Raw genomic sequence first — 45,714 nt, 5'->3', positions numbered from 1 at the left:
GGGGACCGTGTGGGAGAGTAGGACACCGCCGGAACATCATTCACGGAAGGCCACCCCGAAACGGGGTGGCCTTCCGTCGTTAACCACACACCACGCCAACCACACAACCACCACGACCAGGACTGGCAGGAATGCTTCAGCATGATGAAGACCCTGTCTATAACGGACAGGAGACACACCATGAGTGAATACAACAATCGCGGCGACGACAGCCGCCGCGACAGCAGTCAGGGTCGCAACAGCCGAAATGATCACCGGGGCGGGTCGGGGAACAACCACCGCAGCAGTGGCGGCCCGAAGCGTCAGTACCGTGACGGCGGCCGCAGTGGCGGCCAAGAACGTCACGAGTACCGCGGCGGCGGCCGCTGGTCAGATCGGCCTCGCCGAGACGGCGACGGTGCGGGCTCGTCTCGCGGAGGCTATCGCGGGCACGACGACCGGCGGAGCGACCGTGACAACCGTGACGATCAGCGTAATGGGTACCGGAACGGAGGCGATCGCCGGGACGATCGCCGGGACGACCGGCGCGGCTATCGCGGAGGTGACGATCGGCGTGACGATCGTCGGTCGAACTTTCAGGGACGTGATGATCGACGCGGTGGCTACCGTGATGATCGCAAGGGCGGGTACCGCGGGCGTGATGATCGACGCACCGACCGCACCGACCGTGGTGGGTACCGCGGCGGGAACGACCGTCGTGACGACCGTCATGATGATCATCGTCAGGACGGCTATCGCGGGCGTGATGATCGGCGTGGTGGTTACCGTGGCGACAGCGATCGGCGTGACGATCGTCGTTCGAACTTCCAGGGTCGCGACGATCGGCGCGGTGGCTACCGCGATGATCGCAAGGGCGGGTACCGCGGGCGTGATGACCGTCGTGACGACCGTCGATCCGACTTCCGAGGCCGTGATGATCGACGTGGCGGCTACCGCGCCCATGACGAGCGCCGGTTCGACGAGCGCGCACCGAGGCGCAATGAGCCGGAGCTTCCATCGAATGTGCGCCCCGACGACCTGCCTTTCGGCATGCGCGTCGAGCTCAAGACCCTCGCACGGGAGAATGCCGATGTGGTCGCGCAGCAGCTCGCGGTCGCTCTCGCGCTGATCGACGACAACCCGGCCGAGGCATACACGTACGCGGCCGCAGCTGTGAAGCGAGCTGGGCGCATCGCGATCGTTCGCGAAGTCGCCGGCATTGCGGCATACCGTTCGGGTGACTGGCAGACCGCGCTGCGCGAACTGCGCACGCATCGTCGCATCACCGGCAGTCAGCTGAACATCGCGCTGCTGGCCGACGCCGAGCGCGGCCTGGAACGCCCGGCAGACGCCATCGCCCTGGCCGAAGAGACCGATCTCACCGAGGTGCCGACCGAGGTGCGCGTCGAGCTGGCGATCGTGGTCAGCGGTGCCTGGCGTGATCAGGGCAAGCTCGGCGAGGCGCGCAAGGCGCTTGAGATCCCCGAGCTGGATCCCGACACCGCCTTCTCATACAGCGCCCGTCTCTTCGACGCGTACGCAGACGTGCTGCGCGCACTCGAGGATCCCGAGGCGGATGCCTGGGAGCGGCGTGCGAAGATCGCGGCCCGCGTCTGGAACGAGCACAAGCACGGCACGAGCGGCGAGCCGAAGCCGCTCGCAGACGACGAGGTCGAGGTCCACGACCTGGGTGAGATTCTCGAGTAGTCTTCACACCATGAACGACCCGGCCGGAGTGCTGACGAGACTCGCGCGGTCCGCTTTTCGCGCGAAGTTCTGTCTGACGAAGGCCGACGCCGACTACGCGAGGCAACGGGGCAGGGCGACCATCGCATCCCACGCCCGTGACCTGTTGGCCAAACGGATCGGCGCGGCGCACCCGTTGCACGACGGGCGGCAGACGCCGTATCACGGGCATCCGGTCTTTCCCGCGCAGCATGCCACGGCCACCTGCTGTCGGGGCTGTGTCGAGAAGTGGTACGGGATTCCGAAGGGGCGCGAGCTCACTGCTGAGGAGCTTGACCGGCTCGCCGCGGTGGTCTTGGCATGGATCGACCGCGATCTGCAGCGTGATGCGGCGAACCGCACGGGCCGAGTCTCGGGACGTGTTTCGGCGGGCACGCAGTCGGCGCCGCATGCCGGTGCACACGAGAGGTGACGACGTCTATGAAGCGATTCACCAGAGCCGAGCTGCTCGCGCATGAGAACGGCACCGTTGACGACATCATCGGCGCGAACACCAAGCTGCTCTTCGTCGGGGTGAACCCGGGGCTGTGGACGGCCGCGGTGAACGCTCCGTATGCATACCCGGGCAACCGGTTCTGGCCGGCGCTCGAACGGTCAGGCCTGGTGCAGCGGCACTTCGATGCCAGCCACGGGCTGAGCGCTGCCGATCGGGCTGACTTCGTCGCGGCAGGGCTCGGCTCGACGAACTTCGTCAACCGCGCGACGATTCGCGCTGACGAGCTCTCTGCCCATGAGCTGCGAGCCGGTGCCGCGCGTCTCGACGAGGTGGTGGCGCGTGTGCGGCCGAGGGTGGTCGCCGTGCTCGGCGTGATGTCGTATCGCACGGCCTATCGTCGCCCGAAAGCGCGCATGGGGCTGCAGACTGATCGGCTGGCCGGCGCCGAGCTGTGGGTGCTGCCGAACCCGAGCGGCCTCAACGCCCATGAGACGATCGACAGCATCGCTGCGAAGATGCGTGAGGCGGGCGTGGCCGCCGGGCTGCTGTCTGCAGCACAGGAATGACACGTCGGCGCTCGATCGCCAGTCTGCGTCACTCCTGTGCCGATACCTGCGGCGGTGTCATGCAGATGCCGTTCTCGCTCGGCACCGCGGTGAGCGGGGACTACGCCTCGACTTCGCTGCGGTCGCCAGACCACAGCGTGTGGAACGCCCCCGCCCGATCGACGCGACGATATGTGTGCGCGCCGAAGAAGTCCCGCTGGCCCTGCACGAGAGCGGCGGGCAGGCGAGGCGAGCGCAACCCGTCGAAGTAGGCGAGCGAGCTGGCGAACCCGGGCACTGGGATGCCGCCGAGCGCCGCGTGAGCGACGATCTGTCGCCACGCGCCCTGCGTCGCATCGAGCACCTCGGCGAAGTGAGGCGCGGTGATCAGCGATGCCGGAGCATCCGTCGGATCGCCCTCGTACGCGGCCGCGATCAGGTTCAGGAACCCGGCGCGTATGATGCAGCCGCCACGCCAGATGCGGGCGATCGCCGCGAGGTCGATGTTCCAGCCGTGCTTCGCCGCTCCGGCTTGGATCTCGTCGAAGCCCTGGGCATAGGCCACGATCTTCGAGGCGAGCAGTGCGAGGCGCACCGCCTCGACGAAGGCGTCGCGGTCGGTCACGCCGAGCTGGCCGTCGGGGTATCCGGCGGATGCGGTGAAGCGCTGCTGCGCCGCCTGGCGTTGAACGGGGCGGCCGCTCAGCCCGCGGGCGAAGACCGCCTCGGCGATGCCCGTGACCGGCACGGCAAGGTCGAGGGCGGTCTGCACCGTCCACGTGCCGGTACCCTTCATGCCGGCCTCATCGACGATCACGTCGACGAGCGGGCTGCCGGTCTCAGCGTCTACCTGGCGCAGCACCTCTGCGGTGATCTCGACGAGGTACGAGTTGAGGTCGGTCTTGTTCCACTCTGCGAAGACGTCGGCGATCTCAGCCGGCTCGAGGCCGGCGCCGCGGCGCAGCAGGTCGTAGCTCTCGCCGATCAGCTGCATGTCTGCGTACTCGATGCCGTTGTGCACCATCTTCACGAAGTGGCCCGCGCCGTCGGTGCCCACGTGCGTGACGCAGGGCTCGCCGTCGACCTGTGCGGCGATCGACGCCAGGATCGGCCCGAGGGTCTTGTACGACTCGTCGCTGCCGCCGGGCATGATCGAGGGGCCGTTGAGCGCGCCCTCCTCGCCCCCCGAGATGCCTGCGCCGACGAAGTGCAGCCCACGTGCACGCGCCTCGCGCTCACGGCGAATGGTGTCGGCGAACTGTGCATTGCCGCCGTCGACGATGATGTCGCCCGGCTCGAACACCTCGCTGAGCTGGCGGATCACTTCGTCGGTCGGCTGGCCCGCCTTGACCATGATGATCGCGGTGCGCGGATGCTGCAGCGCCTGAGCGAACTCGGTCACCGTCTCGGTGGGCACGAAGTCGCCCTCGTCGGCATGGTCGCGCATCAGATCGCGGGTGCGCTGCGGAGTGCGGTTGTAGAGAGCGACGGTATTGCCGTGGCGGGCCAGGTTGCGGGCCAGGTTGCTGCCCATGACGGCGAGGCCGACGACCCCGATATTGGCTGATGCGCTGGAAGTCATGAGCGCAATTCTACCGTGGCCGCACGCTAGACTGGGTCGATCTCGTGGCCGGTGGCCCGAGTGGTGCGTCGGGAAGCCTGGTCGACAGACACGAGGAGACCCATGCCCGCACCCATCCCGCCCGCCGCACCCGATGACCGCGACGTGACCGCAGCATCCGCTCAACGAGCCCATCGCACTCGCAGGGTGCGCCTGACCGAGATGCTGCCAGGCATCCTGCTGATCGCCGCGACGGCGGTTGCGCTCGTCCTGGCCAACTCCGCTGCGAGCGGCGCGTGGCACGACGTGATCGAAGCGCGGCTCGGCCCGCTCACCGTGCACGAGTGGGTCGCCGAATGGCTGCTCACCGCGTTCTTCTTCGTGACCGGTGTCGAGCTGCGTGACGAGTTCTCGCGGGGCAGCCTGTCGACTCCGCGGCGGGCGCTGACGCCGATCGCGGCGGCACTCGGCGGCATGATCGTGCCCGCCCTGATCTTCGTCGCCTTCACCGCCGGCGGGCCCGCAGCGCACGGCTGGGCCATTCCCACGGCGACCGACATCGCCTTCGCGGTCTCGCTGCTCGCGCTCGTGGCACCCGGTGTGCCCGCTCCGGCCCGTGCGTTTCTGCTCGCACTCGCGGTGGCCGACGACCTGTTCGCGATGATCGTGCTCGCAGTGTTCTATACGCCGGGGCTGCATCCGACGATCGTGGCGGTGGCGCTCGGCCTGCTGGTCGGGCCGTGGGTGCGGCCCCGCCTGCGTCGGATGCTGGAGCGGCTCGCAATGTGGGTCGTCGTGCCCGCCTTCGCCCTGGTGAGCGCCGGGGTGCCGCTGCAGGGCGGGCGCGCGGGCGTGGGCGGTGCGCTGTCGCCCGGCGCCGACCCGGTCTTCTGCGGAGTGCTCCTGGGGCTGGTCGTGGGCAAGCCGGTCGGCATCATCCTGGCGACGTGGCTCGTGCAGCGCACCGGTCGCGCGTGGGGCCTCGCCCGAGCTCGACGTGCCGGCACCGTCGCGGTACAGCGCACCCCGGCGTCGGTCAGCTGGCCGGACCTCTGGGTGGTCGCCCTGCTCGCCGGCGTCGGGTTCACGATGTCGCTGCTGGTGGCGCAGCTCGCGTTCTCAGGCGGTGATGCGGATGCTCGGCTGCATACCGAGCATGCAACGCTGGGCGTGCTGGCGGCTTCGTTCGTGGCTCCTGCTCTGGCCGCGACCGTGTATCGGCTGCTGCGCAGAACAGATGTGGCGTGACACGTCGCAGCAGCGTGCGAACGACGGCCGCAGCCGATATGGTGTGCAGACATCCGAGCGAGCCTGCCCCGGAACAGCGCATGACCGAAAGGAAACCAGACCATGACCACGTCAGCGACCAGAGTGATCGGCAAGAGCGGCATCGAGATCTTCCCTCTCGCATTCGGGGGCAACGTCTTCGGGTGGACAGCCGACGAACAGCGCTCGCACGAACTGCTCGACCGGTTCACCGAGGGCGGCGGCAACCTGATCGACACGGCAGACTCCTACTCGGAGTGGGCTGACGATGAGCACGTCGGCGGCGAATCCGAGACGATCATCGGGTCATGGCTGCGCGGGAGGGATCGCTCCTCTGTGGTGATCGCCACGAAGGTGGCGAAGTACTCCAAGCGTCCAGGGCTCTCACCGGCCAATGTCGCAGCCGCAGCAGACGAGTCGCTGCAGCGACTCGGCACCGACTACATCGACCTCTACTACGCGCACGAAGAAGACCCGAACGTGCCCATCGAGCAGACGGCGCAGGCCTTCGACGACCTGGTGAGAGCCGGCAAGATCCGCGCGATCGGCGTCTCGAACTTCTCGGCCGAGTCGACTGAGGCCTGGCTGAAGGTCTCGCGTGACAACGGCTGGGCAGAGCCGGTGGCCATCCAGCCGCACTACAACCTCGTTCATCGCAACGACTACGAAGAGCATCTTGCGCCGCTCGCCGCGCGCGAGAACCTCGCGGTGCTGCCCTACTGGTCGCTCGCCTCGGGATTCCTCACCGGCAAGTACCGCGAGCCCGTCGAGCAGGGCGATTCGCCGCGGGCAGGTGCTGCATCGAAGTACGCTGTGCCGGCCGGCCTGGCGGTCATCGACCAGCTCGACGAGATCGCCCACGCGCACCAGACGTCGATCGCCACCATCGCCCTCGCCTGGCTGCTCACGAAGCCGCAGGTGGTGGCCCCGAACGCCTCGGCCTCACGCGTCGATCAGGTCGCGGGGCTGCTCGCGGTCGGCGAGGTCGAACTGACCGCCGACGAGGTGGCCGCGCTCGACCAGATCTCGACCTGGGGTCACTGACCCTCAGCTGACCGGTCGCGCCTGCCACGACTCAGCCGCGGGCGCGCTCCAGCTCGGCGATGAGCACGTGCACGAGGTCGGCCGCCGGCATCTCGCGAGCCCGGCCGACCTCGGATCCGGCCCAGAGCGCGGCGAACGAGGCGGCATCCCCATGCGCGGCTGCCGCCGCCGCCAGCGCCTTGCCCGCGTCGTAGGTCAGCGGATAGTCGGGAACCCGCACTCCCAGCGTTCTCGCCCGCGCGCCGATCTCGTGCATGCGATTGCGCAGCCCGCGGGCAGGGCGGCCCGAGATCGCGCTGGTGAACGCGGTGGGATCGATCGCAGCGCGCTGCTGTCTGCCGAGTTCGGTGCGCGTGCTGCTCGACCGCATGCTGCTGAGCCGGACGCGACTGACCTCCTCGCGGATGCGCTCGCGGTGTGCTGACGCGGTCGCCGCCTCGGGACAGAGCAGAAACGCCGTGCCCAGCTGCGCGGCGACGGCACCCGCCGAGAGGGCGTGCGCGACGTCGACGCCATTCATGAGCCCGCCGGCGGCGACCACCGGCAGGTCGACGTCCTGCACCACCGCGGCGACGAGGTCGAGCGTCTGGGCCCCGCGCGAGGCCCGCGCATCCGCATCGCCGTCGGGCGTCGCATCGAACACGCCGCGGTGCCCGCCGGCCTCGCATCCCTGAGCGATCACGGCATCAGCACCGGCCTGCTCGACGATGCGCGCCTCGTCGGGCGTGGTCGCCGTCACGAGCACCAGGATGCCTGCATCGTGCAGCTGCTCGATCACTCCCGCGGCCGGCAGCCCGAAATGAAAGCTCACCACGGTCGGTCGGGCGGCGACCAGCACATCGACCAGCCGCTGCGTGTTCTCACCTGGGGTCGCCGCACTGGCGTAGATCGGGCGCAGCGTGCTCGGCGCGGCCGCTTCGAGGGCGGCGAACTCTGACTCGAGCAGTCGCAGCCACGACTGCGTCACCACGGCGCTCGACCGCGGCTCGACGTGCGCGAAGAAGTTGACCATGAACGGCCGCCCGGTCAGCTCGGCCGTGCGGGTGATCTGTTCGCCCGCCCGCGTCGGATCGGCGCCCCCGACGCCGAGCGATCCCAGGCCGCCGGCGTTCGACACCGCAGCCGCGAGTTCGGGCGTGGTCGCGCCGGCCATGGGCGCCTGAATGATGCGGATGCCGTGCAGCAGCATCCGTGCCTGCTCGCGCCGCGAGGCGGATGCAGACTCAGGTGCAGACGAAGTGGGGAACATCGGGCCTCCTCTGACTCGTTCATCGTACGAGAATCGGTGCCGGTGGCCGAACTTGCGGCTTGGCAGCGGGCCTCGACACGACATAGACTGTGCACTGATACTTCGGCGAGGGCCGAGGCCGCTGCGCGAGCAGATGCCTCAGCCGTTATCGACGCAGTGAGTGGGCAGCCCGCCCTCTCCTCGCGCGTGAGTGCTTGAGTTGAGAAAACCGTCGACCACCCGATGCCCCGCGGCATGACGCCGTGCGCTTCGAGCGCGTCGACACCATACGGCGGGTGCGCACGAGCGCATCCCACTGATCAAGGAGACAACATGGCAGACAACGCCGAGAACACCTTCGACGCCATCGTGCGCACCAGCTTCGGCAAGGGCGCTTCGCGTCAGCTGCGCCGCGAGGGCCAGACCCCCGCAGTGATCTACGGCCACGGCGCAGATCCCGTGCACGTCGCACTCGAGGCCCACCAGCTCGGCCTCGCCCTGCGCACCTCGAACGCGCTGCTCACCGTCAAGACCGGTGACGACGAGCACCTGGTGCTCGTGAAAGACGTGCAGCGCGATCCGGTCAAGCGCATCATCGAGCACGTCGACCTGTTGGCCGTCAAGCGCGGTGAAAAGGTCGAGGTCGAGGTGCCGCTGCACCTCGTCGGCGAGCCGGTCGGCGGAACCATCGCCGAGACCGACCTCAACACCGTTCTGCTGAGCGTCGAGGCCATCGCCATTCCCGAGAACGTCAAGATCGAGATCGAGGGCGCCGACGAGGGCACCAAGATCTATGCGAAAGATCTCGTGCTGCCCGAGGGCGCTGAGCTGGTCACCGATCCCGAGGCCCTCGTGCTCTCGGTCATCATTCCGAGCGCGGCCGACATGGGCGACTCGGCCGACGAACTCGCCGTCGAGGCCGCTGAGGCCGAGGCTGCCGCAGAGGCCGCGGGTGCCGGCGACGCCGAGACGACCGAGGCCTGATCGACTCGAGCAGCTGCTCCGCTGGGCCGCGTCGCGTTCGTTCGCGCGCGGCCCAGCTCCACATGCAGGCCCGCACCTGGCCGGTCGGCAGCCAGCCAGACAGACAAGAAGAGAGCAATCACCGCACCGTGAGTGACACCCCGTATCTCATCGTCGGTCTTGGCAATCCCGGGGCCGATTACGAGGCAACGCGACACAACGTCGGTCACATGGCCGTCGAGCGTCTTGCCGCCGACCTCAGTGCCGGTTCGTTCCAGCGCAACAAACGTGCGAACGCCTTCGTGGCGACGGGCGTGACCCGAGCATCCGCCGCTCACGCGACGCACACGCCGGGCCAGACGATCAAACTGCTGCTCGCGCACCTCGGCAGCTTCATGAACACCTCGGGCGGTCCCGTCGCCGCCCTGCTCGACTACTACCACGTCACCCCCGGTCACCTGATCGTGGTGCACGACGATCTCGACCTGCCGTTCGGCACGCTGCGCCTCAAGAGCGGCGGCGGCCACGGCGGGCACAACGGACTGCGCGACATCATCGCCGCGACCAAGACCCGCGACTTCGCACGAGTGCGGGTGGGCATCGACCACCCGCCGGGCCGGCAGCCCGTCGCCGACTACGTGCTGCGCCCCTTCTCGAGCACCGAGCGTCGCGAGCTGCCCATGCTGGTCAGCGATGCGGCGGATGCGGCGCTCGCCCTCGCCACCGATGGCCTCGAACCGGCCCAGCAGCGTTTTCACGCTCCGCACGACAACCGAAAGTGAGCATGGCAGCCAAGCGCAGCAACGTCGACTCCGAAGCAGCTGAGGCAGCCTTCGTGCTGCCGGATCACGCCGAGGCGATCACTCGAGCCTTCGCGGGCACCGACGCCTTTCAGCGGGTGCGCGAGGCGATCGACGAACGCGACCTGAACATCGTCGGCATCGAGCGGCTGCGCACGGCGCTGCTGGCCGCGATGATCGAGGAGTATTCCGGTGACGATCTCTCGGGCGACCCCGCTGCTGACGCCGGCGGCCAGTACCTGATCGTCACGCCGACCGGTCGTGAGGCCGACGTTCTGCTGCGCGCCCTGCGCGAACTGCTGCCCGAGGCGTCGGTGCAGGAGCTGCCGGCCTGGGAGACCCTGCCGCACGAGCGGCTGAGCCCGTCGCCGCAGGTCACCGGGCAGCGCCTCGAGGTGCTGCGCTCACTCGCCGACTGGCGCGACGCGCGCGATGACGCCTCGAGCGCTGAGAGCGGCGCGGCCGCAGTCCAGCCGAAGGTGCAGATCGTGATCGCGAGCGTGCGTGCAGCGCTGCAGCCCGTCGCCGACAACCTCGCCGGCATCCGCCCGCTGCATGTCGCCGTGGGCGAGGAGCATCCGCTCGAAGAGTTCGCCACCCGCCTCGTCGAGATGGCCTACGCGCGCGTCGACCTGGTCACTCGCCGCGGGGAGTTCACCGTGCGCGGCGGCATCATCGACGTGTTCCCGCCGACCGCCGACTACCCGGTGCGCATCGAGCTGTTCGGTGACGAGGTCGACACCATCAAGCCGTTCCACGTGGCCGACCAGCGCACCGACGATCAACAGCTCGACATGGTCGACATCGGCGCCAGCCGTGAGCTGCTGCTCACGGAGCACGTGCGACAGCGCGCTGCCGAGATGCAACACGAGTTTCCGAATCTCGCGGGCATGCTCGAGAAGCTCTCGCAGGGCATTCCGGTCGAGGGCATGGAGTCACTGGCGCCTGCACTCGACGACCACCTCGTGCCGATCACCGACTACCTCTCGCAGGATGCCGTCGTCGCCGTGGTCAGCCCGGAGCGGGCCCGCACCCGTGCCAAGAACCTGGTCGCGACCAACCGTGAGTTTCTCGAGGCCGCGTGGAGCGCCGCCGTCGCCGGAGCCGAAGCACCGATCGACCTCAGCGCCGGCGAATACCTCGACCTCGATGCGCTGCGCACGGCGGCAGCCCCTCGTCACTGGTGGCAGATCTCGCCGTTCGACAGCGAGATCGCCGGTGCAGAGACCGGTGGGGCGGATGCCGCAGATGCCCCCGCGGGATCGGTGCCTGTCGTCGCGCGGGCAGTGCCGAGCTTCGCAGGCGACGCCAACGGAGCGATCGAGCATGTGCGGGCGCTGCTGGCCGACGGCTGGCGCGTGGTGATCACAGCGGTGGCGAAGGGCACGGCCGCCCGCACCATGCAGCTGCTGGCCGATCAGGAGGTCGCCGCGCGCCCCGCATCCGCCGCAGCGATCGAGGCGGGCGTGGCCGGCATCCTCGTGGCCGATGTCGACGAGGGCTGGGAGCTCGCCGACGAACGGCTGGCGCTGATCACCGAGGCCGAGTTCTTCGGGCGCACCGCCGGCTACAACCGGGGCCAGCCGAAGAAGCTGGCGAGCCGGCGGCGCAAGACGGTCGACCCGCTGCAGCTGAAGCCGGGCGACCTGGTCGTGCACGACAAGCACGGCATCGGCCGGTTCATCGAGCTGACCAGCCGCGAGGTCGGCGGGCGCGACGGGCGGCACCTGCGCGAGTACCTCGTGATCGAGTACGCGCCGAGCAAGAAGGGGCACCCGGGCGACCGCCTGTACGTGCCCACCGACCAGCTCGACCAGCTGACGCGGTATGTGGGCGGGGAAGACCCGACGTTGTCGAAGCTCGGCGGTTCTGACTGGTCGCGCACCAAGAGCAAGGCGCGCAAGGCGGTGCGCGAGATCGCGGTCGGGCTGGTGAAGCTCTATGCCGAGCGCACTCGTGCGAGGGGGCACGCGTTCGGGGCTGACACGCCCTGGCAGCACGAGCTCGAAGAGGCGTTCCCATATGCCGAGACGCCTGATCAGCTGCAGACCATCGACGAGGTCAAGCACGACATGGAGCGCGAGATGCCCATGGACCGCCTGCTCGCCGGTGACGTCGGCTTCGGCAAGACCGAGGTCGCGGTGCGTGCGGCGTTCAAGGCGATTCAGGACGGCTACCAGGTCGCGATGCTGGTGCCGACCACGCTGCTCGCCCAGCAGCATGCCGAGACGTTCGCCGAGCGGTATGCCGGGTTCCCGGTGAAGCTGCGCACGCTCTCGCGCTTTCAGACGGCGAAAGAGACCGCCGACACGATCGCCGGGCTCGCCGACGGGTCGGTCGACATGGTGATCGGCACGCACCGCATTCTGAGCAAGAGCGTGCACTTCAAGAAGATCGGGCTGGTGATCATCGATGAGGAGCAGCGCTTCGGCGTCGAGCACAAGGAGCGGCTCAAAGAGCTGAAGACGAATGTGGACGTGCTCTCGATGAGCGCCACGCCGATTCCGCGCACCCTGGAGATGGCCGTCACCGGCATCCGCGAGATGTCGACGCTGGCGACGCCGCCCGAGTCCCGCCACCCGGTGCTCACCTATGTGGGCGCGTTCAGCGACAAGCAGGTCGCCGCTGCGGTGCGGCGCGAGCTGCTGCGCGAGGGGCAGGTGTTCTACGTGCACAACCGGGTCGGCGACATCGCCAAGGCCGCCGCGCACATCGCCGAGCTGGTGCCCGAGGCGCGCGTCGGCGTCGCGCACGGGCAGATGGGCGAGAGCGAGCTGGAACGCGTGATCGTCGACTTCTGGGAGCAGAAGTTCGACGTGCTCGTCTCGACCACGATCATCGAGACAGGCATGGACATCCAGAATGCGAACACGCTGATCGTCGACGACGCGCAGCGGTACGGGCTGTCGCAGCTGCACCAGCTGCGCGGGCGCGTGGGCCGCGGCCGCGAGCGGGCCTATGCCTACTTCTTGTACGACCCGGAGAAGACGCTGACCGACACCGCCCACGACCGGCTCGAGACGATCGCGGCGAACAACGAGCTCGGCGCCGGCATGCAGGTCGCGATGAAAGACCTGGAGCTGCGCGGCGCGGGCAACCTGCTGGGCGGCGAGCAGAGCGGACACATCGCGGGTGTCGGGTTCGACCTGTACCTGCGGATGGTCGGCGAGGCCGTCGACGCGTTCAAAGGAGGGGACGCCGCGGAGCAGATCGAGCTTCGGCTCGAGCTGCCGGTCGATGCGCACATTCCGACCGACTACGTCGATTCGGAGCGGCTGCGCCTCGAGGCGTATCAGAAGCTGGCGACCGCTTCGAGTCCGACCGGGCGCGAGGGCGCCATCGACGCCGTGGTCGAGGAGTTCGAAGACCGCTACGGCAGGCTGCCGCTGCCGGTGCGCAACCTCATCTCGGTGTCTCGTCTGCGGCGTGCGCTCGCGGGCGCGGGGCTGGCCGAGGTCATCGCGGTGAGCGGCCGGCTGCGCATCGCGCCGCTCGAGCTGAGCGATTCGCTGCAGATGCGGTTGCGTCGGCTCTACGGCTCGTACACGATGCTGCCCGCGGGCGGCGGCGTGCTGATCACGGTGCCCGAGCAGCTGCTGGGCGCAGACGACGTGCAGCCCCTGGTCGACTGGGTGACCGGTGTGCTGGTGAATCTGGAGGTGATCGAGGCGCCGGTGGCTGCTGCCAGTGCGGCCGCTGAGACGCACGCTCAGGCCAGCGCACAGACCGGCGCCCGGGCGAAGGCGGGGCAGAGCGGGGCATCCGCGTCATCGGTTTCAGGCCGTGATTCGGGCGCTTCCAAGCCGCAGACCTTCGAGGAGCGAGCCGCAGCGCGTCGGGCTGCTGCCGATGCGCGAGCGCGCGAGCGCAGGGCCCGCCGGCGCAAGGCCGACGACTTCTGATCAGAGAAGCCGCCGTCTGGTGCTACTCGCCCGTGCTGCCGTCAGCAGCGCCGCCCGTCATCCCGATGACTCCGGCGTCAGAACCGGCCTGCTCGGCGGCATGAATCTCACCCTGAAAATCACGCAGCGTCGATCGCAGCGCTCGTTCTGAATCGAACCCGGACGCCTTCGCCGACGCCACGATCGCGAGCAGCAGCTTGCCCAGGTCGTCTTCGTCTTCGAGCTGAAACGCCCCGGGCTGCGTCGCGTCAAGCAGGCCCAGCTTGTGCGCGCGCCCGATGACCTTGTCGGCAAGTGAGAGTGCGGGCAGATCCTGCGGAATCCCGTCGAGCACGCTGGTGCGCTCGCTTTTCTCGCGGGCCTTGGCCGCGTCCCACACCGCGACCACGTCGTCGGCCGTCTCGGCGTGCGCGTCACCGAACACGTGCGGATGCCGATCGCGCATCTTCTTGTCGACTGCGGCCGCGAGGTCGTCGATGTCGAATCGCCCTTCGGCCTGAGCAAGGCGCGCGTGAAAGAGCACCTGGTAGAGCACGTCGCCGAGCTCCTCTTTCAACGCGTCGGTCGCTCGCTCCGACGCGTCGTCGGTCTCGATCGCCTCGAGAGCCTCATAGGTCTCTTCGAGCAGATACTTCGCGAGCGAGCGGTGGGTCTGTTCGCGATCCCATGGGCAGCCGCCCTCTGCCAGCAGTGTGTCGACCGTGTCGACCAGCTTGTCGAGCTCCGGATGACCGGCCACGGCGGCCTCGTTCGAGAACAGCGAATCAGCCAATGCGCTGCCCCTTCGCCGAGTTGCGGGACGGAGCGCGCGTGCGAGACGTGGCCCACCCGAGCAGAATCAGCGAGAGCACGATCTGCCCGGCGATGCCCCAGAACCACACCGGCTGTGTGCCGGCCATCTGCTGCTCGGGGGTCTTCGAGTCAGCCGACCACTCGCATTCCTCGATCGTCTCGATCGGAATCGCCGAGTGCTGCGCCTTGCGCAGCTCGACCTTGAGTGCGGTCAGCAGATTCGTCGGATACCCGACCGCCGTGCCGGCGTCACCGTGGCCGAACCGGGCCGGGGTGGCGTCCGCCAGAATCACGAAGGGGTTCGCGGCCAGCACCGGCCAGACCAGATCGGGGCGCTGGTAGCTGCGCTGCTCCGAGACCACCTGGCAGCGCCGGCTCTGCGCGGTGCCGTCAGCGGCTGCCCCCTCGCCGTCAGCACCCGATTGGCCGTTCGACTGGTCGGCAGCGGAATCGCCCTGCGAGCCTGACGCCGCGACGTGCGTGTTCACCTGCACGGTGCGCTCACTGGTCAGCAGGGCAGAGCCGATGTTGAACGCGAAGACCGAGCCGACGCTCAGCAGCGCGATCACGAGGTACGACAGAGCAGTCGCGGCGCCCGAGCGGCTGAAGATTCCCGAGAACGAGACCGAGATGGCCGAGAAGAAGGCGAGTTCCAAGAAGAGCACGACCAGGGCGGGCACCACGACGATCCAGCCGACGTCGCCGATGATCGCCGCGAAGAGCAGGAACGGCAGCGCCACCAAGACCAGCACGAGCGAGGCGATCCAGGCGGCGAACGCCTTGGCCCAGACGATCGTGGCCGCCGAGACCGGTGCGGTCTGCACGAGCGTGAGCACTCCGCTTTCACGGTCGCCGTTGATCGACCCGCCGCCGAGGGCAGGCACGACGACTGCGGCGAGGAACAGGGTGAAGTACAGGATCAGCGAGAACAGCCACGCGCCCAGAGGCTGGCCTTTGCTCTGACTGATGAAGTAGGCGCCGGCGGTGAGGCCGCCGATGGCGAGCAGCCAGATGATCAGCAGCGGCAGCCATCCAGAGCCGCGCACGCGCTGGCGCAGCTCGAGACCGATGAGTGTGAGCATCAGCGGTCACCTCCTTTGTGGTGGCGGAGCCGGTCGGGCGAGGTGCGGCCAGCGCCCTCGTGCGAATCGGCAGCCGGACGGTCGGCGGCATCGTCGACGTCACTCGAGTCGTCGGTCTTGGCGCCGAGCGCGTCGAGCACCGACTCAGTCGTGTCGGCCGGGGCCTGCTGCTGCAGCGCCCGGAACGTCTGCTCGGTCGCGCTGAACGCCGGACTGTAGTCGTGCACCGGAACGCCGGCGATCACGAGTCGCGCGAGCAGCAGGTTCGCCGCCTCGTCACTGCCCATCAGCACCTCGACGGCCTGCGTGACCGGGTCGAGGTCGAAGGGGGTCTCGAACCGCTGCAGCGCCTCGAGCAGCGCCTGCGGGTCGAGACTGCGGATGCGCCACGAGCGCGGCGCGGTTGCAGCCTGGTTGACCTCGGCTGACGAAGCGCTGACGCCCTCGGTGAGATAGACGACGTGGTCGGCGTAGTCGTCGAGGCCCTCGAACCAGTTGGTCGAGACGACCACCGTCTTGCCCTCGTCGGCGAGCTGTCGCAGGGCGGCCTGCACACGGTCGCGGCTGATGTTGTCGAGACCCGACGTGGGCTCGTCGAGCAGCAGCACCTGCGGATCGTGCACGAGTGCCCGCGCCAGTGAGAGCAGCTGCCGCTGACCCCGCGAGAGCTGACGCGCCTGACGCTTGGCCACGTCGTTGAGGCCGGTCTTGGTCAGCAGATCGATCGTGCGTTTGCGCGCCTCGGCCCTCGGCAGCCCGTAGAGCCGTGCGAAGGTCTGCAGCGTGTGCCGCACCGTCATGCGCGGCCACAGCGGAATGTGGTCGGGCACCCACCCGATCGACGAGCGGGCATCCTGCGGGCGGGCCACGGCGTCGATGCCGTTGATGCGCACCTCGCCGTTCTGCGGCTTGAGCAACGTGGCGAGAATCTGCAGCACCGTGCTCTTGCCGGCGCCGTTCACGCCGACCAGTGCGGTGACATGCCCAGACCGGGCCGTGAAGCTGACATCGACCAGCGCACGATTCTTGCGGCCGAACGACCGCTGCAGATGACGTACCTCGACGTTGCGTTCGGTGATGAGCGGCGCCGATGAAGGCTCGAGATCGTCTTCGTCGGCCGGTGTCTGCGCTGCGGCCGCGGTCGCGCCCGGTGTGGGCTGGCGTGCGGATGCGGCATCGGCGCTGTCGCCCGGGCTGTCTGGCTGCGGGTCGTCTGGCTGCGGGGCGGCTGAGGCCGCCTCTTCGGGAATCTCGGCGGTGGGCTGCTCTGCGAACCCGGCTGCGGACGCTTCAGCACCTGTCGGCTCGTCGTCGAGTGAGATCGGCGTCGCGATCAGCGGCAGTGCTGAAGGATGCGTATCGACGTCGACGTCTGGGTCGTACGTCGAGGTGGTGCGGGGAGCTCCTCCGAACGGGGGCTTCCCGGCCTCGTCGCTCTGCTGCGCGAGGCGTGCGCCGGCCGCAGCCTCTTGCGGCGCAACCGGGTTCGGCTCGGTCTCCGGAGCCGATGCCCCCGCGTCAGCGGCAGGTGCAGCGCTGCTCGCGGCAGCGCTGTGCTCGGCTGCGTTCGGCGCAGCCTCACCGGTCGTCACTGCAGGGTTCGTCTCAGCACCGTCCAGCTCAGCACCAGGCGCAGATTCGCTCGGGTTCGTCTCTCCCCGGGTCGTCTCAGTCGACGTCGTCTCAGTCGTGTTCGTGACAGCCGCGGTCGTCGCGGTCGTCGCCTCGGCCTGTGTATCGGCACCTGCAGCAGTGCTTCCGTCAGCAGTGGCATCGGCAACGGCGTCACCAGTGCCACGGGCATCCGCGGCATCGACCGCGCCGCCATGGTGCTCATGCAGCGGGTCGGGAGCTCCGGCAGGGCGACGGGCGCGAGCCGCACGCAGGATGCGGGCAGCATCCGCTGCGGCCTGGCCGCTGTCGTAGACGGGCCGCTCGGGCATCGCCGGCGGAGCGAACCGATCACCAGGCTGCGTCGCCGCGCCCGAGATCTGCGGGCCGTGCGCGTCGCGGTCGGCGTCTGCAGACGTCGAAGCGCCAGGCTGCTGGCCGTCGAGGGCTGCACCGCCGTCAGCGTCGGTCTCAGGCACGTCGATCGACTGCGGCCCGACCGGGTCGGCAGATGCGATGAAACCCTCGGGCTCGCCGATGGGCGCCGTCTGCGGGTGCGGTTCGCTCGCAGCCCGATCGACATCGACTGTGGACGGGCCGGGCTCGGGCACCTCGACGGTTGTCTCGGCCTTGGTGCGTCTGCGCCAGCCGAAAAGACCGCGCCTGTGCTCGTGCGCGTCGTTCTCGTTGTTCGCCATGCTCCGCCTCACTGATCGGGTTCAGACACCTGCCTGAACATTCAGCCTAAGCATGAACCCCCGACATGCTCTGTTCGTCTTCGGCGCGCCCCGCACAATCTGCCCGTGGAATCCGCAGTCTCCTGTCACTCTGCGCCGCTCACCGGCGCAGCCGACCGGGCAGCGCGTGGCATGATAGACAATCATGGCTCAGCAGATCAATCCGCCTCGCGGCATGCGCGACTTCCTGCCCGCTGACAAAGCACGCCGGGAGCGTGTGCTGTCCACAATTCTCGACACCTACCGTCGACACGGCTTCACTCAGATCGAGACGCCGGTGCTCGAAGAGCTGAGCCGGCTGACCTCGGGCATGGGCGGAGACAACGAGAAGCTCGCCTTCCGCGTGCTGCGCCGCGGCCTCACCCGTGAGAAGCTGCAGCACGCACTCGAGACGGGCGACGAGGCCGACCTCTCCGACCTCGGCCTGCGCTTCGACCTCACCGTGCCGCTGGCGCGCTACTACGCCTCGCACCACGCCGAGCTGCCCAAGGTGTTCCGCTCGATCCAGGCCGGGCCGGTCTGGCGCGCCGAGCGCCCGCAGAAGGGCCGCTACCGTCAGTTCGTGCAGTGCGACATCGACATTCTGGGTGAGCCGACGGTGCTCGCCGAGCTCGAACTCATCACCGCGACCTCGGCAGCTCTCGCCGAGCTGGGGCTCATCGGCGCGACGATCCGAATCAACGACCGTGGCATCCTCAATGCGATTCTGGCCGACTCGGGCTTCGCCGAAGCCGACACCGCGCGCGTGCTGATCAGCATCGACAAGCTCGACAAGATCGGTGCGGACGGCGTGCTCGCCGAACTGCGCGACGCCGGGTTGGGTGCGCAGGCAGAGCGCCTGGGCGCCTTTCTCGAACGGGTGGAACAGCTCGGGCTGCAGCCGCTCAGCCGCGAGGCGGTCACGAAGGCTCTCGGAGACATCGAGGCGCCCGAGGCCGTCGACAACCTGGTCACCATCGCCGAGGCGCTCGCCGCGACGACTGCGGACGACGCCCCCGCCGCCGCAGGCGCACGCCGCCGGGGTGCACCCGCAGCGGCGAGGCTGGTCTTCGACCCGACGCTGGTGCGCGGCATGGGCTACTACACCGGCACCATCTTCGAGATCTCGCACCCCTCGTCGAAGTCCTCGGTCGGCGGCGGCGGCCGCTACGATGGCATGATCGGCCGCTTCTTGGGGCAGCAGGTTCCGGCGGCGGGGTTCTCGATCGGCTTCGAGCGCATCATCGACCTCGTCGACGACTCGGCGTCTGGCCCCGAGGGCGGTCTCGTGCTGCTCGCCGACCGCAAGGCCCCGGCGCCGAACCTGATCGTGATCAAGGCGCAGGCGCTCGCGCAGACCGATCACACCCGCGTCGACATCGTCACCGAACCGAAGAAGGCGGGCAGGCTGCTCGACGAGCTGGCGGCCGATGGCTATACGCACTTCGCGCGCGTTGCTGCTGACACCGTGGCCTACGCCGACCTCGAGGTGCGCCCGCTGGGCTGAGCCCGGGTGAGGCGAGAGATGTCACACTCCGTCATATTCTTGGTCGCGATTGGGGCGTTGCGGTTCAATGCGGCTACGCTTTGCGAGTGATCACCGCTTCTCATCTCTGCAAAGCCTATGGCTCGGGCGCGGCCGCCGTGCATGCGCTCGACGACGTGAGTCTCACCGTCTCCGACGGTGAGATCTTCGGGGTGATCGGGCAGAGCGGAGCCGGCAAGAGCACACTGCTGCGCACGATCAATGCGCTGGAGCGCCCCGACCGCGGCAGCATCGTCGTCGGCGAACATGAGATCACCGCACTGACCGGCAGCGCCCTGCGTGCAGCCCGCCATGAGATCGGCATGGTCTTTCAGCACTTCAACCTGGTGGGCAACCGCACGGTGCAGCAGAACGTCGAGTTCGCCCTCGAAGCGGTCGGCGTTCGCGGCCGTGCGCGCTCGTCTCGAGCCCGAGACATGCTCGATCTGGTCGGCCTCGCCGACCGCGGCCGGCACTACCCGGCGCAGCTCTCGGGCGGGCAGAAGCAGCGCGTGGGCATCGCACGGGCGCTCGCCGGCGAGCCCAAAGTGCTGCTCTCCGACGAGGCCACCAGCGCGCTCGACCCCGCGACCACCCGTTCAATTCTCGAACTCTTTCGCCGCATCAACCGCGAACTCGGGCTCACCGTGCTGCTGATCACCCACGAGATGGACGTGGTCAAAGGCGTCTGCGACTCGGCTGCGCTGATGGAACACGGACGCATCCTCGAACAGGGCCGACTGCTCGACCTGATCGCCACTCCCGGATCGAAGCTGGCACGCGAGCTCTTCCCCCTCGACGCCGGCCAGACAGAGGTGCCGAGTGCACCTGGGCAGACCATCGTCGACATCACGTTCGCCGGCGGTGAGGTCGGCGAGGCCGTCATCGCTCGGCTCGCACGCCGACGCAGTCTCGACGTCAGCATCCTCGGAGCGATGATCGAGCGCATCGCCGGCCAGTCGGTCGGACGCACACGGCTCGCGCTGCCGGCAGTCGGTGTCGAGGCAGAGGCCGCGATCGCAGAGCTCAAGGCAGAAGGGCTGATCGTCGATGTGCTTTCGGGCGGAGCCGCCGCGTCCGCGTCGTCCGCAGCGCACATCGCGAACCCTGAAACGGCGCACACCGATGAGGAGGCCGGCCGATGATCGACATGAACGACCCGAAATTCTGGCCGAATCTCTTCGACGTGGTGCTCGAAGGCACCGGCGAGACCCTGTACATGGTGCTGATCGCGACGATCATCACCGTGATCGTGGGGCTGCCGCTCGGCGTGCTGCTCGTGGCCACCGAACGCAACGGCTTTCTGAGCAGCATCTTCGGTTCGCGTGCGCTGGCTCGTGTGCTGAACGCCGTGCTCTCTTTCATCGTGAACTTGGGGCGATCGGTGCCGTTCGTGATTCTGATGATCGCGCTCATCCCCGTGACCCGGTGGTTGGTCGGGTCGTTCATCGGCACCGGCCCGGCGATCGTGCCGCTCACGCTGGTGGCGATTCCCTTCTTCGCGCGGCTCGTCGAGATCGCGGTCAAAGAGGTCGATCCCGGCCTCTTCGAGGCGTCTGAGTCGCTGGGGGCGAGCCGCTGGCAGCTGGTGCGCCGCGTGATTCTGCCAGAGGCGATGCCCGCGATCGTGCTCGGCCTCGCCACCACGTTCACGTCGATCGTCAACTTCTCGGCGATGGTCGGCGTGGTCGGTGGCGGTGGGCTCGGCAATGTCGCGCTGAGCTACGGCTGGCAGCGCTACAGCTGGATGCACGTGATCGTCGTGATCGTGGTGCTCTTCGCGATCGTGCAGATCGCACAGCTCATCGCGAATGTCGCCGCCCGCAGACTGAGCCACCAGGGGGCAGGGCGCGCCACAGCGGTGCAGAAAGACCTCGAAACGGCCTGAGCGCCTCGCCCCTGCAGCCCTTCGACCAACGAGAAAACAGGAGACAACATCATGAACAGACTCACCAAACGACTGCTCGCAGCCGGTGCCATCGTCGCAGCCGCGGTCAGCATGACGGCCTGCAGCAGTGGGTCTGGGGCGTCGAGCGACGGCAGCAGCCTGGGCACGATCAAGGTCGGTGCCCTGCCCACCCCGGCCGGCGACATTCTCAAATTCGTGGCCGACGGGCAGGCGAAGGACGCCGGGCTCGACCTGCAGTACGTCGAGTTCAGCGACTACAACACGCCGAACCCGGCGCTCTCAGACGGCTCGATCGACGCCAACCTGTTCCAGCATCAGGCGTTCCTGGACAACTCGAACAAGAGCAACGGCACTGATCTGGTCAGCGTCGGCAAGATCTACCTGCCGGCGGCCGGCTTCTACTCGAAGAAGGTCGACAGCCTCGATGCGCTTGAGAACGGCAGCACCGTGGCGATTCCCAACGACCCCACCAACGAGGGCCGCGCGCTGGAACTGCTCGCCGCGAACAAAGTGATCGAGATTCCCGATGGCGCCACTTCGGCGAGCGACATCACGTCGAACCCGCGTGAGCTGAAGTTCGAAGAGCTGGACAACCCGACGCTGGCCCGAGCCGTCGACGATTCGAACATCGATGCTGCGTTCGTCACTTCGACGTTCGCGTTGGGCGCCGGGCTGACCGCCGACCAGGCGATCATCCTCGAGACCACCGAGAAGTACGCCAACGTGCTGGCGACTCGTCCTGAGCTCAAAGACGACGCGCGCGTGCAGAAGCTGCACGAGCTGCTGACCAGCGATGAGACGAAGAAGCACATCTCTGACACCTGGCAGGGTCAGGTGCTGCCGCTCAGCTGAGTGCGCCCATCGTCTGATCGATGACGGATGCCCGGGGCACGTTCGCGTGCACCCGGGCATCTCTGCGTGGTGGGCGGGGTCTGGCGAAGACAACGTAGACTGTTGAGAGAACCCGTATCAGCACCGACTGTCGCCCCGCGGCGGCGCATGGCTGCCTGCGGGTTTCACACAGAGATCACGAGCCGAAGACATCACCTTCGGAGACCCTGAGAGGCATTCAGCATGGCAGGCATCGTTTCGGTTTCAGCACGCGAGATCCTGGACTCGCGCGGCAACCCCACCGTCGAGGCAGAGGTCACCCTCGACGACGGCACCCTCGGTCGCGCAGACGTTCCCTCGGGTGCGTCCACCGGCCAGTTCGAGGCTATGGAGCGTCGTGACGGAGGCGACCGCTACCTGGGCAAGGGAGTGCTGGGCGCAGTCGAGTCGGTGAACACCGAGATCAGCGATCTGCTCGCCGGGCGTGACTCCGCAGACCAGCAGGGCATCGACGAGGCGCTCATCGCGCTCGACGGCACCCCGAACAAGGCTCGCCTCGGCGCCAACGCAATTCTCGGCGCATCGCTCGCCGTGGCACGGGCCAACGCTCTGTCGAAGCAGCAGGAGCTCTACATCTCGGTCGGCGGCGACGCTGCGGTCACCCTGCCAGTGCCCATGATGAACATTCTCAACGGCGGCGCACATGCCGACTCGAACGTCGATTTCCAGGAGTTCATGATCGCCCCGATCGGGGCGAAGAGCTTCGCCGAGGCGCTGCGCTGGGGCAGCGAGGTCTATCACACCCTCAAATCGGTGCTGAAAGAGCAGAAGCTCAGCACCGGCCTGGGCGACGAGGGCGGCTTCGCACCGAGCCTCGGGCACAACGCCGACGCCTTCGCCGTCATCACCGAGGCGATCGAACGTGCCGGCTACCAGCTGGGCAGCGACATCGCGCTGGCACTCGACGCCGCATCCAGCGAATTCTTCAGCGACGGCAGCTACCACTTCGAAGGCGAGTCGCGTGATTCGCAGTGGCTCATCGACTACTACGACAGTCTGGTCAGCGAGTACCCGGTGGTCTCGATCGAGGACGGTCTCGACGAGAACGACTGGGCCGGCTGGAGCGCCCTGACCGCGAAGCTCGGCGATCGCGTGCAGCTGGTGGGCGACGACCTGTTCGTCACGAACCCAGAGCGTCTGCAGCGCGGCATCGACGACCAGGCGGGCAACTCGATTCTGGTCAAAGTGAATCAGATCGGTTCGCTCACCGAGGCGCTGCGTGCCGTCGAACTCGCTCAGACGAACGGCTACAGCGCCATGATGTCGCATCGCTCGGGCGAGACCGAAGACACCACGATCGCCGACCTGGCCGTCGCCACCAACTGCGGCCAGATCAAGACCGGTGCCCCGGCACGCAGCGAGCGTGTCGCCAAGTACAACCAGCTGCTGCGCATCGAGCAGCAGCTCGGCGACCGCGCGGTCTACGCAGGCGCAACGGCGTTTCCCCGGTTTGCGAAGTAAGCAGCGCGACTGCAGATGAGCGAACAGCGACAGGGGCGGCGGTTTCCAGCGTTCCCCGTGATTCTCACGGTGGCGCTGGTCGCCGCCGCCCTGCTGCTGACGCCGAACATCCGCCTCTACGTCGAGCAGCAGCAGCAGAAGCAGCAGCTGCAGTCCGAGGTCGACCAGCAGCGCAGCGAACTCGGCGAGCTGCAGCAGGAGCGTGCACGCTGGGACGATCCCGCGTACATTCGTGCGCAGACGCGCCAACGCCTCTATTTCGTGGTGCCGGGCGAGACGACCTATGTCGTGGTCGACGGCGACCAGGCGAAGAGCGCCGATGACCGCGCGCACCAGACGCCGAGCCAGAGCGTGACCAGCAGCGATCAGAAGTGGACCGATCTGTTGGGGTCGTCGATCGTTCAGGCGGGTGTCGGAGACCAGCCACTCGACGGCGACCAGACGCAGAGCGACGCCGGTCAGCCTCCGTCGAACGACGACGACCAGGGCGACCAAGGTGGCCAGAACGGTCAGAACGACCAGGGTGAGCAGCAGGAGCAGCAGTGACCGAAGCACAGAACGACGTGAGCGAGCGCGACCTCGAGATCATGACCGAGCAGCTCGGCCGGCCGGTGAGGTCGGTCGTCGCGGTTGCGGCGCGAACCGGCGACGGCACTCCGACCGTGGTGAGCACCGCGCCGCGGCTGGCTGACGGCACGCCGTTTCCAACCTTCTACTACCTGACGCATCCGGGGCTGACCGCAGCGGTCTCGAATCTCGAGGCGGTCGGGCGCATGAACGACTTCAACCAGATGCTCGCCGATGACGCAGAGCTCGCCGAGCGGTATCGGCGCGCGCACGCGGCCTACATCGCCGATCGCGAGAAGCATGGCGAGGTGCCCGAGATCGCCGGTGTCTCAGCGGGTGGCATGCCCACGCGAGTGAAATGTCTGCACGCACTCGTGGGGCACGCGCTCGCCGCCGGACCAGGTGTGAATCCGGTCGGTGACCTGGTGCTCGAACAGGTAGGCTGGGACAACCTCCACGGCACCTGCGCGCGGCCCCGCGTGCAACCTGATGCAATCTGAGACGGTCCCGAGACCTCGCAGGCGCTTTGGAGTAGATTGATCCATGTTCGTCAACAAGTCTGCAAAAGGAACGTCGTGACCAAGATCCTGATCATTGGTGGTGGCTACGCGGGTTTCTACACCGCGCGCACACTCGAGAAGCTGCTGAACCCCGGCGAGGCCGAGGTAACTCTGGTCGATGCTCGACCCTATATGACCTACCAGCCCTTCCTGCCTGAGGTCGCGGCCGGGTCGATCGAGCCTCGCCACGTGCTGGTGCCGCACCGTCGCCACCTGAGCCGCACGAACCTCATCAACGCCAAGGTGACGGCGATCTCGAACGCCGACAAGCAGGTCACCGTTCAGGCCGAGGGCGGTGCCCCCTACGAGCTGGACTATGACGTCCTCGTCGTCACGTTGGGCGCCGTCTCACGCACCTTCCCGATTCCGGGCATCGCCGAGAACGCGATCGGTCTGAAGTCGGTCGAAGAGGCCGAATGGATTCGCAACAAGGTGACTACGAACTTCGACCGTGCGGCGAACCTGCCGACCGGCCCCGAGCGCCAGCGCCTGCTGACGTTCGTCGTCGTCGGCGGCGGCTTCGCAGGCATCGAGGGCTTCGCAGAGGTGCGCGGCCTGGCCACCAAGCTGCTGAAGTTCTACCCGCAGATCAGCGAGAGCGAGCTGGAGTTCCATCTCATCGAGGCTGCAGACCGCATCATGCCCGAGGTCTCGCTCGAGACCGCGAAGTGGGTCATCGACGACCTCAAGAATCGCCACGCGACGATTCACCTCGAGACGCAGGTCACCAGCGCGGTCGACGGCATCGTCGAGACCTCGAAGGGCGATAAGTACCCGACCGACGTGATCATCTGGACCGCTGGTCAGATGGCCAACCCGGTGCTGCGCAACAGCGACCTGCCGCTTGAGCCCCGTGGCCGTCTGCGCCTGCGCGCCGATCTGCGCGCCGAGACCGACGACGGCGTGCTCGACAACGTGTGGGGCGCCGGCGATTCGACGCAGGTTCCCGATGTGACCGGCAACGGCCTGCCGTTTGACGGCTCGTGCGTGCCGAACGCTCAGCACGCGGTGCGCCAGGCGAAGCGCCTGGGCAAGAACATCGTGGCCTCGCTGCGCGGCGATGCTCCGATCGACTACGTGCACAAGCCCGCTGGTGCAGTGGCCGGCCTTGGCGTCGGCAACGGCGTCTTCACCGGCGGCCAGAAGAAGTTCTCGCTCAAGGGCTTTCCGGCATGGGTGTTCCACCGCGGCTACCATGGTCTGGCGATTCCGATGTGGGAGCGCAAGTTCCGCGTGTTCGGCGACTGGTGGCACCAGCTGTGGATCGGCCGCGACCTGGCGACCACCAGCCACGGCGTCGAGCCCCGTGCCTTCTTCGAGGAGTTCGCGTCACGCCCGCGGCCGAAACCTGCCGAGGCAGAGAAGCCTGCCGAGAACAAGGCCGACGCGAAGGCTGCCGAGGCAAAGGCGGCTGACGCCAAGCCCGCTGAGAAGGCTGCTGCGAAGTAGTCGCACGGTTTGGGCAGCGTCGCACAGATCGACGCGAATCTGACTGTGTCAGCAGAGCCCTGAAGCCCCGCACCTCGTGTGCGGGGCTTCTCTGCTGTCTGGGTGATCTGTGGCCCGGTGATTCCGGGTTGTTCTGCTTTCTGCAGGCTGCCGTTCCTGCTCCGCCGGCGTGACCTCCCCAGATCCTCCCAAGTCCCTTGCCCCTTCTTGCCGCCCCTGCTTTGCAAGTTGCGCCTGCCCGTCTTGTTTTTTTGGGCGTTCTTGCCATTCCGAGTCTCCAGTGGCGGCAGCGGCTACCATCGGCTCAGCCGATCAGCGCATCTCGCAAACGGCGGGGTCGTGAAAGGGCCAATGAGACGTCGTGACGGCAAGCACGTGATTGGGGGAGGCCGTGATCAGGCAGGGGGAGAAGGAACCGAAGGCGTGGCGGCATCAGAGTGTCTGCGAACTGCGGATGCCGCCGCGAGGCCCCGAGCAGAAGGCATCTGACTCGTTGTCGGCCGAGTCGATGCTCTCAGAACTTGTCGGCGTTGTTGAGCAGCCGGCGGATGCGATCGGGAATTGGCGGGTGCGTTGCGAAGAGCTTGTCGACGAACCCCTTCTTCAGCGGATCGGCGATGTACATGTGGGCCATCGCCGAGTTCTGCCGAGCCAACGGCTGCGAATACCGCTGCAGCTTGTCGAGTGCACTGGCCAGCGCCTCTGGATCTCGTGTGGTCAATGCCCCGGTCGCATCTGCCAGGTATTCTCTCTGCCGCGACACGGCCAGCTGAACCAATGTTGCTGCTAACGGGGCCAGTACCGCTGCAGCGATTCCGATGATCAGCATGATCGGATTGTTGCCGCCGCTGTTGTTGCTGCGGTTGCCTCCGGTCATCCCACTCCAGAATGACATGCGCATCAAGATGTCTGCGACCATGCCGATCGCCGCGACCAGGCCGAAGACGATCATGTTCAGTCTGATGTCGAAGTTGCGCACGTGCCCCATCTCGTGTGCCATGACCCCCGTGAGTTCACGATCGGTCATCAGCTCGAGAATGCCGCTGGTCGCACACACAATGGCATGCTCAGGGTCGCGGCCGGTCGCGAACGCGTTGGGCGCGGGGTCGTCCATGATGTAGACCTTGGGCATCGGGGTGCCCGTGGTGATGGCGAGGTTCTCGACGATGCGCCACAGCCGAGGGTTTTCGGCCTTGGTGATCTCACGCGCACCGCTCATGGCGACGGCCGCCCGGCCAGCCATGAAGTACTGGATCACTGCATAGACGCTGGCTCCGACCAGCGCCCAGATCGTGATCGTCCAGTTGCCGAAGAGCAGGCTTGCGGCGTACCCGAGCAGCGCGATCAGCACGACGAACATCAGAATGATGAACACCGTGTTGACCTTGTTGCGGCGGATGGCTCGATACATGAATCAGGTCAGAACTGTACGCGCGGGGGCTCTGCGATCGCGCTGGGATTGTCGACCTCGAAGAACTCGCGGCTGGTGAACCCGAAGGCACCCGCGATGATGTTGGTCGGGAAGGTCTGAATCTTGGTGTTCAGCTCACGCACACCACCGTTGTAGAAGCGGCGAGACGCCTGAATCTTGTCTTCAGTGTCGACGAGCTCTTGCTGCAGGTGCAGAAAGTTCTGGTTCGCCTTGAGGTCGGGGTATGCCTCGGCGACGGCGAACAGGCTCTTCAGCGCACCCTGCAGGTGTCCCTCGGCGACAGTGGCCTCGGCCGGGGTGCTCGCGTTGATCGTCTCGGAGCGCGCCTGAGTGACCGCCTCGAACACGCCTTTCTCATGCGCCGCGTAGCCCTTGACCGTCTCGATCAGGTTCGGCAGCAGGTCGGCTCGACGCTTCAGCTGCACCGTGATGTCGCTCCAGGCTTCGTCGACGCGCACGCGCAGACGAACCAGAGCGTTGTACGTGGCCCATAGCCAGATGCCGATGATCACGACGATCGCGATCACGACAATGAGGGTGATCCATCCAGCGCCCACAATGATCTCCTTGTTCAAGTCTTCAGCGAGCATGCCGCCCGCAGCCTTAACTCTACAGAGGGTGCCTGACACAGCCGCTAAGATGGCAGAGCGTGCGATGTGCTTGCAGCGGAATATCCTGCCGACGCACCGCTCGTGTCAGCCCCCATAGCCCAATTGGCAGAGGCAGCCGACTTAAAATCGGCCCAGTGTCGGTTCGAACCCGACTGGGGGTACGACCCTCTCGTCTGCCAGTGTCTGGTGTGACACCTGACGTCTCTTGAATGGGAAGACGTCACGACGTTCAGAGAGAAGGTGTGTGCTCAGCTCACGCGCCGAAACTGGCCAGCGCCTTCGGTGCGGATCTGGGCGGAGACCACCTGTGCTGACGCATCTGGAGACGGGGCAGGAGTGACGTCGGAGACGACGTCGGTCGATTTGGTGTTCGGAGACGCGGAGTTGCGGGTGCTGCGCGACCACCACGATGTCCATGAACGTGATCGCTGCGTCTCGTGCGTATCGGCACTGCGGCGAGATGCGCGAGTCTGGCCGACGACGTCTCCGGCTTGTTCGCCCAGGGCAGTCTTCGGCGACAACATCGTGGCTGTGCCTGCCGGCTGTGATGCCGCGGGAGTCTTGGTTGCCGGCGCCCTCTTCGGTGTTGTGGACGCTGAGGCCGACGCACGCGAATCAGTGGGCGGCCGGTAGGGGGCGGCCGCTTGGGCGCGCTTCTCTCGTTCTATGCGAGCGCGTCGCAGCGCCTTCTCCTGCTCGTACTCTCGGAGGGCGGTCCGCGTGCCCGCACGAACCGCTTCACGCACGACGACGTAGAGCAGCAGCAGGCTGACGACGACAACGAGGAGCGATCCCGCCACGATGAGCAGAACCAGTGCGACTGCGGTCACCTCGATGTTGGCCATATCACCCTCCCTGTGCTCTCAGAATTCTATGAGAACGTGATGGGAATCGGGGCGACATGCGCACGGGAGTGATCGAATCGTTACACAAGGATGGGGCAAGCGCCCGCACGTTCCCGAACAGCGTCGTGAAGATTGTGAAGCGTCGCGCCTTCTGGTGGAGCGATGGCCGATCTCACGAGTAGGCTCTGCAGACAGGGTGGACCCGTCGGGCTTGCGCGCGCACGCAGACGATCTTCCGTGCCCGCAGCAGAATGGAGAAACCAGTGTCCGAGTCCGTCACATCTCGCGAACCCGCTCCGAACGAGACGATCGCCGCTCAGCTCGCGCACCGCAGCATCCGCGCGTACACGGCTGAGCCGATCGACGAGGCGACCATGCAGAGCCTGCTTGACGTCGCGGCGCAGGCGGCGACCAGCAGCTTCTATCAGCAGCGAACGATCATCCGAGTGAAAGATCCCGAGGTGCGGCAGCGCATCTTTGAGTCGTCGGGCCAGCCGTACGTCGGTGGCGCGCGGGGCGAGCTGCTCATCTTCGTCGTCGATCTGCACCGTAACGCACAGATTCGTGCGCGGCAGGGGGCCAGCCTCGAGCCGCTCGAGAGCACTGCGCTGTTTCTGCAAGGCGTCGAAGACATCCTGATTGCGGCGCAGAACGTGGTCGTGGCCGCTGAATCCCTTGGGCTCGGCACCGTCTACTTGGGCAGCATCGGGGGAGACCCCCGCAAAGTCATCGACGCGCTCAGGCTGCCCAAGCGCACCTTCCCGCTGGTCGGCCTGCTGATCGGCCATGCCGACCAAGAGCCTCAGCTCAAGCCGCGCTTGCCGAAAACGCTCACGGTCGGCGTGGACGCCTACCCCGATCTCTCCGACCACGACGAGGCGCTCGCAGCCTACGACGAGATCGTGCAGACCTATTACGATCTGCGTGACACGAGCCGTCGCATCGACTCGTTCTCGCGCCAGATCGCGACGAAGCCCGGCAGCGGCGCCGCAGAGCAGGCGCCGGTGCTCGAGGTGCTGCACGACCAGCTGCTGGCGCTGCGGTAGTCGGCGGATGCTGGACAGTCCGTGTGGAGCACGGGCCGGTCAGCGGTGCAGGGCAGGTGCCGGGGCAGCCAGCAGACTGTGGCTCGTTCGCTGGACGGTTGAGGGCAGGAGGCCGAGGTGCTGGCGGAACGCGTGGCTGAACGTCTGCACTGATCGATAGCCTGCGCTCTGGGCGAGGGCGGTCAGGTCGCTCTGCGGTGTCAGCCGTTCGAGCGCGTAGAGCACCCGTGCCACGGTGTGGTAGTGGCTGAACGACATGCCGAGCTCCTTCCTGAACGCTCGTTGCACGGTCTTGGCGCTCACGCCGATCTCGGCTGCGAAACTCGTGATCGATCGATTGTCGGCAGGATGCTCACGCAGCGTGCGTGCCACGGTCTTGATCTGCTCGGTCTGAGCTCGCGGGATATGCGTGGGCAGGGGATGCTGGGCGGCAATTGTGGCCGCGATGTCGATGGTCGTGCGCGTGCAGGCAGTGAGACACAGCCCGAGTCGCTCGATCTGATCGCAGCCGTGCATCAGTCGGTGCGAGATGTGCTGCAGCACGGCGTGCTGTATCTCGGAGCTCATCAGCACGCCGGTCGGGCCGGTCGGGAGTCGAAATGGTCCCGGGTGCACGACTCCCGCTGCGAACACGACGGGCACCGGAGTCGAGGGGTGAGAAGTGCTGGCGGCGAGAGCGTGCGGCGACCTCGTCGACGCCGGAATCCACAGCGCCATGCCTGGTGTGAGCAGGTGGTCGTTCATGCCGATTGAGATGCGGTGCGTGCCTCGGCTCGTGACCATCAGCGTGCCGGCTGGCTCGGCCGGCTGCGGTGTCTCCTGAACGAACTTGCTGTGTCCGATGCCATGTTGCTCGTCTCTCGGCAGGGAATTCGTTCCTTCGATCTTCACAGTCTGCGGCGACTTTGCCATGCTGTTCACGGTCCTTCCTCTGTCTGAGGTGAGCCTTGCCTATGTGTCCGCGCACAAATATAGCAAGGCCTGCCTTATCGACAGATGAAGATGCCTCATTGTGAACACTGAAAAGGAAGTGGCGTACAGATGACAGCTGTCAATGTAGTGAGCGCCGCGCCGCCACGCAGCAGGAGATCACTCCTGCAGCGTGCGGGTGCGTGCACGCTCGGCGTGGCCCTCGTGGTCAGCGGAGCTTTGGGCGGGTCTCTCCAGGCCTCTGCGGCAGAGCAGGACTCGACTCCGGTGACTCGAGACATCTCGTTCACCTCGGAGAAGACGCAGGGCATTCCAGGTCAGTACCAGATTGCCTACTCGTCCAAGCGAGACGCCCTGTACGTCACAGGCTCAAGCGGCCGACCTCCCGTGATGACCAGCACGATCGCCAAGCTCAACCCGGAGACGCTCGAAGTCGAGGCGGTCGCCGATCTGCCCGTGCTGAACCACGACCAGGCCCTGGAGACGGGCGGCGAGGTCACCCACACGGGATACAAGCGCCAGGGCGCGTTCGGCATTGACGTTGATGACGTGAACGGTGAGATCTGGGTCACCAACACGCGCGACAACCAGGTGTCGTCGTACAGCCTGGACACGCTGGACGAGGTGTGGAACAGCTACGACGCCAATTCGCGTGTGCGCGATTCGGCAGAAGACGTGGAGGGTGGTCAGGGAACCACCACCTACGCAGCGGGCACCACCGAGGTCACGGCTGAGCTCTCGCATCCTCGCGAAGTCGCTGTCGACGAGGCGCGTGGATACGTGTACGTCTCTGCGGCGAATCGCGGCGGTGGCAACGACACCGGCGTGATCGTCTACGACGCGAAGACCCATGAGAAGGTCAACGAGATTCACACCGGTGCCGACACCGTGACCATGGGCTTCGCCCTGGACGAGGCGAACGGCAAGCTCTACAGCAGCGACATGAAGCTCGACAAGATCTACGAGATCGATCTTGCGACCCAGAAACTGTCGAAGACCATCGGTCTGCAGACGAACAGCTCGGGCACGACCTTCTCGTCGTCGAACGTGGCGATCGATACGACGCTGGGTGAGATCTACACGTCGAACCAGGGTGGCGGCGATCTCGCGCTGCAGGCCTACGACCTCGAGACCGGGGCGCTCAAGTACGAAGTCAACACCGGTGCGCAGGCGCTCGCCGTAGCCGTTGACCAGGACAAGCACCTGATCTACGTGGCCGACTTCAACCAAGGCACGGTCACCGTCGTCGACGGACTGAGCCACGGCATCATCGAGACGGTGCAGGTCGCTTCCAAGGCGGCCAACCACATCATCGTGGCCGACGGCAGCGCCTACGTCGTCGACAAAGCCGGTGCGCACACGCAGGTCGAGGTGCCCTTTGCACTCGACTTCCTGACCGGTGAGGTCGGATCGAACAACGTCGAGCAGAAGGGGGCGACTGCGGCGCAGACGGCCATCACTGCCGATGACGTGACCAAGATCACCCCCGGGGCAACCACTGCACACGTGTACGTGCAGAACACGACCGAGGTCGTGCCCGGCAGCACGACGACGCCGCTGGTGCTCTCCGGCAGCGGCTTCGCACCGGGCCAGCAGCTCGCCGTCAAGATCGATCGAGATGACTACGGTCAGATCGGTGCGAACGCGGACGAGAACGTGTCAGAGGCGACTCGCGGGCGCATCGTCGCCGACGAGAACGGCAACTTCACCGGTGAGACGATCGTAGTGCCCACGGCCAAGCTCAACGGTGACGCCACGACGGCGGGTGAGCACACGGTGTACCTGCTCGACAGCTCACCTGTGGTCAGTGTCAAGGCGACGTTCCAGACGACAGCCGCACCGACCGTCGCCGCGGCGGCGGGCGAGACCAAGCTCGGCGCGAACAGCCAGGGTGCGATACGGACGGTGAGCTGGTCGAGCGAAGTCACCGCCGACGGCACGATCGAGCTCTCGGGAACCAACTGGGTGAACACGGCAGGCACCGCGGGTGCGCGCATCGGCTTCAAGGTGTTCACTCCAGCGGGGAACGCCATCACGTCGACGTACGAGGTGGAGAACACCGGCGAGAACGCCACTCAGGACGACTGGCGGGCGCGGAATGTGCAGGGCATCGTGCAGGCCAACGCCAACGGCGACTTCACTCTGAGCATTCCGGTGCCGACCACGTCGAACTCGAATGTCCAGACGAACCTCAGCGCGGGGAACACCTTCGAGGTTCAGGTGCTCTCGGGAAGCCTGAGCAAGGATGCGAACGGGACGCTGCTGGATCCTCCCGGCAGCGGCAAGCTCGGCCCGATCACGGTCGTCGATGCGGCAGAACCAGTTGTGCCTGCCGAGTTCACCCCCGCCGCCTACGTTCCAGGTGTCTCGGAGCCCACGGTTATCCCCTTCCAGGGATACCCGGAGACGCTCGGTGACGAGGCAGACCCTGACACGGTGGCTCCGGAGCTGACCGTGCCCGGCGATGTGACGATCACGGTCGGCGACGAGTTCGACGCCCACGAAGGGGTGTCGGCGTCGGATGACGTCGATGGTGATCTGACAGATCAGGTGCAGGTCGAGGGAACCGTCGATACCGCGACAGCGGGCTCGTACACCCTGACGTACACGGTGGCGGACAGCGCCGGAAACACGGCTGAGAAGACGCGCACCGTCACGGTCGAGGCAGCATCACCGGTTGATCCGGTGGACCCGGTTGATCCGGGTCAGCAGGCACCGACCACTGCTCCGGCCGCTCCGCACAGCAGCTCTGACGGGCTGACCGCTGCGAATCAGGGCGACATCTCACTGATCTCTCTGGACGGCACCGTGGCGACCATCGACGTGTCCAAGGTGGCTGCAGACGGAGACTGGCTCTACGTCTACGGTTACACGACGCCGCAGGGGCTGGGCTGGTTCCAGGCCGCTGGCGGTCGAATCAGCGTTGACGCTGCCGCTCTCGGCGCAGGCGATCATCGTCTCACCGTTCAGAACGAAGCGGGTACGCTGCTCGGCTGGGTCGGGATCACCCTGACGCAGCAGGACGTCGATGCTGCAGCAACGTCTGAGACGTCGGAGACATCCGAGACGTCCGAGAGCACCACCTCGGCAAGCGTGCTTGCGCAGACAGGCGCCGGCGTCGCCGGCATCGCCGGCGGGCTCGCGCTGCTGGTGGCAGGCGCCGGTGCACTCGCCCTGACGCGGCGTCGCCGGGTCTGAGGCAGGTAGGTCGGCAGTCTGCTCAGAACGTGAGTGCGAACGCACAAATACGTTCTGAACGAGAGACAAGTTCTGAACGAGACTGACGGACAGGAGGGGCCGGGAGCTGAAGAGCTCTCGGCCCCTCTGCTGCGTCTCTCGGCCCCTCCTCTGGTCTTCACAACCAGCCTGACTCGGAACAGCGGCGGCCAGCGGCTATCTGCTGGAAGCAGAAGCAGAAGCAGAAGCAGAAGCAGCGCTCAGAGCCTGTGAACGTTCACTCCGAGGCCGTAGGCCTCTGGGCGGTCGCCGAAGGTCCGGCGGAAGGTCGCGACAAAGCTGGTCGGGGAACTGTACCCGGTCGCGTTCGCGACTTCTGTCAGCGTGCGGCCTTCGTCGAGCAGCTGCAGGCCAAGGCGCAGACGCGCCTGCAGCCGATACTCGTTCACGGTGCAGCCGGCCTCCGCACGGAACTGACGGAGCAGCGTTCTGGGGCTGAGCCCTCGCTCCGCGGCCCAATCCTGAAGCGACGGGGTGCTCGCCGGGTTCATCTCGATCGAGAGGGCGAGCGCACGGGCCTCAGGGCTTGACGGGCGGGCAAGCCTGACCGCTGGTCTGCTGTTCTGCGCGATCACGGCGACGATGGCGTCGGTGTCGACGGGCGCGCCTTGGAAACGTGCCGTCACGTACGCAAGGATGAGATCGTGCAGGGCGGTGGTGACCGGAATCACTCGGGGTGCGTCTGGCACGGCGCCGTTGTGTGACGGCTCTGCCGAGATGGCGATGCGGAACAGCGGGGGATGCTCCCTGGGCTCGACGCGAAATCTGGTCGCTGCGGGTATCCAGACTGCTTGGGTGGGTGTGGCCCTCCAACGATGCGCCTTGACGACCAGTTCCACAGGCTGTGTCGGGGGCCAGAACAGAGAATGCATCTGCGCCTGCATGACATCACCCTCCTGTCCCAGCGGAACTCACAGCAACCTTACACAGGTGCACCGTTGTGTCATCAGACCTTGTGAAGGATGTCCTCTGCTGCAGGTTCCCGTGTCGGATGCCGATTCCTCGCCCCATGCGCTTGGCGCACGGTTCCGTTCCGCGTTGACTAGACGTTCATGCGGTGTTTCGTCGTGCACATCAGTTCGGCTCTGCTGCGTCGTGCTCGGCCACTCTGGACGATAGGAATTCTGTGACTCTGCGGTTCATGCGTCTCATCGCCACTCGACCCCGAGCGACCCTCGCCAAGGTTGTGGGCTGTGTCATCGGCGTCGCCGTCGCCGCGACCCTCACCGGCTGCGGCGTGGCCTCCACGCCGGGCACGCAGCCCGCATCCGACGGGCAGACGCGCACGGTGGCCGACGCGACCGGCGCGACAGTGACCGTGCCCGCCGACCCGCAGACCGTGGTGACCCTCAGCGAGCCGACCCTGGACGGTGTGCTCGCGCTCGATATGAAGCCAGCAGGCACCACTGCGGGGCGAGGGCTCCAGGCCGCCCCGTCATACCTGGGCGACCGAGCGGCGGGCGTGCCGATCGTCGGCAACGTCGCCAACCCGAACTTCGAAGAGATCGGCAAGCTCAAGCCCGACCTGATCCTCACTGACGGCACGAGCATCAACGACGATGCGCAGATCGAACAGCTCAAGGCGCTTGCCCCGGTGGTCGTCGCAGGAGACGCCGGCGGATCCTGGCGTGACAACTTCCGCATCGTCGGCGACGCGCTCAATCGTGCAGACGAGGCGGCGAAGGTCGTGCAGAGCTATGAGGAGCACGTCGACGACGTCAAGGCGCAGCTGGGCGACTACAGCGGCAAGACGTTCTCGATCGTGCGGTGGCAGGGCAATACGGCGTCACTCATTCTTCAGGAGCTGCTGCCCGGGCAGGCCCTGACCGACCTGGGCCTGCAGCGGCCGGCGAGTCAGAATCGAGAGGGGGCGGGGCACAGCGAACCCGTCTCGCTCGAGAACCTGAGCGAGATCGATGCCGACTACATGTTCTTCGGCACGCTCGGCGGCTCGTCGGTCGACAACAGCGACGCCGGCGGGGCCAGCGATGAGGAGGCCGCTAAGGAAGCCCTGCGCCAGGCGGTGGCCGTTCCCGGCTTCACGAGCCTGAACGTCTATCAGCAGCAGCACGTCTTCCTCGTCGACGGTTCTCGGTGGACCTCGACTGGTGGGCCGCTGCTGATGGACTCGCTCATCACCGACGTGCAGAACAAACTGGCAGGAGAGTAGCCGATGACTCCGCAGAAGTATGATCAGGCCCCGGCCGTGAGGTCTCAGGCGGCGTCTCAGCATCGGCGTTACGGCACAGTCGATCAGGCGTTTCGAATCGTGCGCGGTCTGACGGCGACTGCCGCAGCCGGCCTGCTGGTTCTCGGCGCTCTCGGGGCGCTGCCTGCATCTTCGGCCGGCGCCGTCGACGGGGAAGACGTTTCGAGCACTGTGGACGTCGTGGCGGCAGCGTCCGCATCGCCGCTCGCCGAAACCGCGGCGACGACGGGTGCTGACTCGTGCCAGAGCCTCGTCCCGCTGAACGGCACGCCAGGGGGAACGGCCGAGGGCATTGGCGCGGGCACTCTGCACGTGACGAACTGCGAAGCGGTCGGCAGCCCGGGTGCGACGATCGAAGTCACCGGCGAGGGGTTCGCGTCGCGCCTGCCCGGGGGCGTCCTGAATTTCAAGCTGAACGATGGGAAGGACGCTGACACGGTGCTGCCGGGAGACCAGCCTGCCGGCACAGTCGACGGCACGGGCACCCTGCGCGTCGACGCGGAGCAGCATATTCCAGGCGCCGCCGGAACCTTCTCCGTGTCGATCAAGCTGCCGGACAACCTGCAGACCGGCGGCGTCTACTGGGTCCGTCTGCTGGCGGGGACAGAGGACGGCCACGGCGTCCTCTCGAAGTGGGCGAAGTTCAGAGTCGCCGAGCCAGCTCCCTCAGACACCCCGACGATCACGGCGGCCAGCAGCATCCCCGAAGCCACCGCGGGTTTTGACGCGTCTGTCGCGGGCAGCGGGTTCGACGCCGAAGCCGGTGAGGCCGTCCGGTTCGCTCTGCGGCCGTCGCAGGGAGAGGGCGTCGTGCTCGAGACGGAGCCGGCATCGGTGACCGTGTCACAGGAGGCGGCCTCCCGTGGAACGTTCACAGCCGCCGTGAAGATTCCTGCAGACACATCGCCGGGGAGCTACACCCTCGTCGCAACGGCGGGTCAGGCACAGGCGACGCTGACCCTTCCCGTCGAAGCGGCCGCGGCGCCGTCATTCACCACCGCACTGCAGTCGGTGTCGGTCACAGCCGGCGACGAGATCGAGCTGAACGCGGCAGTCGCCGGTTCACCACGGCCGCGCGTGACCTGGGAGCGCTCCGACGACTCCGGCAGCACATGGACGGGCATCTCCGAGCAGGACGCCGCCCGTGGCGCTCTGACACTGGCCGCGGGAAGCATGACCGCGGAGGTCAATGGGCGTCTCTTCCGCGTCTCGGCGGAGAACGGCGTCGGCCAGGCCCAGAACGTCGCGGTGGCGACGCTGCGGGCGGACGGCACCGGCAGCGTCGCCGGGGGTGTGCGTCCCGAAGGGTGGAACTGCGAGGCGATGCGGGTCACGGGTGACGCCGACGCCCGTCTGTGCGTCGTCGCGCTGGTCGAAGCGGGCGGGAAGCTGCACCTGGAAGGCACCGGCTGGACGACAGCAGACGGTCTGCGCGGGTCGTGCATCGCGTTCAAATTCGACAACGGCTCGGAACTGGCCCTGAACCCGCCGAGCAGCGACTCGACAGGCACCTGCAAAGGCGGTGGGACCACCAACAACGTGTTCGCTTACCAGATGGCGGACAATGACGGCGACTGGATCGCAGACGTGCAGATTCCGACGACGGCCACATCGTCCACGCTGGCGGCGGCCGGGGCGGACTGGGCAGACGGCCAGACGCATTCGGTGACGCTTCTGACCGGCAGCGCGCGATCCGGAGACGTCGGGCGCAGCACGACGGTGAGCTTCGGCATCGGCAGCCGTGTGGATCCCAGCGCTGCGGCCAGCGGCTCCGGCGAGGGCACCGACAACATCGTCGTGCAGCAGGCCGCAGGCACCACGTCGGCCACGGTCACGACCACCGACCTGGTGAGCGTGGCGCAGGCGGCCGCCGTGCAGCGTCCCCTGATCACCCCGGCCGCGCCGGTCTCCGGCGATGACGAGCTCACCGATCTCAACCGCGGCGATCTGGACGTCGAGCAGGACGGCACAGTGCTCACGGTGACCTTCCCCGATCTGGAGCCGGGGGCATGGGTGTACCTGCACGCATGGCCCGGGCCGCAGACGGTGGACTGGATACAGCTCGACGCGGAACGCAAGGTGCGGTTCGACATCGTCGACCTTGAGGGCGGCGACCACAAGTTCAGCTTCGTGGATTCGTCTGGCGGACTCGTCGGATGGGTCGCCGGCACCGTGCCCGGCAGCAGCGGCAGAAAGACCTTCGAGTCGACGACGCCGGTCGCAGGCACCGTCACCCCGACGAACTGGAACGGCCCGCTGGTGCTGGCCGCCTTCGGCACGCTCGCGCTGGGCCTGGTCGGCACCACCGTGCTGGGCATCGCCCGCAGAAGGAGGAGCGCATGAACACGTTCAGCATGCGATGGGGTGGCATCGGGCGGATGCTCGGCGCCGTTCTCGCAGCCGTCGCGGTGGTGCTCGGCGCGTCATCGGTCGCTGCTGCGCTGCCTCCCGCCGGGGCGAGCTCTGACAGCGCAGGCACCGCATCCTCGGTCAGCTCGTCCACCGTGAGCGTCGGCGACGCCCTCACCTTCACCGTGACGGGGTTCCCGGCGAACCACGTCATCAGCGTGAAGATCGCCGACGGGCAGTACTGCGGATCGGGCGTGCGCTACGGGTCGTGCGTGGTCACCCGGGTGAACAGCGACGCGAGCGGTCGGGCCACGGGCACGATCGTGATTCCCGCCGACCTCACCAACGGGTCGTACTGGCTGCGGTTTCTGACCGACTCCCCGGCGACCTCGAACCGCGGGGGGAGCGACTTCCGCGTCGTGGCCAAGAGCGCGAACGCCTCCTCGACCGGCAGCAGCACGCAGACGGTCACCGGCGAGGTCGCGCAGACGCAGAGCGTGGGCGACGGCGCGGTCGTCATGGTGCCCGCGCCAGACTCAGCCGACGTCGCGAAGAACGTGACCGACGACGAACTGCCGATCGCCGGGGGAAGCACCGGCGACGCAGACCCGGCGGCTGAGAACGCGGCAGATGCGGCGGCAGATTCGGCGGCAGAGACCACGATCGAAGCGTCCGCGACGTCGGTCGGGTTCCCCTGGTTCGGCACGTCGGTGTTCGCCGGGACGCTGCTGCTGGTCGCCGCCGCGGTGACGGCTCTGCTGATCTGGCCGCGGGGACGGCGGAAGGCGTGACAGCGCGCGGCATGGGGCGAAGCTGCAGTCGTGCGTGAACCGGCGGTGGCTGAAGGCGGGGCTCGAACGCAGAGAACGTCCCGAACCGGTCGTGGTGCTCCGGGCCCCGAAGAGATCCATCGCCCGGGGTCAGTGCGCCTCGCAGCGGTCGTCGGTGTGCTCGTCGCGCTCGCCCTCGGCATTCTGCTGAGCCTCTCGCTCGGGTCGAAAGACATTCCGCTCGGCGAGACCTGGCGCCTGCTGCTCGCCCCCGACGGCGGCCAGAACTCGGTCGTGCTGCACCAGCTGCGCATTCCGCGCACTGCGATGGGGCTCATCGTCGGCGTCGCCCTCGGTGTCGCCGGCGCCCTCATGCAGTCGCTGACGCGCAACCCGCTGGCCGACCCGGGCATCCTCGGCGTGAACGCCGGCGCCTCGTTCGCCGTCGTGCTAGCCGTCGCCCTGACCGGCATCAGCGGCATCAGCTTCTACCTGTGGTTCGCGTTCGCCGGTGCGGCCGTCGCATCCGCAGCGGTCTACACACTCGGCGCGACCGGCAGATCGTCGGCCACGCCGGTGCGACTCGCACTCGCCGGCGTCGCGATCAGCGCGGCGCTGCAGGCGCTCACCGAAGCGGTCATCCTCGGCAACCAGGTCGCATTCAACGAGTTCCGCTTCTGGGTCGCCGGCTCGTTCGAGGGGCGCGGCTGGAACATCTTCATGACGGTGCTGCCCTTCATCGCCGCCGGGCTCGTCATCGCCGTGCTGCTCGCGCCGTCGCTCAACGCACTCGCGCTCGGCGACGAGACCGGCAAGGCGCTCGGCGTGCAGGTCAACCGCACGCGCACTCTCACCATGGTCGCCGTCACCCTGCTGGCCGGCGCAGCCACGGCCGCAGTCGGCCCGATCGGGTTCGTCGGCCTGGCCGTGCCCTTTCTCGCACGCTGGCTCGTCGGCACCGATCAACGCTGGGTCACCGTCTTCAGCGCTCTGCTCGGCCCGGTCTGGCTGCTGGCCGCGGATGTAATCGCGCGCCTGCTGGTGCGCCCGGACGAGGTTCAGGTGGGCATCATCGCCGCGCTGATCGGTGCGCCGATCTTCGTGCTGATCGTGCGCCGAAGAAAGATCGCAGCCCTATGAGCGACACCAGAACCAGCATCGCGCCCACGTCATCCACCGATCATCTGCCGCTGGTCACGCCGACTGCTGAACAGCAGCGGAAGGTTCGTGCGAGTCTGCGCCAGGCCCACTCGCATCTGCACCTCGGCCCGCTGCGCCTGCGCTTCGAACGTCGTGGCGCGATCGTGTACGGGGCGCTGCTCGCCGGCATTCTCATCACGGGCACCGTCAGCGTGCTGCTGGGCGACTACGACATCAGCGTCGGCGACGTCTTCGGCTCGGTCTTCGGCACCCAGACCTTCGACGACCCACTGGTGCCGTACTTCGTGAACCAGGTGCGCCTGCCGCGCGTGGTCAGCGGCATTCTGGTGGGCATGGCACTCGGCACGTCCGGTGCGATATTCCAAGTGCTCAGCGGCAACCCGCTGGGGTCTCCCGACATCATCGGTTTCACCCGCGGCTCGGCCACCGGAGCGATTCTCGGCATCATGTTCTTCGGCGGATCGACCGCCGTCGTCGCAGCCGGAGCCATCGGCGGCGGCCTGATCACCGCAGCCATCGTGTACGGGCTGGCCTGGCGCGGGGGAGTCGCCGGCTACCGCCTCGTGCTGGTGGGAATCGGTGTGGGGGCGGTGCTCGCCGCGATCAACTCGCTGCTGATCGTGAAGGCCGATCTCTCCGCAGCCCAGAAGGCCCAGCAGTGGATGGCCGGGTCGCTGAATGCTTCGCTGTGGCCGCAGTGCGGCATGATCGCGGTCGCTCTCGTACTGCTGCTGCCCGCGGCGTGGAGCCAGTTTCGGTCGATGACGCTGATGCCGCTGGGCGACCCGCTTGCGATCGGTCTCGGCGTGCGCGTCGAGCGCTCGCGTCTGGTGATGATCGTCGTCGGCGTGGCGCTGATGGCCGTCGCCGTCGCCGCCGCCGGCCCGATCTCGTTCGTGGCCCTCGCTGCGCCGCACCTGGTGCGCCGCATCACGCGAACGCCGGGTGTCGGGCTGATCGGGGCGGGGCTCATGGGTGCTCTGCTGGTGCTGGTGTCTGACCTGATCGCGCGGCGCATCTTCGCGCCCAACGAGCTGGCGGTCGGTGTGGTCACCGGTTCGCTCGGCGGCATCTACCTGATCATCCTGCTGGCCATGGAATGGAGGAAACGCGCATGAGCGCATCCACCGAACACGCAGCGCCCCAGGCGGGCGCGACCGGGGCGACGAAGGCGAGTGGGACATCCGCTGCACCCTCGCGGCTGAGTACACAGAATCTCGTCACCGGGTACGGCAACGCCAAAACCGGGCGCGAGATTCTGCACGATGTGACCGTTGAGATTCCGGAAGGGGAGCTGACGGTCATCGTCGGACCGAACGCGTGCGGCAAGTCGACGCTGCTGAAGTCGATGGCGCGCATGCTTTCGCCACGCAGCGGGGCGGTGTGGCTCGACGAGCAGCAGATCACCGACTACGCGCCGAAGGCGGTCGCCCGGCGGCTCGGTCTGCTGCCGCAGAACCCGAGCGCGCCCGAAGGCATCATCGTCTCTGACCTGGTGGCGCGGGGGCGTTTTCCGCACCAGAATCTGCTGAAGCAGTGGACGCCTGCCGACGAGCGCGCCGTGGTCGAGGCGATGGCTGCGGCGAACGTGTCTGATCTGGCCGACCGCACGATCGACCAGCTGTCGGGAGGCCAGCGGCAGCGGGTGTGGATCGCGATGGCGCTGGCGCAGCAGACACCGCTGCTGCTGCTCGACGAGCCGACCACCTACCTGGATATCGCTCACCAGGTCGAGGTGCTGAACCTGGCTCGGCGGCTGCATCGCAGCGGGCGCACGGTCGTCGCGGTGCTGCACGAGCTGAACCTGGCGTTCCGGTACGCGACACACCTGATCGTGATGAAGGAGGGCGTCGTCGTCACGCACGGGGCACCCCGAGAGATCGTGACGTCAGAGCTGATCGAAGAGGTGTTCGGGCTGCCGAACGCGATCATCGAAGACCCGATCAGCGGCACGCCCCTTGTGGTGCCGTGCATCGAGGAGCTCGACGAGTCCGCGGGGGAGTAGGAGCCGGCTCGGTGCCGATCGAGCCATGGGAGATGCCGTTCGCCATCCCTGCTCGGACGCAACCGCCCGGTTGCATGCGGTTGCAGAGTCGTGAGGCGCACTCGACCATGGCCAGAGCCAGGCTGCCGTGCCAGAATGGGCGGGTGAATGAACACGAGGTGAACGCGCTGTGAAGAGCGTCGCCGAATCAACAGGGGAGTCAACGATGAGCCCGGCCAGGCGGCACCCGCCGAAGACCCGCCGCCCCGAACCGGCACCGCTGACCACCAGCCCGCTGATCGCCGGGCTCGAGGCGCGCATCGCTCACCTGCTCGAGCATCCCGACGGCGTGCACACGCCCCAGACGCTCGCCGACGAATTCCGGGCCGAGCACCCGATGAGCCCGGTGTTCGAGCATCTGCCCGCCACACCCGAGCACCCCGACGCACCAGACGACCCCGACCACCGCATCGTCACGTTCGTGCTGCACGACGACGCCGCCGCGCAGGTGCTGCTCTTCATCAACCGCATCACCGACGAGACCGATCTCGACCAGTCGCTGATGCATCGCATCCCCGGTACCGACCTGTGGCACCTCAGCTATCTCATGCGCCGCGACTGGATCGCCTCGTACAGCTATCAGATCGCGCTGCCGGGCGCGCCGGCGCCATGGCAGGGCCGTGACCAGCGCGGCATCCGCGAGGTGCTCGACCACGGCCTGCCCGACCCGCGCAACCTGCGCCAGATCACCAACCGCGCCGGGGTGCGCATGTCGGTCGTGGCGCTGCGGCACGCGCCGCAGGAAGAATGGCGGGCCCCTCGCGACGACGTTCCCGAAGGCACACTGGTCGAGCACCGCGGCCCCGACGACCGCCGTCTCTGGGTCTACGAGCCCAGCGCGCTCGAGCTGGCGAAGCCCGGCCGGGCTCATGACGCACTCGCCGATGCCGGCGCCCAGGCGATGCTCGCCGGCCAGCAGCTGCCCCTGCTCATCGTGCTCGACGGCGACGTCTGGGCCGGCGTGCAGCCGCTGCCGACCATCCTCGACAACATGATCGCCGACGGCGTCATCCCACCGCTGCTGGCCGTCTTCGTCGACAGCGCCGACCGCGAACGCCGCTGGGACGAGCTCGACGAGCACGGCGGCATCGTCGACTGGTTGGCTGATCGGCTGCGCCCATGGGTGGTCGAGCACTGGGGCGCGGCTTTGAGCTGGGACCCTCACCGCACGGTCGTCGCCGGCCAGAGTCTGGGCGGGCTCGCCGCGATCGCCGCGGTCGTGCGCCGCCCCGACGTGTTCGGTGGCGCGATCAGCCAGTCTGCCGCGCTGTGGCAGCCGGATGTCGCGCTCGAGGCCGCCGCCCGGCCGCCGGTGGGTGCGCGCATCGATCTGCAGGTCGGCCTGCAGGAGTGGGTGCTGCTCGAGCCGACGCGCGCGCTGGCCGCCCAGCTGAGCGAAGCCGGTGTGGATGTCACACTCACCGAGGTCAACGGAGGCCACGATTACGCGTGGTGGCGCCGCACACTGGCCACCTCGATCGAGCATCAGCTCGGTGACGACCCGGTGCATGTTCGCCGCTAGGCTGGGGGTATGAGCTTTCGAACCAAAGACGGCAAGCGGCTGGCCAAGACTCTGCGCACGCGGGCATCGCAGCCGCGCGTGGGCGAGCGTGCGCCCAGCGACAAGCAGCTGCGTCAGTATCTGAAGTCGGCGGGCAACGCGGCCGATCACTCCGGGCTGCGCCCGTGGCGCATGATCACGCTGCGCGGCGACGAGCGCAACCGGTTGGGCGCCGCGATGAGCGAGGCGCACGGCGATAGGCATCCGAGCACGAAGCCGCTGCGCGCGCCCCTGCTGATCGCGGTGGTCGGCAGCTACCGCGCCGACAAGTTCTCGAAAGTGCCGCAGTGGGAGCAGCTCGCGGTGGCCGTCGAGGTCGCGCACGGGCTGCAGCTGCTGCTGCAAGCCGAGGGCTGGGGGTCGTTCTGGCGCACCGGTCGAATCGTCGAAGAGCCTGCCGTGCGTGCATTCCATGGTCTGGGCGAGCACGAACAGCTGCTGGGCTGGCTCTATGTCGGCGAGATGACCGACCGGCCCAAGGCGGCCCGCAAGCGGTCGCTGCCAGATGCCTCGCTCACCGCGCTGCACGGCTGACAGCCGCGTCGCATGTCACTGCACTGTGAAGAGCCGTGTGCTGCGCGGTCGTGTCGGCGGGCTCGACTAGAATGCTGAGCATGTCAGCAGACGCAGGTCGAGACCGGTTGTCGAATCGCGAGAGCGAGTTCGTGCCTCTGGGCGTGCGCATCGCCGCCGGGTGGAGCTGGCGGGTGATCATCATCGTCGCAGCCGTCGCCCTGGTCGTGTGGACGGTCGTGCAGGTCAGACTCGTGGTGATCCCCGTGGTGGTCGCCGTGCTCTTCGCCTCGCTGCTGCGGCCGCTCGTGCTCTGGCTGCACCGACACGGCATGCACCTCTGGCTTTCGGTGGCGCTGGTCGAGCTCGGTTTTCTGGCCGTCGTGGCAGGGCTGTTCTGGACGATTGCGACGCAGCTCAGTCGCGGCCTGAACGGGCTGATCGAGCACTCCGAGAACGCCTACCGCGAGCTCAAGACCTTTCTGCTCGACTCTCCGCTGCACATCACCGAAGACGACATCAACAATTACCTCGGAGCGCTCTGGCACTCGGCGCAGCAAGACAGCCACGCGATCGTCAGCGGCGCCCTCTCGGTGGGCACGACCGCCGGTCACATCGCCACCGGCGTGCTGCTCGTGCTCTTCTCACTGCTCTTCTTTCTCGCAGACGGTCGCACCATCTTCTTCTGGGCCATGCGCCTGGTGCCGACGCGGGTCCGTGCGGCGGTCTCCGGCGCCGGCCACGCGGGCTGGCGCACGCTGTCGAGCTATGTGCGCGTGCAGATCCTGGTGGCGGCCTGCGACGCGGTCGGCATCGGCATCGGCGCCGCCATCCTCGGCCTGCCCATGGTGGTGCCGCTGTCGATCCTGGTGTTCATGGGATCGTTCGTGCCCTTCGTCGGCGCCATCGTCTCGGGCATTCTGGTCTGCGTCGTGGCCCTGGTCTACAAAGGCTGGATCATCGCGTTCATCAT

38 protein-coding genes and 1 tRNA gene (1 of these 39 running past the window's edge) are annotated in these 45,714 nt (G+C 67.5%); 28 read left to right on the top strand and 11 right to left on the bottom strand.

The window, feature by feature from the left end; translation table 11 throughout:
- Positions 1 to 369: 369 nt before the first annotated feature.
- Positions 370 to 942, bottom strand: coding sequence for a hypothetical protein (locus tag LRX77_RS09540; RefSeq protein WP_231832665.1), 573 nt, complete (start codon positions 940 to 942; stop codon positions 370 to 372).
- Positions 943 to 1,002: 60 nt separating this feature from the next.
- Between LRX77_RS09540 and LRX77_RS09535 the strand changes: the two genes are divergently transcribed.
- The 3 genes from LRX77_RS09535 to LRX77_RS09525 are packed head-to-tail and all read left to right on the top strand — an operon-like array spanning position 1,003 to position 2,727.
- Positions 1,003 to 1,686 carry a hypothetical protein gene (locus LRX77_RS09535; protein ID WP_231832664.1) on the top strand — a complete coding sequence of 228 codons (684 nt, stop codon included), beginning with the start codon at positions 1,003 to 1,005 and terminating at the stop codon, positions 1,684 to 1,686.
- 10 nt (positions 1,687 to 1,696) lie between these two features.
- Entirely contained in the window at positions 1,697 to 2,137 is a 441-nt protein-coding gene (locus tag LRX77_RS09530) for a DUF4186 domain-containing protein (protein ID WP_231832663.1), read from the top strand.
- 8 nt (positions 2,138 to 2,145) lie between these two features.
- Positions 2,146 to 2,727 carry a mismatch-specific DNA-glycosylase gene (locus LRX77_RS09525; protein WP_231832662.1) on the top strand — a complete coding sequence of 194 codons (582 nt, stop codon included), beginning with the start codon at positions 2,146 to 2,148 and terminating at the stop codon, positions 2,725 to 2,727.
- A 100-nt stretch (positions 2,728 to 2,827) separates the two neighbouring features.
- On the opposite strand, the gene gndA is transcribed toward LRX77_RS09525, so the two are convergent.
- On the bottom strand, positions 2,828 to 4,288 hold the full coding sequence (gene gndA, locus LRX77_RS09520) for an NADP-dependent phosphogluconate dehydrogenase (RefSeq protein ID WP_231832661.1): 1,461 nt from the start codon (positions 4,286 to 4,288) through the stop codon (positions 2,828 to 2,830).
- A 102-nt stretch (positions 4,289 to 4,390) separates the two neighbouring features.
- Between gndA and LRX77_RS09515 the strand changes: the two genes are divergently transcribed.
- Complete coding sequence (locus LRX77_RS09515; RefSeq protein ID WP_231832660.1) at positions 4,391 to 5,515, top strand: Na+/H+ antiporter NhaA; 1,125 nt, start codon at positions 4,391 to 4,393, stop codon at positions 5,513 to 5,515.
- 102 nt (positions 5,516 to 5,617) lie between these two features.
- Positions 5,618 to 6,577, top strand: a complete 960-nt coding sequence (locus LRX77_RS09510) for an aldo/keto reductase (RefSeq protein ID WP_231832659.1) — start codon at positions 5,618 to 5,620, stop codon at positions 6,575 to 6,577.
- Positions 6,578 to 6,608: 31 nt separating this feature from the next.
- On the opposite strand, the gene LRX77_RS09505 is transcribed toward LRX77_RS09510, so the two are convergent.
- Positions 6,609 to 7,826 carry an NAD(P)H-dependent flavin oxidoreductase gene (locus LRX77_RS09505; RefSeq protein ID WP_231832658.1) on the bottom strand — a complete coding sequence of 406 codons (1,218 nt, stop codon included), beginning with the start codon at positions 7,824 to 7,826 and terminating at the stop codon, positions 6,609 to 6,611.
- A 312-nt stretch (positions 7,827 to 8,138) separates the two neighbouring features.
- Here LRX77_RS09505 and LRX77_RS09500 point away from each other — a divergent pair, with 312 nt between their 5' ends.
- The 3 genes from LRX77_RS09500 to mfd all read left to right on the top strand — a co-directional run bounded on the left by LRX77_RS09500 (position 8,139) and on the right by mfd (position 13,470).
- Complete coding sequence (locus LRX77_RS09500) at positions 8,139 to 8,789, top strand: 50S ribosomal protein L25/general stress protein Ctc (protein ID WP_231832657.1); 651 nt, start codon at positions 8,139 to 8,141, stop codon at positions 8,787 to 8,789.
- 128 nt (positions 8,790 to 8,917) lie between these two features.
- On the top strand, positions 8,918 to 9,550 hold the full coding sequence (gene pth / locus LRX77_RS09495) for an aminoacyl-tRNA hydrolase (protein WP_231832656.1): 633 nt from the start codon (positions 8,918 to 8,920) through the stop codon (positions 9,548 to 9,550).
- A 2-nt stretch (positions 9,551 to 9,552) separates the two neighbouring features.
- A complete protein-coding gene (gene mfd, locus LRX77_RS09490; RefSeq protein WP_231832655.1) occupies positions 9,553 to 13,470 on the top strand; it encodes a transcription-repair coupling factor in 3,918 nt (1,305 codons plus the stop codon).
- Positions 13,471 to 13,492: 22 nt separating this feature from the next.
- Here the strand turns inward: mfd and LRX77_RS09485 are convergent, their stop codons facing one another.
- The 3 genes from LRX77_RS09485 to LRX77_RS09475 are packed head-to-tail and all read right to left on the bottom strand — an operon-like array spanning position 13,493 to position 17,653.
- Positions 13,493 to 14,242, bottom strand: coding sequence for a MazG family protein (locus tag LRX77_RS09485; protein ID WP_231832654.1), 750 nt, complete (start codon positions 14,240 to 14,242; stop codon positions 13,493 to 13,495).
- Positions 14,235 to 15,344, bottom strand: a complete 1,110-nt coding sequence (locus tag LRX77_RS09480; RefSeq protein WP_231832653.1) for an ABC transporter permease — start codon at positions 15,342 to 15,344, stop codon at positions 14,235 to 14,237. Before LRX77_RS09480 ends, LRX77_RS09485 begins: the two co-directional genes overlap by 8 nt.
- Positions 15,344 to 17,653 carry an ATP-binding cassette domain-containing protein gene (locus tag LRX77_RS09475; RefSeq protein WP_231832652.1) on the bottom strand — a complete coding sequence of 770 codons (2,310 nt, stop codon included), beginning with the start codon at positions 17,651 to 17,653 and terminating at the stop codon, positions 15,344 to 15,346. Before LRX77_RS09475 ends, LRX77_RS09480 begins: the two co-directional genes overlap by 1 nt.
- A gap of 184 nt (positions 17,654 to 17,837) precedes the next feature.
- Between LRX77_RS09475 and hisS the strand changes: the two genes are divergently transcribed.
- From hisS to LRX77_RS09435, 8 genes are all read left to right on the top strand, one after another.
- The gene (gene hisS / locus LRX77_RS09470; RefSeq protein ID WP_231832651.1) at positions 17,838 to 19,178 is read left to right on the top strand and encodes a histidine--tRNA ligase; all 1,341 of its coding nucleotides are present in this window, start codon (positions 17,838 to 17,840) and stop codon (positions 19,176 to 19,178) included.
- Between the two features lie 86 nt (positions 19,179 to 19,264).
- A complete protein-coding gene (locus tag LRX77_RS09465) occupies positions 19,265 to 20,341 on the top strand; it encodes a methionine ABC transporter ATP-binding protein (protein WP_231832650.1) in 1,077 nt (358 codons plus the stop codon).
- Positions 20,338 to 21,084 (top strand): methionine ABC transporter permease, encoded by a 747-nt coding sequence (locus LRX77_RS09460; RefSeq protein ID WP_231832649.1) that lies wholly within the window; start codon positions 20,338 to 20,340, stop codon positions 21,082 to 21,084. Before LRX77_RS09465 ends, LRX77_RS09460 begins: the two co-directional genes overlap by 4 nt.
- Positions 21,085 to 21,135: 51 nt before the next feature.
- Positions 21,136 to 21,957, top strand: a complete 822-nt coding sequence (locus LRX77_RS09455) for a MetQ/NlpA family ABC transporter substrate-binding protein (RefSeq protein ID WP_231832648.1) — start codon at positions 21,136 to 21,138, stop codon at positions 21,955 to 21,957.
- A gap of 222 nt (positions 21,958 to 22,179) precedes the next feature.
- Positions 22,180 to 23,457 (top strand): phosphopyruvate hydratase, encoded by a 1,278-nt coding sequence (gene eno / locus LRX77_RS09450; protein ID WP_231832647.1) that lies wholly within the window; start codon positions 22,180 to 22,182, stop codon positions 23,455 to 23,457.
- A 15-nt stretch (positions 23,458 to 23,472) separates the two neighbouring features.
- The gene (locus LRX77_RS09445; RefSeq protein WP_231832646.1) at positions 23,473 to 24,003 is read left to right on the top strand and encodes an FtsB family cell division protein; all 531 of its coding nucleotides are present in this window, start codon (positions 23,473 to 23,475) and stop codon (positions 24,001 to 24,003) included.
- A gap of 41 nt (positions 24,004 to 24,044) precedes the next feature.
- The gene (locus tag LRX77_RS09440; protein WP_231832677.1) at positions 24,045 to 24,524 is read left to right on the top strand and encodes a DUF501 domain-containing protein; all 480 of its coding nucleotides are present in this window, start codon (positions 24,045 to 24,047) and stop codon (positions 24,522 to 24,524) included.
- Between the two features lie 75 nt (positions 24,525 to 24,599).
- Positions 24,600 to 26,033 (top strand): NAD(P)/FAD-dependent oxidoreductase, encoded by a 1,434-nt coding sequence (locus LRX77_RS09435; RefSeq protein WP_231832645.1) that lies wholly within the window; start codon positions 24,600 to 24,602, stop codon positions 26,031 to 26,033.
- A 514-nt stretch (positions 26,034 to 26,547) separates the two neighbouring features.
- Here the strand turns inward: LRX77_RS09435 and LRX77_RS09430 are convergent.
- Both LRX77_RS09430 and LRX77_RS09425 read right to left on the bottom strand, forming a co-directional pair.
- Entirely contained in the window at positions 26,548 to 27,444 is an 897-nt protein-coding gene (locus tag LRX77_RS09430) for a M48 family metalloprotease (RefSeq protein WP_231832644.1), read from the bottom strand.
- 8 nt (positions 27,445 to 27,452) lie between these two features.
- On the bottom strand, positions 27,453 to 28,055 hold the full coding sequence (locus tag LRX77_RS09425) for a LemA family protein (protein ID WP_231832643.1): 603 nt from the start codon (positions 28,053 to 28,055) through the stop codon (positions 27,453 to 27,455).
- A 108-nt stretch (positions 28,056 to 28,163) separates the two neighbouring features.
- Between LRX77_RS09425 and LRX77_RS09420 the strand changes: the two genes are divergently transcribed.
- A tRNA-Leu gene (locus LRX77_RS09420) sits at positions 28,164 to 28,237 on the top strand.
- Between the two features lie 87 nt (positions 28,238 to 28,324).
- Here LRX77_RS09420 and LRX77_RS09415 read toward each other — a convergent pair.
- Entirely contained in the window at positions 28,325 to 28,921 is a 597-nt protein-coding gene (locus LRX77_RS09415) for a hypothetical protein (protein ID WP_231832642.1), read from the bottom strand.
- 263 nt (positions 28,922 to 29,184) lie between these two features.
- On the opposite strand from LRX77_RS09415, the gene LRX77_RS09410 reads away from it, so the two are divergent.
- Positions 29,185 to 29,967 carry an NADPH-dependent oxidoreductase gene (locus LRX77_RS09410; protein WP_231832641.1) on the top strand — a complete coding sequence of 261 codons (783 nt, stop codon included), beginning with the start codon at positions 29,185 to 29,187 and terminating at the stop codon, positions 29,965 to 29,967.
- 39 nt (positions 29,968 to 30,006) lie between these two features.
- On the opposite strand, the gene LRX77_RS09405 is transcribed toward LRX77_RS09410, so the two are convergent.
- A complete protein-coding gene (locus LRX77_RS09405; RefSeq protein ID WP_231832676.1) occupies positions 30,007 to 30,879 on the bottom strand; it encodes an AraC family transcriptional regulator in 873 nt (290 codons plus the stop codon).
- 129 nt (positions 30,880 to 31,008) lie between these two features.
- Between LRX77_RS09405 and LRX77_RS09400 the strand changes: the two genes are divergently transcribed.
- Complete coding sequence (locus LRX77_RS09400) at positions 31,009 to 34,095, top strand: immunoglobulin-like domain-containing protein (RefSeq protein ID WP_231832640.1); 3,087 nt, start codon at positions 31,009 to 31,011, stop codon at positions 34,093 to 34,095.
- 239 nt (positions 34,096 to 34,334) lie between these two features.
- Here LRX77_RS09400 and LRX77_RS09395 read toward each other — a convergent pair whose 3' ends face one another.
- Positions 34,335 to 35,006: a helix-turn-helix domain-containing protein gene (locus tag LRX77_RS09395; protein WP_231832639.1), complete on the bottom strand. Its 672-nt coding sequence runs from the start codon at positions 35,004 to 35,006 to the stop codon at positions 34,335 to 34,337.
- 254 nt (positions 35,007 to 35,260) lie between these two features.
- Between LRX77_RS09395 and LRX77_RS09390 the strand changes: the two genes are divergently transcribed.
- The 9 genes from LRX77_RS09390 to LRX77_RS09350 all read left to right on the top strand — a co-directional run.
- Complete coding sequence (locus LRX77_RS09390; protein WP_231832638.1) at positions 35,261 to 36,304, top strand: ABC transporter substrate-binding protein; 1,044 nt, start codon at positions 35,261 to 35,263, stop codon at positions 36,302 to 36,304.
- A gap of 3 nt (positions 36,305 to 36,307) precedes the next feature.
- Positions 36,308 to 38,686: a hypothetical protein gene (locus tag LRX77_RS09385; protein WP_231832637.1), complete on the top strand. Its 2,379-nt coding sequence runs from the start codon at positions 36,308 to 36,310 to the stop codon at positions 38,684 to 38,686.
- A complete protein-coding gene (locus LRX77_RS09380) occupies positions 38,683 to 39,483 on the top strand; it encodes a hypothetical protein (RefSeq protein ID WP_231832636.1) in 801 nt (266 codons plus the stop codon). The genes LRX77_RS09385 and LRX77_RS09380 overlap by 4 nt, the downstream gene beginning before the upstream one ends.
- Positions 39,484 to 39,513: 30 nt before the next feature.
- Positions 39,514 to 40,602 (top strand): FecCD family ABC transporter permease, encoded by a 1,089-nt coding sequence (locus LRX77_RS09375; protein WP_231832635.1) that lies wholly within the window; start codon positions 39,514 to 39,516, stop codon positions 40,600 to 40,602.
- Entirely contained in the window at positions 40,599 to 41,741 is a 1,143-nt protein-coding gene (locus LRX77_RS09370; protein ID WP_231832634.1) for a FecCD family ABC transporter permease, read from the top strand. Before LRX77_RS09375 ends, LRX77_RS09370 begins: the two co-directional genes overlap by 4 nt.
- Positions 41,738 to 42,628 carry an ABC transporter ATP-binding protein gene (locus LRX77_RS09365; RefSeq protein ID WP_231832633.1) on the top strand — a complete coding sequence of 297 codons (891 nt, stop codon included), beginning with the start codon at positions 41,738 to 41,740 and terminating at the stop codon, positions 42,626 to 42,628. Before LRX77_RS09370 ends, LRX77_RS09365 begins: the two co-directional genes overlap by 4 nt.
- A gap of 205 nt (positions 42,629 to 42,833) precedes the next feature.
- Complete coding sequence (locus LRX77_RS09360; protein ID WP_231832632.1) at positions 42,834 to 44,189, top strand: enterochelin esterase domain-containing protein; 1,356 nt, start codon at positions 42,834 to 42,836, stop codon at positions 44,187 to 44,189.
- A 9-nt stretch (positions 44,190 to 44,198) separates the two neighbouring features.
- Positions 44,199 to 44,762 carry a nitroreductase family protein gene (locus tag LRX77_RS09355; RefSeq protein ID WP_231832631.1) on the top strand — a complete coding sequence of 188 codons (564 nt, stop codon included), beginning with the start codon at positions 44,199 to 44,201 and terminating at the stop codon, positions 44,760 to 44,762.
- 80 nt (positions 44,763 to 44,842) lie between these two features.
- Positions 44,843 to 45,714, top strand: the 5' portion of a protein-coding gene (locus LRX77_RS09350) for an AI-2E family transporter (protein WP_231832630.1). Its footprint extends 436 nt past the window's final position; 872 of the gene's 1,308 nt are visible here — the first part of the coding sequence; the start codon lies at positions 44,843 to 44,845; its stop codon lies beyond the right edge, outside the window.

Origin of the sequence: Pseudoclavibacter sp. 13-3 (assembly GCF_021168475.1) — a bacterium.
GTDB lineage: Bacteria > Actinomycetota > Actinomycetes > Actinomycetales > Microbacteriaceae > Pseudoclavibacter_A.
The sequence above is the reverse complement of the archived record's forward strand: the minus strand, read 5'-3'. Positions and strand labels throughout refer to the sequence as shown.

Excerpts from the sequence above, each read along its gene's own strand:
- LRX77_RS09500 (WP_231832657.1), top strand. The coding sequence starts at position 8,139 with ATGGCAGACAACGCCGAGAACACCTTCGACGCCATCGTGCGCACCAGC.
- LRX77_RS09510 (WP_231832659.1), top strand. The coding sequence starts at position 5,618 with ATGACCACGTCAGCGACCAGAGTGATCGGCAAGAGCGGCATCGAGATC.
- LRX77_RS09365 (WP_231832633.1), top strand. The coding sequence starts at position 41,738 with ATGAGCGCATCCACCGAACACGCAGCGCCCCAGGCGGGCGCGACCGGG.
- LRX77_RS09380 (WP_231832636.1), top strand. The coding sequence starts at position 38,683 with ATGAACACGTTCAGCATGCGATGGGGTGGCATCGGGCGGATGCTCGGC.
- LRX77_RS09370 (WP_231832634.1), top strand. The coding sequence starts at position 40,599 with ATGAGCGACACCAGAACCAGCATCGCGCCCACGTCATCCACCGATCAT.
- LRX77_RS09415 (WP_231832642.1), bottom strand. The coding sequence starts at position 28,921 with ATGGCCAACATCGAGGTGACCGCAGTCGCACTGGTTCTGCTCATCGTG.
- gndA (WP_231832661.1), bottom strand. The coding sequence starts at position 4,288 with ATGACTTCCAGCGCATCAGCCAATATCGGGGTCGTCGGCCTCGCCGTC.
- LRX77_RS09505 (WP_231832658.1), bottom strand. The coding sequence starts at position 7,826 with ATGTTCCCCACTTCGTCTGCACCTGAGTCTGCATCCGCCTCGCGGCGC.
- LRX77_RS09425 (WP_231832643.1), bottom strand. The coding sequence starts at position 28,055 with ATGCTCGCTGAAGACTTGAACAAGGAGATCATTGTGGGCGCTGGATGG.
- LRX77_RS09525 (WP_231832662.1), top strand. The coding sequence starts at position 2,146 with ATGAAGCGATTCACCAGAGCCGAGCTGCTCGCGCATGAGAACGGCACC.
- LRX77_RS09385 (WP_231832637.1), top strand. The coding sequence starts at position 36,308 with ATGACTCCGCAGAAGTATGATCAGGCCCCGGCCGTGAGGTCTCAGGCG.
- LRX77_RS09540 (WP_231832665.1), bottom strand. The coding sequence starts at position 942 with ATGGGCGCGGTAGCCGCCACGTCGATCATCACGGCCTCGGAAGTCGGA.
- LRX77_RS09355 (WP_231832631.1), top strand. The coding sequence starts at position 44,199 with ATGAGCTTTCGAACCAAAGACGGCAAGCGGCTGGCCAAGACTCTGCGC.
- LRX77_RS09430 (WP_231832644.1), bottom strand. The coding sequence starts at position 27,444 with ATGTATCGAGCCATCCGCCGCAACAAGGTCAACACGGTGTTCATCATT.
- LRX77_RS09405 (WP_231832676.1), bottom strand. The coding sequence starts at position 30,879 with ATGGCAAAGTCGCCGCAGACTGTGAAGATCGAAGGAACGAATTCCCTG.
- LRX77_RS09475 (WP_231832652.1), bottom strand. The coding sequence starts at position 17,653 with ATGGCGAACAACGAGAACGACGCGCACGAGCACAGGCGCGGTCTTTTC.
- LRX77_RS09515 (WP_231832660.1), top strand. The coding sequence starts at position 4,391 with ATGCCCGCACCCATCCCGCCCGCCGCACCCGATGACCGCGACGTGACC.
- LRX77_RS09445 (WP_231832646.1), top strand. The coding sequence starts at position 23,473 with ATGAGCGAACAGCGACAGGGGCGGCGGTTTCCAGCGTTCCCCGTGATT.
- hisS (WP_231832651.1), top strand. The coding sequence starts at position 17,838 with ATGGCTCAGCAGATCAATCCGCCTCGCGGCATGCGCGACTTCCTGCCC.
- mfd (WP_231832655.1), top strand. The coding sequence starts at position 9,553 with ATGGCAGCCAAGCGCAGCAACGTCGACTCCGAAGCAGCTGAGGCAGCC.
- LRX77_RS09530 (WP_231832663.1), top strand. The coding sequence starts at position 1,697 with ATGAACGACCCGGCCGGAGTGCTGACGAGACTCGCGCGGTCCGCTTTT.
- LRX77_RS09360 (WP_231832632.1), top strand. The coding sequence starts at position 42,834 with ATGAGCCCGGCCAGGCGGCACCCGCCGAAGACCCGCCGCCCCGAACCG.
- LRX77_RS09400 (WP_231832640.1), top strand. The coding sequence starts at position 31,009 with ATGACAGCTGTCAATGTAGTGAGCGCCGCGCCGCCACGCAGCAGGAGA.
- LRX77_RS09455 (WP_231832648.1), top strand. The coding sequence starts at position 21,136 with ATGAACAGACTCACCAAACGACTGCTCGCAGCCGGTGCCATCGTCGCA.
- eno (WP_231832647.1), top strand. The coding sequence starts at position 22,180 with ATGGCAGGCATCGTTTCGGTTTCAGCACGCGAGATCCTGGACTCGCGC.
- LRX77_RS09440 (WP_231832677.1), top strand. The coding sequence starts at position 24,045 with ATGACCGAGCAGCTCGGCCGGCCGGTGAGGTCGGTCGTCGCGGTTGCG.
- LRX77_RS09395 (WP_231832639.1), bottom strand. The coding sequence starts at position 35,006 with ATGCATTCTCTGTTCTGGCCCCCGACACAGCCTGTGGAACTGGTCGTC.
- LRX77_RS09460 (WP_231832649.1), top strand. The coding sequence starts at position 20,338 with ATGATCGACATGAACGACCCGAAATTCTGGCCGAATCTCTTCGACGTG.
- LRX77_RS09480 (WP_231832653.1), bottom strand. The coding sequence starts at position 15,344 with ATGCTCACACTCATCGGTCTCGAGCTGCGCCAGCGCGTGCGCGGCTCT.